Source organism: Agrobacterium sp. D14 (genome assembly GCF_001526505.1).
GTDB lineage: Bacteria > Pseudomonadota > Alphaproteobacteria > Rhizobiales > Rhizobiaceae > Agrobacterium > Agrobacterium leguminum.
Genome location: NZ_ASXX01000026.1, coordinates 1 through 43,669, shown reverse-complemented (window position 1 = coordinate 43,669; position 43,669 = coordinate 1). Strand labels below are relative to the sequence as shown.

Annotated in this window: 42 protein-coding genes and 1 pseudogene; 17 read left to right on the top strand and 26 right to left on the bottom strand. The window is 59.3% G+C overall.

Annotated features, from left to right (window positions below; all coding sequences use genetic code 11):
- Nucleotides 1-94: 94 nt before the first annotated feature.
- The 5 genes from L901_RS16175 to L901_RS16155 are packed head-to-tail and all read right to left on the bottom strand — an operon-like array spanning nt 95 to nt 5,530.
- A complete protein-coding gene (locus L901_RS16175) occupies nt 95-1,057 on the bottom strand; it encodes a glycoside hydrolase family 26 protein (RefSeq protein WP_003523822.1) in 963 nt (320 codons plus the stop codon).
- Between the two features lie 13 nt (nt 1,058-1,070).
- Nucleotides 1,071-1,574, bottom strand: a complete 504-nt coding sequence (locus tag L901_RS16170) for a DUF995 domain-containing protein (protein WP_003523821.1) — start codon at nt 1,572-1,574, stop codon at nt 1,071-1,073.
- A 14-nt stretch (nt 1,575-1,588) separates the two neighbouring features.
- Nucleotides 1,589-3,526: a glycosyltransferase family 2 protein gene (locus L901_RS16165; RefSeq protein ID WP_059758594.1), complete on the bottom strand. Its 1,938-nt coding sequence runs from the start codon at nt 3,524-3,526 to the stop codon at nt 1,589-1,591.
- Nucleotides 3,523-4,506 (bottom strand): UDP-glucose 4-epimerase GalE, encoded by a 984-nt coding sequence (galE, locus tag L901_RS16160; RefSeq protein WP_020811999.1) that lies wholly within the window; start codon nt 4,504-4,506, stop codon nt 3,523-3,525. The genes L901_RS16165 and galE overlap by 4 nt, the downstream gene beginning before the upstream one ends.
- A 1-nt stretch (nt 4,507) precedes the next feature.
- Nucleotides 4,508-5,530, bottom strand: coding sequence for a UDP-glucuronic acid decarboxylase family protein (locus L901_RS16155; protein WP_003506358.1), 1,023 nt, complete (start codon nt 5,528-5,530; stop codon nt 4,508-4,510).
- Between the two features lie 393 nt (nt 5,531-5,923).
- Here L901_RS16155 and L901_RS16150 point away from each other — a divergent pair, with 393 nt between their 5' ends.
- Nucleotides 5,924-6,274: a hypothetical protein gene (locus L901_RS16150; RefSeq protein ID WP_059758592.1), complete on the top strand. Its 351-nt coding sequence runs from the start codon at nt 5,924-5,926 to the stop codon at nt 6,272-6,274.
- Between the two features lie 59 nt (nt 6,275-6,333).
- On the opposite strand, the gene L901_RS16145 is transcribed toward L901_RS16150, so the two are convergent.
- The gene (locus L901_RS16145; RefSeq protein WP_035262289.1) at nt 6,334-7,107 is read right to left on the bottom strand and encodes a helix-turn-helix transcriptional regulator; all 774 of its coding nucleotides are present in this window, start codon (nt 7,105-7,107) and stop codon (nt 6,334-6,336) included.
- A 913-nt stretch (nt 7,108-8,020) separates the two neighbouring features.
- Here L901_RS16145 and L901_RS16140 point away from each other — a divergent pair.
- The 5 genes and pseudogenes from L901_RS16140 to L901_RS16120 all read left to right on the top strand — a co-directional run bounded on the left by L901_RS16140 (nt 8,021) and on the right by L901_RS16120 (nt 15,391).
- A complete protein-coding gene (locus tag L901_RS16140; RefSeq protein WP_035262284.1) occupies nt 8,021-8,986 on the top strand; it encodes a hypothetical protein in 966 nt (321 codons plus the stop codon).
- Nucleotides 8,987-9,138: 152 nt separating this feature from the next.
- A pseudogene (locus L901_RS16135) lies at nt 9,139-11,156 on the top strand (hypothetical protein).
- 83 nt (nt 11,157-11,239) lie between these two features.
- Nucleotides 11,240-13,444, top strand: a complete 2,205-nt coding sequence (locus L901_RS16130) for a type I secretion system permease/ATPase (protein WP_059758590.1) — start codon at nt 11,240-11,242, stop codon at nt 13,442-13,444.
- A gap of 8 nt (nt 13,445-13,452) precedes the next feature.
- Nucleotides 13,453-14,811, top strand: coding sequence for an HlyD family type I secretion periplasmic adaptor subunit (locus L901_RS16125; protein WP_059758587.1), 1,359 nt, complete (start codon nt 13,453-13,455; stop codon nt 14,809-14,811).
- An 85-nt stretch (nt 14,812-14,896) separates the two neighbouring features.
- Nucleotides 14,897-15,391 carry a hypothetical protein gene (locus L901_RS16120; RefSeq protein WP_035262271.1) on the top strand — a complete coding sequence of 165 codons (495 nt, stop codon included), beginning with the start codon at nt 14,897-14,899 and terminating at the stop codon, nt 15,389-15,391.
- Between the two features lie 78 nt (nt 15,392-15,469).
- On the opposite strand, the gene L901_RS16115 is transcribed toward L901_RS16120, so the two are convergent.
- The 4 genes from L901_RS16115 to L901_RS16100 all read right to left on the bottom strand — a co-directional run bounded on the left by L901_RS16115 (nt 15,470) and on the right by L901_RS16100 (nt 20,087).
- Entirely contained in the window at nt 15,470-16,780 is a 1,311-nt protein-coding gene (locus L901_RS16115; protein WP_059758584.1) for an O-antigen ligase, read from the bottom strand.
- A gap of 7 nt (nt 16,781-16,787) precedes the next feature.
- Entirely contained in the window at nt 16,788-18,044 is a 1,257-nt protein-coding gene (locus L901_RS16110) for a polysaccharide biosynthesis/export family protein (protein WP_059758583.1), read from the bottom strand.
- A 194-nt stretch (nt 18,045-18,238) separates the two neighbouring features.
- Nucleotides 18,239-18,919 (bottom strand): sugar transferase, encoded by a 681-nt coding sequence (locus L901_RS16105; protein WP_003523803.1) that lies wholly within the window; start codon nt 18,917-18,919, stop codon nt 18,239-18,241.
- A 619-nt stretch (nt 18,920-19,538) separates the two neighbouring features.
- Nucleotides 19,539-20,087 carry a cupin domain-containing protein gene (locus L901_RS16100; RefSeq protein ID WP_003523802.1) on the bottom strand — a complete coding sequence of 183 codons (549 nt, stop codon included), beginning with the start codon at nt 20,085-20,087 and terminating at the stop codon, nt 19,539-19,541.
- Nucleotides 20,088-20,232: 145 nt separating this feature from the next.
- On the opposite strand from L901_RS16100, the gene L901_RS16095 reads away from it, so the two are divergent.
- The gene (locus L901_RS16095; protein WP_059758580.1) at nt 20,233-21,567 is read left to right on the top strand and encodes an aspartate aminotransferase family protein; all 1,335 of its coding nucleotides are present in this window, start codon (nt 20,233-20,235) and stop codon (nt 21,565-21,567) included.
- 53 nt (nt 21,568-21,620) lie between these two features.
- Here L901_RS16095 and L901_RS16090 read toward each other — a convergent pair whose 3' ends face one another.
- The 4 genes from L901_RS16090 to L901_RS27455 form a co-directional block, all read right to left on the bottom strand.
- The gene (locus L901_RS16090; protein WP_059758579.1) at nt 21,621-22,406 is read right to left on the bottom strand and encodes a L,D-transpeptidase; all 786 of its coding nucleotides are present in this window, start codon (nt 22,404-22,406) and stop codon (nt 21,621-21,623) included.
- 19 nt (nt 22,407-22,425) lie between these two features.
- A complete protein-coding gene (locus L901_RS16085) occupies nt 22,426-23,481 on the bottom strand; it encodes a murein L,D-transpeptidase family protein (protein WP_059758576.1) in 1,056 nt (351 codons plus the stop codon).
- Between the two features lie 175 nt (nt 23,482-23,656).
- On the bottom strand, nt 23,657-24,442 hold the full coding sequence (locus tag L901_RS16080; RefSeq protein ID WP_059758573.1) for an SDR family NAD(P)-dependent oxidoreductase: 786 nt from the start codon (nt 24,440-24,442) through the stop codon (nt 23,657-23,659).
- Nucleotides 24,439-24,822 carry a hypothetical protein gene (locus L901_RS27455; RefSeq protein ID WP_020811489.1) on the bottom strand — a complete coding sequence of 128 codons (384 nt, stop codon included), beginning with the start codon at nt 24,820-24,822 and terminating at the stop codon, nt 24,439-24,441. Before L901_RS27455 ends, L901_RS16080 begins: the two co-directional genes overlap by 4 nt.
- A 97-nt stretch (nt 24,823-24,919) precedes the next feature.
- Between L901_RS27455 and L901_RS16070 the strand changes: the two genes are divergently transcribed.
- Nucleotides 24,920-25,495 carry a DNA-3-methyladenine glycosylase gene (locus L901_RS16070; RefSeq protein ID WP_059758570.1) on the top strand — a complete coding sequence of 192 codons (576 nt, stop codon included), beginning with the start codon at nt 24,920-24,922 and terminating at the stop codon, nt 25,493-25,495.
- On the opposite strand, the gene L901_RS16065 is transcribed toward L901_RS16070, so the two are convergent.
- The 3 genes from L901_RS16065 to L901_RS16055 all read right to left on the bottom strand — a co-directional run bounded on the left by L901_RS16065 (nt 25,470) and on the right by L901_RS16055 (nt 27,279).
- Nucleotides 25,470-25,664: a hypothetical protein gene (locus L901_RS16065; RefSeq protein WP_059758599.1), complete on the bottom strand. Its 195-nt coding sequence runs from the start codon at nt 25,662-25,664 to the stop codon at nt 25,470-25,472. The two genes, L901_RS16070 and L901_RS16065, sit on opposite strands and share 26 nt — an antisense overlap.
- 229 nt (nt 25,665-25,893) lie before the next feature.
- The gene (locus L901_RS16060; protein ID WP_003523793.1) at nt 25,894-26,091 is read right to left on the bottom strand and encodes a hypothetical protein; all 198 of its coding nucleotides are present in this window, start codon (nt 26,089-26,091) and stop codon (nt 25,894-25,896) included.
- Nucleotides 26,092-26,265: 174 nt separating this feature from the next.
- The gene (locus L901_RS16055; RefSeq protein WP_020811486.1) at nt 26,266-27,279 is read right to left on the bottom strand and encodes a substrate-binding domain-containing protein; all 1,014 of its coding nucleotides are present in this window, start codon (nt 27,277-27,279) and stop codon (nt 26,266-26,268) included.
- A gap of 269 nt (nt 27,280-27,548) precedes the next feature.
- Here L901_RS16055 and L901_RS16050 point away from each other — a divergent pair, with 269 nt between their 5' ends.
- The 6 genes from L901_RS16050 (at nt 27,549) to L901_RS16025 (ending at nt 33,621) form a co-directional block, all read left to right on the top strand.
- The gene (locus L901_RS16050; protein WP_059758568.1) at nt 27,549-28,814 is read left to right on the top strand and encodes an ABC transporter substrate-binding protein; all 1,266 of its coding nucleotides are present in this window, start codon (nt 27,549-27,551) and stop codon (nt 28,812-28,814) included.
- A gap of 64 nt (nt 28,815-28,878) precedes the next feature.
- A complete protein-coding gene (locus L901_RS16045) occupies nt 28,879-29,853 on the top strand; it encodes a carbohydrate ABC transporter permease (RefSeq protein WP_059758565.1) in 975 nt (324 codons plus the stop codon).
- On the top strand, nt 29,850-30,683 hold the full coding sequence (locus L901_RS16040; protein ID WP_003523786.1) for a carbohydrate ABC transporter permease: 834 nt from the start codon (nt 29,850-29,852) through the stop codon (nt 30,681-30,683). The genes L901_RS16045 and L901_RS16040 overlap by 4 nt, the downstream gene beginning before the upstream one ends.
- 10 nt (nt 30,684-30,693) lie before the next feature.
- Nucleotides 30,694-31,722: an ABC transporter ATP-binding protein gene (locus L901_RS16035; RefSeq protein ID WP_059758563.1), complete on the top strand. Its 1,029-nt coding sequence runs from the start codon at nt 30,694-30,696 to the stop codon at nt 31,720-31,722.
- A gap of 57 nt (nt 31,723-31,779) precedes the next feature.
- Nucleotides 31,780-32,565 carry a ThuA domain-containing protein gene (locus L901_RS16030; RefSeq protein ID WP_046801358.1) on the top strand — a complete coding sequence of 262 codons (786 nt, stop codon included), beginning with the start codon at nt 31,780-31,782 and terminating at the stop codon, nt 32,563-32,565.
- A 6-nt stretch (nt 32,566-32,571) separates the two neighbouring features.
- Nucleotides 32,572-33,621 carry a Gfo/Idh/MocA family protein gene (locus L901_RS16025; RefSeq protein ID WP_059758561.1) on the top strand — a complete coding sequence of 350 codons (1,050 nt, stop codon included), beginning with the start codon at nt 32,572-32,574 and terminating at the stop codon, nt 33,619-33,621.
- A 243-nt stretch (nt 33,622-33,864) separates the two neighbouring features.
- Here the strand turns inward: L901_RS16025 and queE are convergent, their stop codons facing one another.
- Genes queE through queC form a run of 3 tightly spaced genes read right to left on the bottom strand, consistent with a single transcriptional unit; the run spans nt 33,865 to nt 35,683 of the window.
- Nucleotides 33,865-34,620, bottom strand: a complete 756-nt coding sequence (queE, locus tag L901_RS16020; protein WP_020811478.1) for a 7-carboxy-7-deazaguanine synthase QueE — start codon at nt 34,618-34,620, stop codon at nt 33,865-33,867.
- Nucleotides 34,617-34,973, bottom strand: a complete 357-nt coding sequence (queD, locus tag L901_RS16015; protein ID WP_020811477.1) for a 6-carboxytetrahydropterin synthase QueD — start codon at nt 34,971-34,973, stop codon at nt 34,617-34,619. Before queD ends, queE begins: the two co-directional genes overlap by 4 nt.
- Entirely contained in the window at nt 34,973-35,683 is a 711-nt protein-coding gene (gene queC, locus L901_RS16010; protein ID WP_059758558.1) for a 7-cyano-7-deazaguanine synthase QueC, read from the bottom strand. The genes queD and queC overlap by 1 nt, the downstream gene beginning before the upstream one ends.
- A 224-nt stretch (nt 35,684-35,907) precedes the next feature.
- Here queC and L901_RS27450 point away from each other — a divergent pair, with 224 nt between their 5' ends.
- Nucleotides 35,908-36,045, top strand: a complete 138-nt coding sequence (locus tag L901_RS27450) for a hypothetical protein (RefSeq protein ID WP_183044107.1) — start codon at nt 35,908-35,910, stop codon at nt 36,043-36,045.
- The gene (locus L901_RS27445; RefSeq protein ID WP_183044106.1) at nt 36,038-36,208 is read left to right on the top strand and encodes a hypothetical protein; all 171 of its coding nucleotides are present in this window, start codon (nt 36,038-36,040) and stop codon (nt 36,206-36,208) included. The genes L901_RS27450 and L901_RS27445 overlap by 8 nt, the downstream gene beginning before the upstream one ends.
- A gap of 97 nt (nt 36,209-36,305) precedes the next feature.
- On the opposite strand, the gene L901_RS16005 is transcribed toward L901_RS27445, so the two are convergent.
- The 6 genes from L901_RS16005 to L901_RS15980 form a co-directional block, all read right to left on the bottom strand.
- Complete coding sequence (locus L901_RS16005) at nt 36,306-37,439, bottom strand: Gfo/Idh/MocA family protein (RefSeq protein ID WP_059758555.1); 1,134 nt, start codon at nt 37,437-37,439, stop codon at nt 36,306-36,308.
- A 24-nt stretch (nt 37,440-37,463) separates the two neighbouring features.
- Nucleotides 37,464-38,228, bottom strand: coding sequence for a sugar phosphate isomerase/epimerase (locus L901_RS16000; protein ID WP_059758553.1), 765 nt, complete (start codon nt 38,226-38,228; stop codon nt 37,464-37,466).
- Nucleotides 38,229-38,287: 59 nt separating this feature from the next.
- The gene (locus tag L901_RS15995; protein WP_059758596.1) at nt 38,288-39,376 is read right to left on the bottom strand and encodes an ABC transporter ATP-binding protein; all 1,089 of its coding nucleotides are present in this window, start codon (nt 39,374-39,376) and stop codon (nt 38,288-38,290) included.
- A gap of 5 nt (nt 39,377-39,381) precedes the next feature.
- Nucleotides 39,382-40,323, bottom strand: coding sequence for a carbohydrate ABC transporter permease (locus L901_RS15990; RefSeq protein ID WP_059758550.1), 942 nt, complete (start codon nt 40,321-40,323; stop codon nt 39,382-39,384).
- Entirely contained in the window at nt 40,316-41,218 is a 903-nt protein-coding gene (locus tag L901_RS15985; protein WP_059758547.1) for a carbohydrate ABC transporter permease, read from the bottom strand. Before L901_RS15985 ends, L901_RS15990 begins: the two co-directional genes overlap by 8 nt.
- A 143-nt stretch (nt 41,219-41,361) precedes the next feature.
- Nucleotides 41,362-42,594, bottom strand: a complete 1,233-nt coding sequence (locus L901_RS15980; protein ID WP_059758544.1) for an ABC transporter substrate-binding protein — start codon at nt 42,592-42,594, stop codon at nt 41,362-41,364.
- Nucleotides 42,595-42,815: 221 nt separating this feature from the next.
- Between L901_RS15980 and L901_RS15975 the strand changes: the two genes are divergently transcribed.
- Complete coding sequence (locus L901_RS15975) at nt 42,816-43,538, top strand: CPBP family intramembrane glutamic endopeptidase (RefSeq protein WP_059758541.1); 723 nt, start codon at nt 42,816-42,818, stop codon at nt 43,536-43,538.
- Nucleotides 43,539-43,669 lie beyond the last annotated feature (131 nt).

The following is a 43,669-nucleotide window of genomic DNA, read 5'->3' as shown; positions in this document are numbered from 1 at the left end:
GCGCCATATATGAGGCAGAGGCTGTGCTGGCGACGGCCAGCTAATATTGGACCGCCGGCGAGCGGCATCGCCGCTCGCCGGTTTTCGGCGTCGATCAGGCCTTGGCCGGGCGCACGACGCGCCAGTCCGGTCTGCCGAGATTGTGCGGCCAGGCATGAACATCCTTGTCGTTGAAATAGACGACCTCTTCCAGCTTCGGAAAATCCGCCTGTTTCAGCGTCACGTCATTCATCCACGGACGAACATAGGAATCGCCGCCTTCATAACCCAGTTCGGCAACCCAGACCGGCTTGTTGAAGGTTTCGACAAGTCCATAGCCCTTGCGCAGCAGATCGGTGAAGGTCTTCGGTCCGCCATATTCGATCTTGTCGTATTCCTCGAGACCGAAGACCGAGAGGCCGACCAGATCGGCATAGCTGTCACCTGGGTAGTAGGCCTGCAGACCGTCCAGACCTTTCGGTGACCACATCACCTTGACGCTGGGAACCGCCTTGCGGGTCATGTCCACCATGCGTTTATACGCCGTGATGTAATCACGCGGGTTCCAGCCCGACCACGAGAAGCGGCCGGACGTGTCTTCCATTTCCTGTCCCCAGCGCAGGATCAGCGGACTTTTCATCGCCGACATGCGTGCGGCGATCGCCTGCATGTTCTGGTCGTAGTCGCCTCTCATCACCTTGCGGCGCAACTCGTCGGAGGTGAGCCGCCAGTTAACGTCCCAGGACCAGGGTTCTACCGTGATCAGCACGTTGCGCTTGCGCTCCAGAGCGTAGGCATCCGCAAGTGCGAGACTGTCGAGATCCACGTCTTCCCAGGGCAGGAACAGATGTTCCGACGCCACCCCGGTCTGGGCCGTGAAATCGCCGTGCGGATCGTAGGCACCGAAACGGATGCCGTCCGCATGCAATGTCGGTCTTTTGTCGGCAAGTGTCTTCATGCCCGTCGACGTCATGGGGGCGACACCCTGTGCGTCGAGCTTGAGCACCGGATACATGCCGGCGGTAAAGGCTGCGGCGGCACCACCTGCGAACAGAAGTTTTCTTCTTGTTATCTGCATGACACCTTACTCCCTACCTTGTTGCCGTCATCGCCTTGTCGTAAGCGGCGATCTGCGGCGTGACATCGTCCTTGCGGACGAGCTTGAGGAATTCATCGCCAGGGCGTGGCGGGTTGTGCCGGAACACGTACCATGGCCCGCCCTGCTTGCGCTGGTAGAGCACCTTGCCAATGCGGCCATGGTCGAAGCAGGTATCGGCCTTGCCGTTTCCTGCAGCGCTTTTCCAGGTGGCGCGCATGCACAGGGTGCCGTTGGCATCGACGGTCCAGCGGCCTTCACCGATGGACTTCTTGCCCTTTTCTTCCGTTGCGGCGATGAATTTGCGGTCTTGGGCGATGAAGCGTCCACCGCCCGTTTCCCATTTCCAGGTCTTGTCGAAGTACATGTCCACGACTTCGCTGGTTCTGAGCGGTTTCGGCGTCTTCGTGCCGCCTGCAGCGTGGACCGCGCTTGGCACGACCACCGCAAGACAGAGTACGAAAGCGGAGAATCCGCATTTGCTTATTGTTGTTTTCATCACAGCCTCCTCCTTCATTGTCCGACCCTATTGTCGGCCAGCATGATCTCTCCGGTCGCCACCGCCGGCGGCGGCGCCACGATGGGTTCCGCCTGCATTTCCTGCGGTCCGCGCAATCCCGGTACGGTAATGCGCAGTTTCAGACGCACCGATCTCGCACCTTCCACGCCCGCCCCGGCGACCGTGAACCGCGTTTCGGTAAAACTGACATAGGGCTGCCCGTGCGACAGGGCCTCCAGCCCGCCGATCGCATGGGAGCTGAGCTGTACGGCACTGCCCGCCACCAGCAGCAACGAACAGGCGGCGGCGGTCGCTCCCCCGCGCAATGCCGGCAGCTTTGGCAAGCCGTTTTCCATCGCATGGCGGATGAGCAGAAATACCGAAAGGCCCGCATAGATCGCCACATTGATGGCGGCGAAGACGAAGAAGCCCTCCGCCCCGTTTTCCCGCGGCGCCAGAACCATGGCCACGAGGCTGAGCGCCGCCAGAAGAATGTAAGGCGCGACGACCCTCAGCGGCAGCGGCGGTTTTGCCTGCGTGCCCTTGGGGGTGATGCGGAAATCGACGAAATCGCCACGGATCGTGTCGCGTATCGCCGCCAGCACGCCCATCAGCGACCAGGGCCAGCGCAGGAACAGAAATACCATGGCCTCCCAGCTGAAGAGCTTCGCATCATGCGGACGGAATGCACCCGTGGCCCGCCAGAAGAAGGCAAATACGATCATGATCAGCGAAACCGGCAGGAAATGCGCCAGAAACGCCGGATAGGATGCATTGACCAGCACATCGCCGCGCATCAGCGCAACGGCGGGAAGCACGAACATCAGCGCCATGAAGCCCGAGAACAGCGGATACCAGAGCTGCGAAAACAGGAACTGGAACTTCAGCCGCGGCGGCAGCTTCGGCACGTAGTGCCTTGAATATTGCAACAGAATGGTCATCAGGCTGCGCGACCACTGGAATTCCTGCACGATGAGATCGGCAAAGGTCACCGGCCCGTCGCCATGGGCGATGGCGTTGACGGCGTGAACGCCGCGCCAGCCGCCGGCATTCATCAGAAGCGTGGTGGAATGATCCTCGGCAAGCTCCGGCCCAAGGCCGCCGACTTCCCGCAGGGCTTTCGTGCGCACGGCATAATGTGAGCCGATGCAGAGCGGCGCCCAGCCATTATTGTAACCCAGTTGCAGCGCGCCATGCAGGCTCGCCTCGGCATAAAGCCTGCCGCGCGCGGCCCAGCTTTCACCGGCATTGGCGTCGCAGATGCTCGGGGCCGAAACATATCCAACCTTCGGATCGGCAAAGGGACGAACGATCTCGCGCAGATAATCCGGTTCCGGCACATGATCCGCATCGAACTGGGCGACGAAATCATAACGCTCGTAACCGTAGTGATCGTAGAAATAAGCGAGATTGCCTTCCTTGCAGCGTGTGCGCCGCGGCCAGGTCTTGCGATGATACTCGGCAACACCCTGTCGGGTGGAAACGAAAACGCCGTGCGCGCCACACCATTTCAGCGTTTCCGCATCCGGAGCCTCGTCGGCAAGCCAGACGTCGAATTCCAGGCCCTTCTGTTCGAGCATGGCCAGCAGCGTCTTCTGCACCACCGCAAAAGGTTCCGACGGCGCCTTGGTGACGACCATCGCTACCCTGCCCTGTGGCAGAGGGGAGCGCCGGTCGACAACCTTCGCGTTCAGAAAGATGAAGATGAAATAGGATGGCAGAAGCGTGATCCACGCGAGCGTCATCGTAACGACGGTATAATAGGGCCAGTCGATGACACGATCGCGATCGAGCCACCAGATCCAGAAATAAGCGAGCGTCACCAGCCAGCCGCCAATGCCGAGAAGATAGGCCGTGCGGTTCCAGCCGGCAAAGACCGGCAGCATCCGCAAATCACTGGCGACGGCTACCGCCCGGGCCGATGGAACGGAAGGGGTGGAATGGGCTTTCATGACCGCACCTCCAGTCCGAAACCGGGACCTGCCGTCCGGATAATGGTGTCGATATCCGAACGCTTCGGGATAAAGCCGAGCGTCTCTTCCGCACGTTTTATATCCGCGAACAGGGCTGGCGGATCGCCGGCGCGCCTTGCGCCGAAATGGACCGGAACTTCCTGCCCCGTCACGCGATGGATCGCCCGGATGATATCGCCGACCGATGTACCGTGACCGGAACCGAGATTGACGCGCAGCGTCTCTCCGCCCTCGGCAAGATAATTGACGGCAGCCACATGGGCATCGGCCAGATCGCTGACATGGATGTAATCGCGAATGCAGGTGCCGTCGCTGGTGTCGTAATCCGCCCCGAAGACATCCAGTTGCGGCAGCCTTGCGGCAGCCGCCATCAGTGCCCGCGGGATCAGATGGGTTTCAGGCTCATGGCGCTCGTAAAGCTCACCGTCCGGGTCGGCCCCGGCGGCATTGAAATAACGCAGCGCCACGAAACGCAGACCGTAGGCGGCGGCATAATCATCAAGCGCCATTTCGAAGATCAGCTTCGTGCGCCCGTAAGGATTGACCGGCATTTGCGCCGTTTCCTCACGAATGGGCAATTGCGGCGGCACGCCATAGGTGGCGCAGCTGGAAGAAAACACCAGCCCGCCGATATTCTGGTCGAGACAGGCATCCAGCAGCGCAAGACTGCCGCCGACATTGTTGCGGTAATATTTGCGCGGATCCTCGACGGACTCACCGACATAGGCGTTGGCGGCGCAATGGATGACGAAGGCCGGCGAAAACTCCTTCAGCGTGGCTTTCAAAAGGCCGCGATCCAGAATGTCGCCCTCGATGAAGGGACCCCAGCGAACCGAATCCGCGTGACCCGTCGAGAGATTGTCGTAAGCGATGGGCTTGAAGCCGGATTGGGCCAGCGCCTTGCAGATGTGGCTGCCTATGAATCCGGCCCCGCCCGTGACGAGGATTGTGCGGGGCATCTCATACGGCCTCCGCCACAGTCTTGCCGGCCAGCAATGCATCGAAATAGACGATGGTTTTTTCCAGGCCGATTTCGAGCGGCACGCGCGGCTGCCATCTCAACAGTTCCTTTGCCCGCGAAATATCGGGGCGGCGCTGCTGCGGATCGTCGATCGCGGCAGGCAGATGCACGATGCGCGAACGGGAACCCGTCATGCGGATGACGATATCGGCAAGCTGCCGCACCGGAATTTCCGTCGGGTTGCCGAGATTGATCGGCCCGGTGCAATCCTTCGGCTTGGCCGAGAAGCGCAGGAAACCGTCGATCAGGTCATCGACATAGCAGAAGGAACGGGTCTGGCTGCCATCGCCGTAAATGGTGATGTCGGCGCCCTTCAGAGCCTGGACGATGAAGTTCGAAACCACACGTCCATCATCGGGTCGCATGCGCGGCCCATAGGTGTTGAAGATGCGTCCCACCTTGATATCGACACCGAAGCTACGGTGATAATCGAAAAACAGCGTTTCGGCGCTGCGTTTCCCTTCATCGTAACAAGCTCGCGGCCCGATTGTATTTACATTGCCGAAATAGGTTTCCGGCTGCGGATTGACGTGCGGATCGCCGTAGACTTCCGATGTCGATGACTGCACGACGGTTGCACCGCATCTGCGTGCCACTTCCAGTACATTGACCGCCCCCAGGACATTGGTGAGCAGCGTGCCGACCGGATCGCGCTGATAGTCTGGCGGCGAAGCCGGCGAGGCGAAGTTGAAGATCAGCGAGACATCGATGTCATAGGGTTTGCGCACATCGTGCTCAACCAGCAAAAACCGCTTATTGTCCCGCAAATGCGCCACATTCGCGGTGCGTCCGGTCGAAAGATCGTCGAGACAGATCACCTCGTGACCGCAGCTCAACAGGCGCTCGCAAAGATGGGAACCGAGAAAACCGGCGCCGCCATTGACGAGAACGCGTTGGCCAGGTCTCCATTCGGAGTAGATGGTGACGCCGTTGTCGTGTTCGTTGGGAACGAAATTACGCATTACACACTCCTCCCCATGAGGAATCAGCGCAGCTGATTCACCTAAACTGGATCAAACTCCCGATTGTACGATATCCTGAATATCATCCTCCGGTTTTTACTTCTTCTGGAGGTTTAATATTTCGATCAGATAAATTTCAACTTTCATGATAGGCGCAGCAGAAAACAGGTCAACTTCATTTTATCAAAATATTACAATTGATTACCCAAAATTACTCAAAATAGCCCCTTTATTTAATACTTTTTAACTATGCCTCTATTATGCCTTTCTTATTGAGCATTAGCGCAAGCTTCGCTCAACCAGTCGGGGCTATCCTGGTTTTGTAAGGCTCGGTCCACCGGGAACAAAACCGCCCGGCGAGATGCGACAGACAGTCGATTTCAGGGGACACACATGACGAATGAAATGCCTTATTCCCATAGCGGCAAAGCAGCCCGCCATTGTCGCTTCGCGCTTGTTGCCGCAGCACTTGTAACTTTCACCTTCGCGACGGCTTCATGCTCCGTGGTCGAAGACGCCGTTCTCATCAAGACCGCGTCGGCCAATACCGCCACGACCAAGAGCAGGGTCGTTCCGGCGAAGGCATCCTACGGTTATCAAAAAACCGGCAACGCGGCCGTTACGCTTGTTGCCGATGCCTCGGGCACACCCGCGGCATCGCGGCAGTCCTACTCGGGCTCCTCTCCCTATATCTGCTCACCGAGCGGATTCGGGCAGAAATCCCGCTGCTTCCTGAGGCCCTGAGCCTCCTGAAGAAATACCGGAGGGAACTGGCGTCCGGACGGCTCTAGCCGCCCTGACGCTCAGTTCTTCCAGCCGCCGGAGAACGTCGTGTCTTCATCTTTGTTGAAGAAGCGCGACGCCGCCTCCGTGCGGTTGCGCACGTTCATTTTCTTATAGATATTGCGAACGTGAACCTTGACGGTGTTCTCGGACAGATGCAGCCGATCAGCGATGATCTTGTTTTGCGTTCCTTTGCAAAGCAGGTCGAGGATTTGCACCTCACGTGTCGTCAGCGCCGCCACGTCGCTCCTGCTTGCGGCAAGGGCATCGGCGCGGTTAGCGATCACGGCATTGCTTTGAACGCTCTTGCTGTTGACCGAAGGCGAATAGGGCGTGAGCTTGCCGAGAAGAGCAGCAGGAAAATGTTCCCCGCCCTTCATGAGCAGATCGACGGCCGCCATGAACACATCGAGCCTGAGGTTGAGCGGCAGCACGCCATCGATGACGCGCATTCCCACCAGCCTTTTAAGCGGCTCCTCGAATTTATCGATGGTTTCGACGACGAGCGCGATCGGCGCATCGGGATGTTTTTCCCGAACCTCCGAAAGAACGGCATGAAGACGATCCCCCGACATCCGGTAAGGCAAAACCAGCCGTACATTGTTACCGTAGTCGTCCTCGATGCCCGCCGACGACCTTACGCTCACCACCGCGAATGTGGGGAACTTTTTGCCCAGCGCCTCCATGAGGCACTCGGAAAACAGGTCCGGATCCGCTATGACCAATAAAGTTCCATTTATAGGAGCAACGGCGTTTTTTTGTTTTGCCGCATAATCTGACGTTCCCATGAACATTGACGCCTCCCTCAAGCGCTTACGCATTACTTTCTTTTGGTTGTGCAGTCTGTTGTCCGCCGGCTATCTTTCCCCTGAATACTTGGGGGCGATTCTCCGCTTTAGGCCATGTCAACTATCATTAATTACCCGTTAATTAACACACGCTAATACGAAAAGCTGTGTAAATAAATGGCCCAAACGGGTTATTTTTTACAATTGACATACAAAATAGGTTACGCAGAGATAGAATCATTCATTCTGTAACCGCTGCAAAAACAATCACATCGGAAAAGCTTTCGCTGTGGTTTTGCCTTCCGGGAAAATATAACTTTTAGTTGATATCCCTTTACATAGCTCGCCGGCGAAGCACGCTGGAGCCTGTTCCTTTTCGGGATAAAGGCCTTTTCCCACCGAAATAAACCATGTTTCTCGAAAAAGCCGCCCTGCCCGGACGAAGCGCCTTTTTTTTGAGGCCAAACCGGCGAAACGACCCGCCGGACAACCGCCTGCGACATATATATTCGGGTAAAGCGCCGATATGTTTAGCCCGAATTGATATCTAGGAAGCGCGATTTTTCTGCGGCACAGTCTGACCGTCGCTGAACGGCGGCCGATGGAAAGACACCTCCGGCCTTGACGTGTGTTTGAAAAACGCCGGTCCCTTTTCAAGAAAACATGCAAGCGAAAAGACGAAGCCACCGCGCTCCCCTTATGGAGCGAGGAACGGATTTGTGCGCCGTTTTACCGAGTAGCGCACAAGGGCTGAACGAAAAGAGCCCGCTCACGGGCCACTACCGAACCGCAGATGATGCGTACCGAGTGCATCTGCAAAACATCAATCTTCATGCTACCCGGGGCAAGCGCGAAAAAATCCCGTTTGAGATGAGAGGGATTTCGAAAGCTGCTCCGAGCTTTTTCGGAGGAAATCGAAATGGGTTATGATCACAAGGCATCCGGCAGCGACGACGATATCACCAAGATCGGCGCGCTTTCCGATGGTTTCGCCAACACGTCGACCAATGACGCCAAGGTGGAAGACAGCAACGTCGGCACCGCAAACGGTGAAAACCGCAACAACGACAACAGCGACAACAGCACCAATGTGGATGTTGACGCCAAGATCGATGTTGAAGCCAATAACGGTGACAATCGCGACAACGACTATGACTGGAGCTATGACAGCAAGTCCTATAGCGACAACGACACGACCACCAAGACCAGCACCGAAACCAATACCGACATCAAGGTCGATTACGACTGGAGCTATGAAAGCAAGTCGTACAGCGACAACGACACCAATGTGAAAACGATCACGGATACGGACACAAAGACGTCCAACTATTCCGACAACGACACCTCCACCAAGACCACGACGACCTCCGACAGCTTCAACTCCGCAGACAGTTTCTACAAGTCGGATGACGACTTCGGCAACATCACGGGCGTCAAGGATGTCGGCAATCTCGGCATCGCCGGCGGAGACCTCACCTTCAATCTGGGTGACGACTTCTCCTTCACTCTCGATGTCGACAACATCCTCAACGGCTCGCTTAACGGCGATGGCAACGACACCGGCTTCAGCATGGTGCAGGCCAACCACCTGGCGGATCAGGATGAGGCCTACGACATCAAGATGCAGAATGGCGGTGCGGAAAACCACCTGAGCGCCAATGCCGGTGACGCCTTCGGCGCCGAAGGCATCGACGGCAAGGGATGGGACCTCAAGGCCGGCGACGACGCAGCAGGTACCAGCACTGCGGATGCATCGGCAATCCTTGCAAATTCCGGCTTCCATCTGGAACTGGTGCAGGGCGCCAACATGCTCTCCAACGCAGTTGATGTCACGATCACAGGCGGTAACTCGCATGTGTCTGATGTCGGTGAGGATCACTCCTGATAACCACCTCTTGACGAAAAGAGCTGCACCGGCACCCGCCGGTGCAGTTCGCGGTTGAAGGACCGGGGTTGCGTAAAACGAAGCACCGCCTCCAGGACGTGTGCCCTCCGCAGCCTTAAGGCTCTGCCGCGATGATCAGGGAGGGACCTCCAATGCATATCGACAAGATTTCGGACATGATTGCGCATTTCATCGGCCTGTTCGACACGGTGATCGAGGAAGCGCGTCTGAGAACCAACTACAGCGAAGGCCCGGCGCATTCCGATCCGGACCGTTTGCCGGACGATGAAGCAGCAAAGCTGCTCGACAAGAACTATGACGTTCCGCTCGAGGACTACGATCCCGGCGTCAACTACCGCGCCGGCTATTATGATTTCGATTATCTGCAGCCGCATTTCGCGCGCATGGTCGAACACGACATGCAGCGGCTCGCAGATGCCATCCCTGTCGATATTTCCGGCGTCAATTTCCGTTTTCCCGGCCGGCTTTCCTTTGAGGAGGAATATGAGCTGGTGGTTCACACCGGCCCCGGTTCGGTCATTGCGCATGTGGCGCAGGTCAATATTCTTCAGGACGACGACTATCTGAACATGACGGACGGCCCCTATGTGTGGCGCGACACCAGCTTCGTTACAGAGCGCACCGTCGAATTCTACAATGAAGCGTCCGTCTTCACGCCTTTCGCCGGTTTCCAGCGCACCGACAGTTACGACGCCCTGCAGGCGCTCGCCAAATCCGCGCACGACTATATCGACCATGCCCGCGAAAACGACGTGACGTCGCTCGGCACCGGTGCGGATCAGGATTTCGTTCTGGCCGGCAATGACATCCACGGGCTTTACATCAATGGCTCGATAGCCAGCGAAAAGCCGATGCTCGACGACTATATGCCCGATCGCGGTATCGCCAAGCCGGCGGAAGAGCCGGAAAAGAGCGATGTTTCGCTGCATGAGGACAGCCCCGCCGGCAACAGCCTCGACGTCGCCGCAGGCGCCAATGTCGTCGCCAACATCGCCACGCTGGTCAATACCGGCGTCATGACGTCGGTAACCGCCGTCATGGGCGACTATCACCAGATCGACGCGATCACCCAGGCCTATATCTATAGCGACCGGGACGAGATCGACTCCGTTTTCACACGGTCGGAAGATCAGGCGGCGACGGCAGCCTTCAATATCGCCAGCTTCGAGCGCAGCGTCTATCCGGGCGCGGAAAACACGGAGAACAGCAGCCAGGAAAACGGCGAACCGCCGATATTTCCGACCGCCTGGCGCGTCAGCGTGCTGGAAGGCGACGTTTCCTTCGTCCACTGGATCGAGCAATACCAGTTCGTCAGCGACAACGACACGATGACGATAACGACCTCGGGCGCCACCGTCAGCCTGCTGACCGGCGGCAACGCCGCGCTCAACATTGCGAATTTCCTCGGCATCGGCATGCAATACGACCTGATCATCGTCGGCGGCAATGTGCTGGACATGAACATCATCAGCCAGATCGCCGTGCTCTACGACAATGACTGGGCGCGCGCCAATCCCGATGCGCCGGACGGCGCCACCATCCAGTCCGGCAACAACCTGCTGTGGAACGATGCCGCCATTCACAATGTCGGCAGCAACGACCGTTTCGAAACCATGCCGGACTATATGAACCAGACGGTGAACGCCATCAACGAGCGCGATCCCAACATGCCGGATGCGCTTGCCCATGACGTCAATTTCGCCGGCTATGAGGGTTTGAACGTCCTCTATATCACCGGCAATCTCTACGATGTCAGCATCATCAAACAGGTGAGCGTGCTCGGCGATTCCGACGATGTGACGCAGGCCGCGGCCAAGGTTCTCGAAAATAACGAGGACGCCACCGTCCATATCGATACCGGCAGCAACGCCGTGGTCAATCTGGCCCAGATCGTCGACTACGAAGCTTCGGCTCCACCACCTATGTCGCCGGCGGCGTTTATTCCGATGCCATACTGATACAGGGCGGCATCATCGAAAACGACACGTCGCAACCCCAGCAAGGCCAACTGGCAAACGAGGTCATCGCCTTTCTTCACGACGATCCCGCCACCATCGAAAACGAATCCAATGGCGTCATCAATGCCGGTCACGACCTGTCATGGTCGAATGCCCATCCGGCCGACGTCATGCAGACGGTCGTTGCGTAACCCCTGGCAGGTGGGGCTGCAAACGCGCCCCGCTATAGCCGGAACCGCAAACACCGCTAGATCACCGAGGGGACCGATATAAAATGGATCATATTTCTAGAAAAACCATTGCCGACGGACGCTCGCTGGACTTGCCGCTGGATCAGGACGCGGAAGACAGCAAACTGACGGACGCCTGTATTTCAGCAATCAATGAAGCCGTCGAAAACCTGCGCCAATTATCCGGCGCGGAACAGACGGCGAAAGAAGTTTCCTCCCCTGCACAGACCGCCTCCCCACAAGTTCTCTCCCAACCGCATGCAAAAACGGAGCAGGCGGAACAATTGCGGGATGTTCCCGCGGAAAGGCCGGCACCTCAACGGGACCGGCAACCTGCCTCCCCGCCGGAACCGCAGGCCAAGATCGACAATGCCGACCTGCCTTTCGTCAAGACCATCGACAATAATGACGGACCGATCCGTGAAAACGAACGCCGGCCGGTGACGGGCGGCGGCGGCAAGGAACCGACGGACAATGGCGGTGGCGGCGGTGGCGGCGGCGGTGGTGGAAGCCAGAGCGGTTTTCACAAACGCAGCGAGCCGATCAATTTCGCCGCAAGCCTTGCCAAGGGCATCGCCGCCGTGCGGCGCAACATGGTGGTGGTGATGCTGTTCACGGTCGCCATCAACGTCCTGCTGCTCGCCATCCCGCTTTATCTGTTCCAGATTTCCGACCGGGTGCTGACCAGCCGCTCGATGGATACGCTGGTGATGCTGACGGTCGCCGTCCTTGGCGCGGTTCTGCTGCAGGCCTTCATGGACGCCATCCGCCGCTTCATCCTGATGCGCACGGCCGTCGAACTCGAGGTGCAGCTTGGCGCGCCGATCCTGTCCGCCGCCGCCCGCGCCTCCCTGCATGGCAGCGGCAAGGACTACCAGACCTTGCAGGATCTACAGCAATTGCGCTCCTTCCTCACCTCCGGCACGCTCATCGCCTTTCTCGATGCGCCGCTGATGCCGCTTTTCATCGTGGTGGTCTATCTCGTCCATCCGCATCTCGGCATCATCATCATGGTCTGCTGCGTCGTGCTGTTCGGCATCGCCTGGCTGAATCAGCGCTTCACCGCAAGGCAGTTCTCCGAGGCTTCCGGTTATTTGAGCCGCGCCAATTTCCATCTCGATTCCATGTCGCGCAATTCGCAGATCATCAATGCGCTCGCCATGATCCCCGAAGCGGTGAAGATGTGGGGCCGCGAAACCGCCGGCTCGCTGAAATCGCATGTGGCGGCGCAGGATCGCAACATCATGTTCTCCGGCGTTTCCAAGGCGGCGCGCATGATTACCCAGGTGGCGCTGCTCGGCTGGGGCGCGCATCTGTCGCTATCCGGCGAACTGACCGGCGGCATGGTGATTGCAGCCTCCATCATTTCCGGCCGCGCACTGGCGCCCATTGAAGGCGCGATCGAAGGCTGGCACCAGTTCAACAAATCTGCCGCCGCCTATGGCCGCATCAAGCAGCTTCTCATCAATTCGCCACTCAATTTCCCGCGTCTGCGCCTGCCCAATCCAGAAGGGCGTCTCGATGTGGAGCGCATCCTCTTCGTGCCGCCGCCGCAGAAGAAAGTGATCCTGAACGGCATTTCCTTTTCGCTGAAAAAGGGAGAGTCGCTCGCCATCATCGGCAATTCCGGCTCCGGCAAGACGACGCTTGGCAAGATGCTGGTGGGCTCCATTCTGCCCACATCAGGCAATGTGCGCCTCGATCTCATGGATCTGCGCAACTGGGACCAGCGACAATTCGGTGAAAGCATCGGTTATCTGCCACAGGACGTGCAGCTTTTCCCCGGTACCATCAAGGCCAATATCTGCCGCATGCGCGACGATATCGAGGACCGGCAGATCTACGAGGCGGCAGTGCTGGCCGATGTGCACGAGCTGATTGCCGGTTTCCCGCAGGGTTATGAAACCGTGGTCGCTGCCGATGGCGCACCGCTCTCCGGCGGCCAGAAACAGCGCATCGCGCTTGCCCGCGCCTTTTTTGGCGATCCAAAATTCGTGGTGCTGGATGAGCCGAACTCCAATCTGGATACGCAGGGCGAACAGGCGCTGGCCAAGGCGCTGCTGCACGCCAAAAGACAGGGCATCACCACCGTCACCATCACCCAGCGGCCGGCGCTGCTTCAATGCGTCGACAAGATCATGGTGCTGAAGGACGGATCGGTCGCCATGTTCGGCGAAAGGATGGACGTGCTGAAGGCGCTTTCCGGCAATGGCCGCCAGGCCAACCAGTCCCCGCAGATCGAGGGTTGAGAACCGTCATGTTCAAAAAGAAAAACGCCATTGCCGAAATCAAACCCCAGGGCCAGCTCGAATGGTACAGCGAGGTGCCGCGCTCGATCCGCCTGCACAGTTCGATCGGTCTTGCCGTGCTGCTCGCCTCCTTCGGCGGTTTCGGATTCTGGGCCGGCACCGCACCGCTCTCCTCCGCCATCATCGCCCAGGGCAGTTTCGTCGCCACCGGCAACAACAAGGTGGTCCAGCATCTGGAAGGCGGCATCATCAAGGAAATGATGGTCAGCGAAGGAGACACGGTCAAGGAAGGCGACGTTCTGCTGACGCTGGACAAGACGACGGCGCTTGCCAACGAGCGCATGTTGCAGCTGCGGCGGCTTCGCCTCGAAACAATCGTGGTGCGCCTGCGCGCCGAGGCCCAGGGCGCAAAAAACTTCAAGGTGCCGGATATCGTCATGAAGGAAGCCGGCGATCCGGATATCAATTCCATCATCCAGAGCCAGAACATCGTGTTCCACAGCAAGCTCATCAAGCTTGAGGAACAGATGAACCTGATCGACAAGAATATCCGGTCGCTGGAGTTCCGCTATGCGGGCTATGACGGCCAAAAACAGTCCTTCGACCGGCAACTGGCGCTTTTGACACAGGAGCGCGATTCCAAGGAGCGGCTCGCCAAGGACGGCGTCATCCGCAAGACCGACATGCTGGCGCTGGAGCGCGCCATCGCCGACGCCATGGGCGACATCGCCCGGCTGAGCGGCGAAATGAACCAGAGCGAGGCGGAAATCGCCAAGTTCCGGCAGGAAGCGGTCATTGCCGTCAACGCCAACAAGCAGGCGGCGCTCGATGCGCTGGAAACCGCCGAATCCGATCTCGACAGCGTGCGCGAACAGGTGCGTGGCGCCGCCGAAGTGCTGGAGCGCACCGTCATCCGCTCTCCCGTCAACGGAACCGTGGTGCGCGCCTATTATCATACACCGGGCGGCGTCATCACCACCGGCAAGCCGATCATGGAAATCCTGCCCGCTCATGTGCCCCTTATTCTGGAGGCGCAGGTGCTCAGGACCTCCATCGACCAGCTGCATGAGGGCCAGACGGCCGCGATCCGCCTGTCGGCGCTCAACCGCCGCACCACACCGGTTCTGAACGGCAAGGTCTTTTACGTTTCCGCCGACAGCATCGAGGAAAATGCAGGCCTTCAGGTCAAGGACGTCTATATTGTGCGGGTGCAGATACCCGACGAGGAAATCGCCAAGGTTCACAATTTTCACCCCGTGCCCGGCATGCCGGCCGACGTGCTGATCCAGACTTCGGAGCGTACCTTCTTCGAATATCTGACCAAGCCCATCTCCGACAGCATGTCCCGTGCTTTCAAGGAAAGATGAAGAAATATCAGTAACCTACACTGTCTTTTCCGCAGCGGTCGGCATATAATATCCAAATATGTTTCGTCGGGGCGGGAGAAGCAGCATGGCGGCGATGTCGGATGTATTGCTGCTGGTCGGCAGGCTGAATTACGTGTGGACCAACACGGAAAGCCTGATGATCTATCTGATCGTCCATCTCCTGAAAGTGGAAAAGGAAGCGGCCATCGTCGTGTTCCTGACGCTCAACACCACGCGGGCGCGCATGGATCTGATCGAGCGCCTGGCGAAGCTTCCCTCCACCGATGCGAAGGACCGCAAGACCATCCTCTCCATCATGGCGCGACTGAAGAAGGAAGCGAAGACGCGCAACAAATATAATCACTGCATCTATTCCTTCGACGAAAAAGGCGAAATCGCCAGCACGCAACTCATGCGGCTGGTGGAGGATGACAGCCAGGTGCGCTATGGCAAGGTGGAGCGCATGGACGAGAAGGAAATCGGACAGCTCGAAAAATCGATCGCCGACATCGTCGAGGTCAGCAAGGACATGTGGAGTTTCATCCATGCCAGTCCGCATGTCTCTGCGGATTATCTTTAGAACCACCTCGTCTACGTCATTCCGGCCTTGAGCCGGAATTCAGCCGACGCGGCTCTCGCGCGGCGAAGACGGGTTCTTTCAGCCCAAGGACTTGGGCTGGCTGGATTCCGGCTCAAGGCCGGAATGGCGGAGAGAGAAACCGCCACGAACTCCAGTTAGGTGAACGCTGCCCTCCGCAGCCCTTGCCGGAAGGCACAGTTTACCGGCTGCGAAGTAAAGCAGGAACGAGCCGATCTGGTAGGGGAAGATGATGTCGATCTCCACGAAGGAACGCACGACAAACAGGGCGCAGATCGAAAACAGGATGACGCCCTGCGGATCGCTCTTGCGCATCAGCACCGAGCGCAGATGCCCGAGCAGCGTTCCGTAAAGCACCATGCCAAGCAGCAGCATGCCGACAAAGCCGTTTTCCACCACGGTTTCGATATAGGTATTATGGAAATGGAAGCCGCTGCGGCCGGTAATGAAGAAATCGTTCCACAGCCGTTCGGCATCGGGAAAACCCGCAACCCAGAACCCCTGATAACCGACGCCGAGGATCGGCGTCTGTTTCGCCGCCTCAATGCCCTGCTGCCAGAGGTAAGTTCGGCCAGTCAGCGTCGAATCCTTGCCGAAAATGCCGAGAATGGCGTCCAGCAGGCCGAATTGCAGGGATGCGACCGCCAGCAATGCGCCGAGACCACCGAGCACAAAAAACGTCATCTTTCGGTTCGCCGGCGAAAGCATGCCGATGGGGATGAAGCCGATGATGAGCGCGACCACCGCCGCCGTGGTAATAGTGGATGTGGCCGATTGGGACGCAAGGAGGCTATAGGCCGACAGGAGCCCGGTGACGCCGGCAATCGGCAACCAGATGCCCCTTTGCTTGAGCACCAGCGCCGATGCGGCGGCAAAAATGACGCCGAGCGAGGCATAAAAACCGAGCTGGTTCTTGGAAGAGAAAGCGCCGACGAAACTATAGGTGCCATCCAGCGCATCGAAGAGATAAATGCCAAATAGCAGCGAATAGAGCAGTACGACGGCGATGCCGATCAGCGCACCGCGCGTCAGCGTCCGGATGGAGATCACCCGCATGGCGATCAGCGCGCAGACGATATGCGTCATATACTGGATGGAAGCGCGCATGGTCACCGACGCCGCTTCCGACCAGAAGCTGGACAGAACCGTCAAGATGCCGAAGGCGAATATCCAGAGATAGCGCGGATAATTGCCGAGCACGCGCCGGTAATCGACCACCACCAGCGGCAGCCACATGCCATAATAGGCCAGAACCGAGATTTGCCCGAAACGCGACGAATAGGCGAAGACGAAGAATGACAGCGCAACCGCCGCCATTCCGTAAATCTCATTGCGTTCGGGATCGATCAGCGCCGATTTGGCGATCCGCATTGAAACCTCACTGCATCAGGATTTCAGACGAGACCTTGATGACATCGCCGGGCTGGAGCATGGCGTTTTCATCCACCTTCAGCTCCTTCGGCTTGCCGTTTTCCTCACGCACCACGACATAGCCGATCGTTGCGGACTTGCCCGACGGGTCGAAACGGATCGCTTCGGCCGATTGCGCCAGCGCTTCCGACATCAATTCGCGGCTGGTGGTCAGCTGCAGATTGAGCTTGTCCAGTTCCGCTTCCGTGTCCTGCAATTCCTTGGAGCGCTGCGCCACCCAGTCGTTACGCAGATTGATCTCGTCCTGGGTCGCCTTGTTGATATCCTGTTTGGCGCGCAGCGACTGCGTATCGATATCGAGCAGGTTGGATTCCACTTCCGCCGCGCGTTCTTCCGCGGAAATACGCCGTTGCGACAGCGCAAGCCCCTGCTCGTTCAGCCGGTTGACGCGGTCGCGGTCCTCGTTGGCAAGCTGGAGCTGACGATTCTGCGTTTCCGATTTCTTCTTCAGGGATTCGACTTCGCTCTGCAGAAGAGCATGCAGGTCGGTCAGCGCCTTGAGCTGCAGGGTGTAACGTTCGGTGCGCGATTTCATCAGCGCACTTTCGCTGGCCAGCAGCACGTCGATCTCGCCGATCTTTTCCATTTCAGGCGTCTTGGTGATGGTCGCGTCACCCTTGACCTCGGCGACCAGCCGCGCCTGGCGGGCGAGCAGCCTTGCGCGCTGGTTGTCGTAGACGGCGGCGTCACCGCGGGCATTGATGAAGTCACGGGCAAAACGCTGCCCGGCATCCGAGCGCCGCAGGCCGCCGGCAAGGCTGACCGCCTTCAGCACCGTGAGATTGGCGGCATAGGGATATTCGCCCGGCGTCTGCACGTCGCCGCTCAAGAAGATCGGCCGGAACTGCGCGATCTCGACGGAGGCCGAAGGCAGGTTGCGAAGGGCGAACTTGCTCTGAAGCTGGGCTCCAATCTCTTCGCTGACCTCCGATGGGGTCTTGCCCGCAACATCCAGCTGGCCGATGAAAGGCAGGGAAAGCGCCCCCGACGGACCGACGGAATAATCGCCGTTGATCACATCCCAGTTGCGGATGCTGCCATCTGCCGGCTGCCATTCGGCAACGCGGATACGCAGCTTGTCAGCGGTACCGAGCTTATATTGAGCGCCATCCGCAGCCATGGCGGAGAGCGGCGCGGCAAGGGCGACGGAAGCGGCAAATACGAAGGCCACAAACGGGCGGCGGGCGGCAGACAAGCCGTTCATCGGGAAACTCCCTGTTAGCGGATCGCCACATGGGCGATCCGGCCGTCGCGCAACTGGGCAAGGCCGGCTGCACAGCGCCGCGAAAAGCGGCCGGTATGATTAGCACCAATGACGCACCCAAAGACCGGACTTGGGATCCCGGTCGGGGTGCGTGTCGAAACGAAGATCGATAAAGCCGAACTCAATATCGGTTTTCAGTAGCTTCCGCGTGAAAGGCACACGGCGGGAATGGTCTTGACGATGATGAAGACATCCTGCCGCATCGACCAGTTCTGCACATAGTGCGTGTCGAAAGCGACGCGGGTCTTGTAGGATACGTCGTTGCGGCCGCTGATCTGCCAGAGGCCGGTCAGGCCAGGGCGGGTGCTGAGATAATAAGCGGCAGCGCTTTCATAATAGCTCAGTTCCTCATCCACGACCGGGCGTGGACCAACCACGCTCATTTCGCCGCGAATGATGTTGAGGAGCTGCGGCAGTTCGTCGAGCGAGAGCTTGCGCAGCACGGCGCCGACAGCAGTAACACGCGGATCGTTCTTGAGCTTGCGGGTGGCGCGCCATTCTTCGGCGGCTTCCGGATTGGCGGCAAGATATTGCCGCAGAATCTCATCGCCATTCATCGCCATCGTCCTGAATTTCAGGCAATGGAAATAGCGGCCATTATGTCCCACACGCCGGTGGCCATAAAAGATCGGGCCTGGATCAGACAATTTCACCAGCGCGGCGATCAACAGGAATATCGGGCTGAAGATGAGCAGCGCAAGCGCAGCCGATGTCATATCGAAACTGCGTTTTGCGATGCCCCCGATAGGGAAACTGACATCGAAGTCTTCGGAGCTGCTGAGTGTCTGTTCAGCCGATTGGGTCGCGGACTTCATAGAGAGAACTCCATTTATGTTTTGCGATTGGTCGGTGCCCGGAGGCGCGTCTTTCCGTCTAAAAGAGATAACAAGTCTGTGTTCGGAATTTGATGCTAATGGATTTTTTGTAAGGCACATTGGCCATAACCGTCTATGCGATTTCTTGCGCGAGCGGCCGATCAACGTCCGGGCAATATTAACGGTTGCATAAAAAAGCAACAAATGTGCCGAGGGCCATGTGTTGAGAGCATGGGTGCCGCCCCGGCATGTATTGGGTTTTGTGCCAGCGACAGTCTTTTCTTATGTGTTTCTTATGACTTGGCGAGATGAGACAGGAACGTTAAGAACAGCCACGTCTGTAACAGAATATAAAAATTTTTTGCATCGCAGCAAGATTGTGGCAATGCATATAAAATTTGACATATCCGTAGGGATTTTTTTGCCTGACATTGCCGGGCCGCCAAGAAAAAGCGATGGAAAAATTGCTAAAAGGGCGCAAACACGGCAAAAGAGTGGCGAGAAACTGCATTCTAGTCATGGCAGCCACGCAAAATTGCCGTAGCTGCCAGCCATTTTTTACCGAATTGCCCGGACTTGACCGCTCTAAGAGCGTTACGAGACGCAAAAACCGCTGGAATCAGAAGGTTGGCGGTGTGCAGGCGCTGATGACCTCACAGGGCACGGGACCGACGCAACGGAAACGATGCGGCCTGCGGCTTTCGAAATAATAGGCATCCCCCGGCCCGAGCACCCGCCTCTCTTCGTCGACCGTCACTTCCAGCCGTCCGGAGAGGATGATTCCTCCTTCCTCGCCATCGTGAACCAGCGGTACCTTACCGGTATCGGCACCCGGCTGGTAACATTCCTTGAGGATTTGCAGGCTGCGGCCGAAGACATTCTCACCCACCTGCCGGAAGGATATCGGCCCCTTGCCGATTTCAACCAGCTCATCCGCCCGGTAAAAAGCCTTGCGGCTTGTCTCCGGCTCGAAAGCGAAAAACTCGGCAAGGCCGATCGGTATGCCGTCGAGAATGCGTTTCAGCGCGCCGACGGAAGGGTTCGAGGTATTGGATTCGATCAGAGAAATCGTCGAATTGGTGACACCGGCACGCCTTGCCAGTTCCCGCTGGGAAATATTGTGGCGCAGCCGCAAATGGCGCAAACGCCCGCCTATATCCACCGACATGCCTGAGCCCCCGTTGCCCTTGTTCGAAATATCGAAAACATGAGTTAAGGCCTATAGCATTTTCAATGGCTTGGCCACAGAGAGAAAAGGGCTTGTTCAGTCGCGAAAATAGCATTCAATCACCGGCAACGAACAGGAGACCACCATGGACAACCCGAGCCGATCCAATTCCACCTCTCTCGACAGCTACTGGATGCCGTTTACCGCCAACCGGCAGTTCAAGGCCAATCCCCGCCTGCTGACGAGCGCCGAGGGCATGTATTACACCAGCAATGACGGTCGCCAGGTTCTCGACGGCACGGCTGGCCTTTGGTGCGTCAATGCCGGCCACGGCCGCCAGCAGATCGCGTCTGCCGTCAAGCACCAGCTTTCGACCATGGATTACGCGCCCTCCTTCCAGATGGGCCACCCGGTTGCCTTTGAATTCGCCGAGCGGCTGGCGGAGATTGCACCCGGCCCGGAAGGTGCAAAACTCGACCGTGTCTTCTATACGGGCTCCGGATCGGAATCGGTCGATACGGCGCTGAAGATCGCCATCGCCTATCAGCGCGCCATCGGCCAGGGCACCCGCAGCCGGTTGATCGGTCGTGAGCGCGGTTATCATGGCGTCGGTTTCGGCGGCATCTCCGTGGGCGGCCTCGTCAACAACCGTCGCGTTTTCCCGCAAATCCCCGCAGACCACCTGCGCCACACCCATGATCCGGCGAAGAACAGCTTCGTGAAGGGCCAGCCCGAGCACGGCGCCGAGCTTGCGGACGATCTGGAACGTCTGGTCGCCCTGCATGGCGCGGAAACCATCGCCGCCTGCATCGTCGAACCGGTCGCCGGCTCCACCGGCGTGCTGGTGCCGCCGAAGGGTTATCTGGAGCGCCTGCGCGCCATCTGCGACAAGCACGGCATCCTCTTGATCTTCGATGAGGTCATCACCGGTTTCGGCCGCATGGGCTCCACCTTCGCCACCAATTATTTCGGCGTTACGCCCGATATCGTCACCACCGCCAAGGGACTGACCAACGGCGCGATCCCGATGGGCGCGGTCTTCACCAGCCGCAAGGTGCACGATGCGCTGATGCATGGGCCGGAAAACCAGATCGAGCTGTTCCACGGCTATACCTATTCCGGCCACCCGGTCGCCTGCGCCGCCGGTATCGCGACGCTCGACATCTATCGCGATGAGGGCCTTTTCACCCGCGCGGCCGAATTGCAGGATGTCTGGCATGACGCCATCCATTCCCTGAAGGGCCTGCCGAATGTCATCGACATCCGCACCATCGGCTTCATCGCCGGCATCGAGCTGCAATCGCGCGACGGTGCTGCTGGCGCACGCGCCTATGATGTCTTCGTGGATTGCTTCGAGCGCGGCCTGCTTATTCGCGTTACCGGCGACATCATCGCCCTTTCGCCGCCGCTGATCGCCGAAAAATCCCATTTCGACGATATCGTCTCGATCCTCGGCGATGCGCTGAAGCGCGCGCAGTAAAGACCATGCAAACAAAAAGGCCGCGCCTGGAAGCGCGGCCTTTTTTTACCTTGTCAGTAGGCCTGCATCGGTTGCGAGAGGCCGTCGCCGATCACGCCGTTACCATATTGCGCCACGGGCACACCTTCCTGGCCAATCGGCACGCCCTGCTGTGCGGGGCCGAGCGCCGTCACCACGATCGGCGTGCCATCGGGCACACGGTTATAAAGGTCGATGATATCCTGGTTCAACAGGCGCACGCAGCCGGAGGATACCGACTTTCCGATGGTCCACCATTCCGGCGAGCCGTGCAGGCGGTAGATCGTGTCCTTGCCATCCTTGAAGATATAGAGCGCGCGCGCGCCGAGCGGGTTCTTGAGGCCCGGCTCCATGCCGCCGTTGCGGCTGCTATAGGGTTCGAGCTCCGGCTGGCGCGCGATCATCTCATCGGGCGGCGTCCAGCGCGGCCATTGCCGCTTGTACTGAATGACGCCGCGACCGGCCCATTCAAAGCCCGCGCGGCCGAGGCCGACGCCATAACGCATGGCCTGATTGTTCTCATAGGTGAGATAGAGGAAATGATTGGCGGTATCGACAACGATAACGCCGGGGCGTTCACCCGTCGGGTTCGCCACCATCTGCCGCAGGAACTGACGCGGAATCCGCTTGTAGGGGATTTCCGGCAGCGGGAACTGCTCGTCCGGCTTGGGGCCGTACATCAGGGCATACATCGGGTCGTCCGCGGGTGCTGCAGGCCGGGCGGCCTCACGCGCGGTTGTGTTGCAGCCCGCAAGGCCGGCAAGCGCCAGTCCACCTGCTCCAAGCAGGAAACCCCGCCGGGTCGTCGTCGTCTCGTTCAATTGAAAAACCTCATTTACGTCATCTCACGCCGGCAAAGGGATCTGCCAGCGCCGCCTCGGGGCGGCTGATAGGGTACTTCGTGCCGGAAACCTGCGATGCCATGGCCTTGGCGCCGTTCGATTTCAAAATGGCCCGGAAGCTCGGATGCATGCCGCCGTCTACATACGCGCTGAGCGGGCTGGAAGTTCCCTCACTCATCGCGGCGGCAAATTTTTGTTGCTCTTCGGCCAGTTTCGAAGCCACCAGCGGATCCTGCTGGTTGATGGCCGGCGGGCAGGCCGCCAGCGGATCGGCAGGTTCGCCTTCGGCAAATTCACTGTTGAAGACATAACGGCGACCGCAGACAGAAACCTTGGGCTGCCGGCGCGTCACTTCGAAATAGTCGTAGCCTTCCTTCAGCGTCTTCCAGAACGGCATATTGGGGTCGTCCCGATGCGCCACCATGTTCCTTGCGCTCATGCGGAAGGGGTAGGCCTGTACCTGAAAGCGGTCCTGCCCGCCCTGAAGCGCACGCGCGACGATGGCGTAAATCTCGCCCACCTGGGCATCGGTCATGGCGTAGCAGCCTGAAGAGGAGCAGGCGCCATGCACCATCAGCGCCTCACCGGTGTAACCGAGCGCCGATTCCAGCCGGTTGGGATAACCGAGATTGAAGGAGACGTAATATTGTGAGTTCGGGTTCAGCATGCCGGCCGAGACATGATAAAACCCTTCCGGCGCCTGCCGGTCGCCCGTCTTCATCTTGGGGCCGAGCTTTCCGGACCAGCGGCACATGGGATAGGCCTTGAGCAAGGCGTAATTTCCGCTCTTGTCGACCTTCCAGACCTCAAGCTCGCTTTCCTGCTTGAAAATGCGAACGAGGACAGGGCTTTCCGGGCGCATGCTCTTGGCCGACATCTGTGCCATCATCTTGGACGACAGTTTCGGCGGGTCTTTCTTGACGCTATCGAGCCCCATGGAAGTGCACGCGGCAAGGCCGCCACCGATCGCAACGATCGCAGCCATTCTTGCCCCTGCCCTTACCTTTTGCCGCAACCCCGCAACCGCGAAATCCAGCAATGCCTGCATGCCCATGGATTGTTCTGCCCGCCTGATTTGCCCGCCTTTCCGGCAGACGCTTAACTATCGAAGGTGGCCACAACACGGCAACCTCGCCCATGGACAAAGTCTCGTGAACAGACGTTACCCATTCGTTAATCATAAGGACACAAGCCCGTGATGGTGTGGGCAGTGACAGTACCGGCCGCGATTATCGAAGCAGCCCCTGACCGCCATCGATCCATACCGGCGTGCCGGTAATGTGGCGGGACGCATCCGACGCCAGGAAACCGATCAGCGCAGCGACATCGTCGCTGGTTCCGGCCACGCCGCCGGTTACCGGAATATCCCCAGCCGGAAAACGAACTGGAACCTCCGTTTTTTCCCGCCCGCGTATATCGGTATTTTCATCGATTGCCGTTTCGATTTCGCCCGGACACACCGCATTGACGCGAATACGGTGACGCCCCAGCTCCAGCGCCAGTTGTTGCGCCATGGCGAGTTGCCCGGCCTTCGTCACGGAATAGGCCGTAGCACCGGGCGATGTGAAGGTGCGGGTGCCATTGATCGACGAAACGATGACGATGGACCCGCCGCCGGCCGCTTTGAGATGCGGCACGCTGGCATGGACGGTGAGATAGGTGCCGCGCAGGTTGATGCGGATCGTATCGTCCCATTCGGACGGTTTCAGCTCATCGACGGGCGCCCAGACGCCGTTGACGCCGGCATTGGCCACCACGACATCAAGCCGGCCGAAATCCTCAACCAGCGCTGCGACCGCGTGACGCATGGCCGCTTCATCCGACACATCGGCCACAAGCACCTTCGAAGAACCGGATGCAGCGCCGATTTCCCGGGCGACATCGTTCAATTCCGATTCGGTGCGGCCCAACAGGCCGACCGAGAAACCCTGCGCCGACAGATGAAGGGCGGCGGCGCGCCCAATGCCGGAGCCAGCGCCGGTTACCAGAGCGACTTTGCGAACAACCAATGTCACCGCCCCCCTTTTCGGGAAGCAATGGACGTGACCGTCGCCGAGACGGGATCACTTGCCGGAAAGCTGTCCTCCAGCCCCTCTTCCAACTCCTCCTCCAGAATGTCGCGATCCTTCGATGTGCGGGCGCTCGCCTGTCCGTGCGGAGCTTCATCCTGCGCCGTACCTAGAGCGGAAAATTGCGAAGGCGCATCCGCACCATGGCGCGTTCCGAACGCGGTCAGTTGCACCATTACCGCGCTCGCCCGCTTGATGGCCTCGGCATCGTCGATCCCTTCAAGACCGTCGGCGAGGCGAACCGAGACCTGATCGCCGTCGTTGCCGACGAACTCGACGGAGATAACCCCGTTATTGCGTTTTACATAGGTCGTCGAAAGTTGCATGACATGCCCTCCGGCTTGGAAAGCACCGGTACGAATCCGATGCTGGAAAACGGTTAGAACCTGAATTCACAACGACGGCAGAGCGGAAGGGTTCCAGATGGATCAGGCCTTTGGCCCGGAAATGCAGGAGGGTTTCTTCCTGCGCGATGCGCTGGATGTGGCCCGCGCCCTCATCGGCGCGGAGTTCCGCATCGGCAATACCGGCGGCATCATCGTGGAGACCGAAGCCTATCATCCGGACGACCCGGCATCCCACAGTTTCAACGGGGAGACCCCGCGCAACAGGGCAATGTTCGGCCCGGCCGGCCGTCTTTATGTCTACCGGTCCTATGGTATTCACTGGTGCGCCAACTTTGTCTGCGCCCCGGGTTCCGCCGTGCTTCTGCGCGCCATCGAACCCCTGACCGGCATAGACATGATGAAACTGCGACGGGGAACTGACAAGCCGAAACTTCTCTGCTCCGGTCCGGGCAGGCTCTGTCAGGCGCTCGCGATTACAGGGGAGATGGACGGCGCGCCGTTGAACGCAGCGCCGTTTTTCCTGCGGTTGCCGAAAGAAGCCGCCGCCGTCACCAGCGGCAGACGAATCGGCATCAGCCGCGCGACGGAATATCCGTGGCGCTTCGGGCTCAAGGGCTCGGCTTTCGTCAGCAAGAAATTCGAGAACGGATAGGCGTGAAAGACGAGAGCACCTTTGGCGGCCCGTCATTTTCGTCGGGGTTGGGTGTCGGCGCCTCGTCCGGCAACCGGTCAGGTTCCGGCTCTTCCACCGGCGGAATATCCGGCTGCGGCGGCACGGGCATCGGCGGTTCGGGATAGGGTTCGGCGGGAACGGCTGGCATCGCGGCCTCCTGATAAACACGCTTTGCCACGATGGGCACAAGCTGCGTTTTTATCTCGTGGGACAGCGCCTTTGCGCTGCCGCCAATCAGGCGGCGCAACACCCAATTCGCCCATCGGTCAAATGCCGGTCAGGTCCCTTCGGTCCGGTTGCGCCGCCCTGCGGGTCGTACAGGGAAAACGCGGGCACGGCCTGTCCGTTCCGTTTTTAAGGAAGGTTTTTGCGATGGCTCAGGCGAAACCGAGCGCGCTGCGGGAAATATCGCGATTTTCGCAATAGTCGCGGGAATGGGCCTCGTGACCATGCTCACGAGCGGTCGAACGGTTCAGTTCCGGGCTCGGAACGTTGAGCAGCGCATCGGCATAGGTGCCGGTCGCCTCGACGTCATCGATCACAGTCTGCTGTTGCGGTTTTAAAAATTCAAACATCCGTCCACCTCCTTCGACACGTCCCCTCAACGCGCCGGCCCGGGTCCTGTTCCATAACGCCCGTGACTGTTCCGATTATACATGAGACGGCGCGGACGTATAGATGACGAAAGGCGAACGTTATCAACTGACGTTCACAAAATGGAGTGGAATCAGTGAGCTATGGCGACAAGTTCAGGCAGGGCCGACCGATTCCCGCAAGATCAGTTCGACCGGCCACAATTCCTGAACCTCGCGAACGGGACGGCCGCCGATGATTTGCAAAAGCAGGTCCGTCACCCGCATGCCCGCCATGCGCATGGGCGAGCGGGTGGTGGAAAGCGGCGGCATCATGCTTTCCGGCGTAAGGTAAGGAAACACGTCGTCATGGGCGATGACGGAGACATCCCTGCCGATCGTCAGCCCCATCTGCGTCGCGGCGCGATAGACACCCTGCGCCGTCATCATTGCACCCGCCACAAAGGCCGTTGGGCGCGGCGTCTGTTCCAGCAGCGAGCGGGCGAAGCGAAAGGCCGTCTCTTCGCTGAAGTGCTCATTCATCATGAAACGCGGATCCGGCGTAATGCCGTGCGTCGCCAGCGCCTCGCGAAAACCCTGCTCGCGGTCCTGCACGAAGGTGCGGCCAACCGGACCATTGATAAGGGCGATGCGCCTGTGTCCGCGCTCCAGAAAATGGATCGTCGGACGATAGGTGACATCGTGATTGTCGATATCGAGCCAGGCATGTTCGAAAGGCGTCTTTGAGCGACCATGCACGATGAAGGGCACGCCCAATCGGTTGAGCAGTGCGATGCGCTCATCTTCCGGGCGGGGTGAATGCACGATGATGCCATCCACCCGGCCGCTCGACGCCAGCCGGCTGAAAATCGCCAGTTCCTCATCGAGATTATTGTCGACGGTAACGCTGACGAGAATGTCGGTCTCTTCCCGTTCCAGCCGGGTCGCCATGCCGCCCATGAATTCGGAAAAGAAGTGCCCGCCGCCCGAACGGCCCATGACGACGCCGATGGCGCCCGCCCTGCCCGTCGCCAGCCTGACGGCATTGGCATTCGGCCGGTAGCCGTATTTCAGCGCAGCCTCCATTACCCGCTGGCGCGTTTCCTCGCGCACCTCGGGGTAGCCGCCCAGCGCCCGGCTGACGGTGGTGGGCGAGAGCCCGACTTTCTCTGCGAATTCCTTGAGCTTCATAATTTTTTGCCAATTTGCCCCTGCATGCGTCGCCGCCGCGGATTTTTCAAGCCGACAAAAATTGAAAACGATTTCAATTTTCCTCCACCTGAAACCTTACAGTTGATCATTCCCAAAGGCAAACGCCGAAAAATTGCAGGCGAAAACAGCCGATTTCCGGGGGATTAGAAAGAGTATTGACAGATTGCTCGGCTTTTGAGAGCCTCGCGTCAGTCAAAAGCGCTTTCAATTTTGAGGACAATCGGAAGCGTCAACGGAGGAGTTTGACAATGAATATTTCCATGAAGACTTTGTTCCTGTGCGGAGCGGCGTTTTCCGCCGCCGTTTCGGCTGAGGCGGCCGAGCTTTCCATCGCCGCCAATTCGACCGGCAAGAACGTCGCGTTCTTCCGCGAACGGATCGCCGCTTTCGAGAAAGAGACCGGTCACAAGGTCAATCTCGTCACCATGCCGTCATCGTCCAGCGAACAGTTCAGCCAGTACCGGCTGTGGCTTGCCGCCGGCAACAAGGATGTCGACGTCTACCAGACGGACGTGATCTGGGCGCCGCAACTGGCCGACCAGTTCGTGGATCTGACCGCAGCGACAAAGGATGTCATCGGCGATCATTTCCCTTCCATCGTCGCCTCGCAGACGGTTGACGGCAAGCTCGTTGCCATGCCGATGTTCACCGACGCGCCGGCGCTTTTCTACCGCAAGGACCTTCTGGAAAAATATGGCAAGCAGCCGCCGAAGACCTGGAAGGAACTGAGCGAGACCGCCAAGGAAATCCAGGACAAGGAGCGCGAAGGCGGACAGAAGGACCTCTGGGGCTTCGTTTTCCAGGGCAGCGCCTATGAGGGCCTGACCTGCAACGCGCTGGAATGGATCGCTTCCGCCGGCGGCGGCCATATTGTCGAGACCAACGGCGATATCTCCGTCAACAATGAGAAGGCCGCAGCCGCCATCGAAACCGCCAAGGGCTGGGTCGGCACCATCGCGCCGCAGGGCGTACTCGCTTATAAGGAAGAGGAAGCGCGCGGCGTCTGGCAAACCGGCAATTCCGTCTTCATGCGCAACTGGCCTTATGCATATGCACTGGGTAATGGCGACGACAGCGCCATCAAGGGCAAGTTCGGCGTCACCCCGCTGCCAGCTGGCGCGGAAGGCGAAGCCCCTGCTTCGACACTCGGCGGCTGGAACCTCGCCGTTTCGAAATATTCCGACGATCAGGAAGCGGCCATTCAGCTCGTGAAATTCCTGGCGTCGAAAGACACCCAGAAGCTGCGCGCGATCCAGCTCTCCAACATGCCGACGATCGCATCCCTCTACGACGACAAGGATGTCGCCGCCGCGCAGCCCTTCATGCCGACATGGAAGCCGATCTTCCAGACCGCCGTTCCCCGTCCTTCCGCCTCGGCGAAGGTGAAGTATAACGAGGTTTCCGCCAAGTTCTGGGGCGCCGTGCACAACACGCTCTCCGGCAACGGCACGGCGGCTGAAAATCTCGAACTTCTCGAGGTTGAACTGACCGATCTCAAAGGCAACGGCTGGTAATCCGGCCCGCGCGGGAGGCGGTCTCGCCTGATCGTCTCCCGCGCCCCAACCGCGAGATATCCCCATGAACGACATTGCCCTTCAAAGACCGGTCGCGGCATCCGGCACCGGCTCCGACCTGCAGTCGGAACGACTGAAATCCGCCTGGCTGTTTCTTGCCCCCACATTTCTGGTGCTGGCGCTGGTGGCGGGCTGGCCGCTGGTGCGCACCGTGTGGTTCAGCCTCACCGACGCCTCGCTCACCAATCTCGACGGGGCGCAGTTCGTCGGCCTCAAGAACTACCTCACCTGGATCACGCTCAGCAGCGGCCGCACCATCTATCGCGGCCTGCTTGCCGATCCCGCATGGTGGGGCGCAGTTCTCAACACGCTCAAATTCACCATCCTTTCCGTCAGCTTCGAAACCGTGCTCGGCCTCATCGTCGCGCTGGTGCTGAATGCCGAATTCAAGGGACGTGGCCTCGTGCGCGCCGCGATCCTCGTGCCCTGGGCCATTCCCACCATCGTTTCGGCGCAGATGTGGGCATGGATGCTGAATGACCAGTTCGGCATATTGAACGACCTGTTCCTCAATCTCGGGCTGATCTCCAGCAAGATTGCCTGGACGGCCAATCCCGAGACCGCGATGATCGCCGTGCTGATCGTCGATATCTGGAAGACAACGCCCTTCATGGCGCTGCTCATTCTCGCCGGCCTGCAAATGGTGCCGAAGGACATGTATGAGGCGGCAAAGGTGGACGGCATTCATCCCGTCAAGGTGTTCTTCCGCGTCACTTTGCCGATGATCCGCCCGGCCCTCATGGTCGCCGTCATCTTTCGCATGCTGGATGCGATGCGCGTCTTCGATCTCATCTATATCCTGACGCCCAACAACGCCCAGACCCGCACCATGTCGGTGCTGGCGCGTGAGAACCTGTTCGATTTCGACAAGTTCTCCTACGGTGCTGCAGCCTCCACCATGCTGTTCCTCATCATCGCCTCGATCACCGTCATCTACATGTGGCTCGGGCGCGTCAACACCGATGGAGCCGCGCGATGACCCTGCCAAGCATCCTGAAAACCACCGCTTTTTATGCGCTGGTCGCCATCATCATGGTGATTTCGGTATTCCCGTTTTATTATGCGATCCTGACGAGCCTGAAATCCGGCTCGGCGCTGTTCCAGGTCAATTATTGGCCGCGTGATTTCTCGCTGACCAATTACAGCTTCGTCATCGGCAACGGCACATTCCTGCGCAATCTCGGCAACTCGCTGTTCGTTGCATCTTCGGTCGTCATATTGTCGCTGTTCCTTGCGGTAACGGCGTCCTATGCCCTGGCCCGCGTCCGCTTCCGGGGTCGCGCGCTGCTTCTGCTCACCATCCTGTCGGTTTCGATGTTCCCGCAGATCGCCGTTCTCGCCGGCCTGTTCGAACTGATCCGCTGGGCGGGCATCTTCAACACGCCGCTGGCGCTGATCTTTTCCTACATGATCTTTACCCTGCCCTTCACGGTCTGGGTACTGACAACCTTCATGCGCGACCTGCCGATCGAGATCGAGGAAGCGGCTATCGTCGATGGTGCAACGCCGTGGGTCATCATCACCCAGGTCTTCATGCCGCTGATGTGGCCCGCACTCGTCACGACAGGGCTTCTCGCCTTCATCGCGGCGTGGAACGAATTCCTCTTCGCACTTACCTTCACCTCATCGAACGAGCAGCGCACGGTGCCTGTCGCCATCGCGCTCCTGTCGGGCGGCTCGCAGTTCGAAATCCCCTGGGGAACGATCATGGCCGCGTCCGTCATCGTCACCGCACCCCTCGTCGTCCTCGTTCTGATCTTCCAGCGACGCATCATTTCCGGCCTCACCGCCGGCGGCGTCAAAGGCTAGGAGAAACCAAATGACCACCATTCAACTGCGCGATCTTCGCAAATCCTTCGGCGCCTTCGATGTCATCAAGGGCATCGACATGGACATCCGCTCCGGCGAATTCATGGTCTTCGTCGGCCCCTCCGGCTGCGGCAAGTCCACGCTTTTGCGCCTCATCTGCGGGCTGGAGGAAATTTCCAGTGGCACGCTTTCCTTCGACAGCGAGACGGTGAACCGCCTGCCGCCCGCCAAGCGTGGCGTCGCCATGGTCTTCCAGTCCTATGCGCTTTATCCGCATATGACCGTGTTCGAAAACATGGCCTTCGGCATGAAACTGTCAGGTGCCGACAAGGAACAGCGCAGGAAGCGCGTCGAAGCCGCCGCCGAGATGCTGCAGCTCACGCCCTATCTGGAACGTCTGCCGAAGCAGCTTTCCGGCGGCCAGCGCCAGCGTGTCGCCATCGGCCGCGCCATCGTGCGCGATCCCAAGGTCTTCCTCTTCGACGAACCCCTGTCCAATCTCGATGCGGCATTGCGCGTCGCCACGCGTCTCGAAATCGCCAAGCTGCATCGCTCGATGCATGACACGACGATGATCTACGTCACCCACGACCAGGTGGAGGCGATGACACTCGCCGACCGTATCTGCGTCTTGCGTGACGGCCGTGTCGAGCAGATCGGCACGCCGCTGGAGCTTTACGAAAGCCCGGTCAACACCTTCGTCGCCGGCTTCATCGGCTCGCCGAAGATGAACTTCCTCACCGGTAAATATGCGGAGGCCGAAGGGGCGAAAACCATCGGCATCCGCCCCGAACACATCGCCATCGCCACCGATGGCAGCGGCTGGAGCGGCGAGATCGTGCATTCGGAAATGCTGGGATCGGACAGCTATATCTATGTCGAGATCGGCGCGGGTGAACCCGTCGTCGTTCGTGAAGAGGGCGTGACCGGCCGCACGGCCGGTGAACGCATCGCCATCGCGCCGGATGCAACGCAGATACATCGTTTCGACGCCGAGGGCCGGGCGCTTGCCCGCAACCCTGCCCGGGGTGCCGCCTGAACATTCAACTTTCGCCGGGCTCACCCAAGGTCCCGGCTTTCACCGAGGAGCATGACAATGACCATCAACACCGTTGTATGGGGCGAAAATATCCACGAACACATCAATGAGACGGTGCGTTCGATCTATCCGAACGGCATGCACAACACCATTGCCGACGCGCTGAACCAGAATCCTGAGATCAACGCCACCACCGCCACGCTGCAGGAGCCGGAACACGGGCTTTCGCAGGAGCGCCTCGACAAGACCGACGTTCTCGTCTGGTGGGGCCACAAGGACCATGGTGCGGTTCAGGATGAAATCGTCGAGCGTGTCGCCAAGCGCGTCTGGGAAGGCATGGGCCTTATCGTCCTGCATTCCGGCCACTTCTCCAAGCCGTTCAAGCGCCTGATGGGCACGCCCTGCGCGCTGAAATGGCGTGAGGCGGGCGAACGCGAGCGCCTGTGGACCATCAATCCGCGCCACCCGATCGCCGCCGGCCTGCCGGAACATTTCGAGCTGGAAAACGAGGAAATGTATGGTGAGCAGTTTTCCGTGCCGGAGCCGCTGGAAACCGTCTTCATCTCCTGGTTCCAGGGCGGCGAGGTCTTCCGTTCCGGTCTCACCTGGCGCCGTGGTGCAGGCAATATCTTCTATTTCCGCCCCGGCCACGAGACCTATCCGACCTATCACGACGCCAATGTCCAGAAGGTCATCAGCAACTCGGTGAAATGGGCCTATAATCCCGTTGGCGCACTGAAAAGCATTCACGACGCCCCCAATGTTCCCGTCGACAAGGCTCTGGAGCCTATCGAAGAACGCGGCCCCAAGCTGCACAAAGCTGGCGAAGCAGGTTACAGGTAAATAGCCATGAGACTTCTCATTCTCGGAACCGGCGGCATGGCCAACAACCATGCCACATATTTCTCTGAAATCCCCGGCGTCGAACTCGTCGCGGCGGTGGATGTGGACGATGTGGTGGTGCGGGGCTTTGCGCTGCGCCACAACATTCCGCTCTCCTTCACCTCGCTGGATGACGCGATTGCCTGGGGTGAATTCGATGCGGCGGCCAATGTCACGCCGGATGCGATCCACCATCCCACCAGCCTGAAGCTGCTTGCGGCCGGCAAGCACGTCTTCTGCGAAAAGCCGCTGGCGGAAAACTACGCCAAAGCCGCCGAAATGGCCGATGCCGCCGAAAAGGCCGGCCTCGTCGCCATGGTCAACCTCACCTATCGCAATGTCGCACCCTTGCAGGCGGCGCGCGAGATGGTGCTGGCAGGCGAGATCGGCAAGGTGCGGCATCTCGAAGCCTCCTATCTCCAGAGCTGGCTCGTTTCCAAGGCCTGGGGCGACTGGATGACGGAGAGCAAGTGGCTGTGGCGGCTCTCCACCAAGCATGGTTCGAACGGTGTGCTGGGCGATGTCGGCATCCACATTCTCGATTTCGCCTCCTATGGCGCGGGCAGCGATGTGGAGCGCATCTTCACGCGGCTGAAGACCTTCGACAAATATGAAGGCAATAAAATTGGCGTCTACGACCTCGATGCCAATGACAGCTTCACCATGACCGCCGAGCTTGAAAACGGCGCCATGGGCGTCATCCATGCCAGCCGCTGGGCGACGGGGCATCTGAACGAACTTCGCCTGCGCATCCATGGCGACAAGGGCGCATTGGAAGTGATCCACACGCCGGATTATTCCAGCCTGCGCGCCTGCATCGGCGAGGATGTGGAAAAGGCGATCTGGAAGACCATCGATGTCGACCCGGTGCCGACGAATTACGAAAAATTCGCCAGATCCGTCATGGAAGGCGGCCCCGCCGATCCGGATTTCCGTCATGCGGCCAATCTGCAGAAGGTGCTCGATCTATCGATCATTGCGGATCGGGAACGGCGCGAGCTGGCCGTTTCGGCCTGATGTGAAAGACAATATGCGGCACGACGTTGCCGCGTATTCTTCTCCCCGAGGGGGAGAAGGTGGCCCGAAGGGTCGGATGAGGGGGCAAGCTCTCCGAATATCGCTGACGTTGCCCCCTCATCCCGCTGCCGCGACCTTCTCCCCGGCGGGGAGAAGAAGCAAGTGGCACCCGCTCGCTCAATCCGCTATGCGCTTTCTCAAAGACGTGGACTACGACGTGGAATTTTAATCCTTCCGCACAATCTACACCCCCCGCTTATTCCCCCACAACAGCACATGCAGCTGCGGCAGCACCCGGGCGGAAAACCAGCGATCTTCGCTCACCTTCTCCACCAGCCACAACATCCGGTCCATCACCCCATCGATATCCACACGTGCATCGTCGTCATCGGGCGGCGGCGGGGTATGGTTGCCGGTCTGGAGATAGACCGGCAGATGCGGGAAACGCGCGGATGCCGCCTTGGCATAGGCATAATCCGCATCGTCGAACACCACGATCTTCAGCGCCACCTGCGGTCCGTCGCCGGCGGCGGCAAGACAATCTTCGAAGGCCCGCCAGTCCGTTTCCATGCCGCTCGATGGCGGCTTGGGGCTCAGCACCAGATGGTCGAGAGCAGCAAACCAGTCTTTGGCGATGCTGCCCTGCGTTTCCAGCGCGAAGCGATACCCCTCGCCCTGCCCCTTCGCGATCAAGGCCCCGAGCGGCTGGATGGCCGGGTTGCCGCCTGAAAGCGAGACCGTCAGCGGCACGCCGCCGGAAAGCCGCCGCACCTCCTGCCAGATCGCCTCGACCGGCATCGGCTTCCACGTGTCGCGGTACTCGCTGTCAACGGCATGCAGCGTATCGCACCAGGAGCAGCGGTAATCGCAGCCGCCAGTGCGCACGAAAACGGTCGGCAGACCGATCAGCACGCCTTCGCCCTGAATGGTCGGACCGAAGATTTCGCTGATGCGGATCGTGGTTTCCTTCGCTGCAATCTTGTGTGCAGCCGCCGTCATGGCCGGTATTCCGCCCAGGTCTTGGCGGTTTCGCTGACGCGCACGGCGCTCGTTTCCGGCAGGCGATCCTTGCACCAGTCATAAAAATGCTTCGCCAGGCATTCCGCCGTCACCCGGTCATGGCCGAGAACGTCGTTCAGGTGGCGGTGGTCGAAATGATCGTCGATATAGCGCTTCAGCGGTGCAAGTTCGTGATAGTCGCGCACGAAACCGTGCTCGTTCAGCGCTTCGCCTGCCAGCTCGATCTCAACAATGTAATTATGCCCGTGGAGGCGATTGCACTGATGATCCGACGGCAGGCTTTTCAGCTGGTGCGAGGCGGAGAAGTGAAATTCCTTGGTGATGCGGAACATCAGCTCACCTCCTGCGCCGCATAGGCATGGGTGGCCGCCACCCAGAAATCCGGATCCTCATAGTCGGTCGGGTCGGTGACACCGGCCAGATGAAAGGCCTCGCGCCGTTCCACGCAGGTGCCGCAGCGGCCGCAATGGCGCAAGCCGCCCTTGTAACAGGACCATGTTTCGCCAAACGGCGTGCCGTATTTCGCACCATCGGTCACAATCGCCGCCTTGGAAACGGTGACATAGGGCGCGAAAAGCTTGACGTCGGCATAACCTTCAAGCGCATGCGCCTGCATGGCGTTGAAACTGTCGATGAAGCCCGGCCGGCAATCGGGGTAGATGAAGTGATCGCCGCCATGCACGGCAATCGCCACAGCATCCGCCTGCTGCGCGGCAGCCAGCCCGAAAGCGATGGTGAGCATGATGGCGTTGCGGTTCGGCACCACGGTGGAGCGCATGGTCTCCTCCGCATAGTGCCCATCCGGCACCTCCACGTCATCGGTCAGCGCCGAACCGGTGAGATGGGCGCCGATGGTTCTGATATCGATGACATGATGCGGCACGCCGAGACGCCTTGCGCAATCGGCCGCGTATTCCAGTTCCTTCCTGTGGCGCTGGCCATAATCGAAGGAGACGAGAGCGAGAAGTTCGTGTTCCGCCGCGATTTTATGCGCAAGCGAAACGGAGTCCAATCCGCCGGAGCAGATGACGATGGTTTTCATAATTTGGGATCCCTTGTTTTGACCGGGTGGGCTGCGACCGGATTACGGGGAGCGGCTTTAAACCAAACCGACGGGCTTGTGAAGGGCCTTGCGGAAATCGCGCAAAGCCGCGCCATCACGAAAATGCCCCGCGGCAGCAACAAGACGAAACAATCGGGACATATGCGGGAAACCGGCACGATCTAGAACGATGCGAAATCTGCTGTTCTTGAAGGGTCTTGCCAATGGTGGCGGCTGATACATTTCTGTTTTCGCTGAGCAACCTCAGCTCTCTCTGCACCGGCCTGCTGATGGCGATGGCAGGCATGCTTTATGTCACGCTCACCATTCGCGGGCTGGTTGCCGCCGTTCGCCATGGATAAGGCTCTCGACACCAAACGCCACCGGTTCAGGCGCAATCTCACCACAGCGCTCGTTGTCGCCTCCGCGGCGCTCGTCGCGGCCGTTGGCATAGCCCCTTTCGTGTTCCTGATCTGGATGGTCAGGACCGTTGCGCGCTGGCTGGGTCTTTTTATCGGCCTATGAAAATCTGATGAACACGCGACGCTCGCCACTAAATGGCTGAGCGGAAAAGGCCCGGCGAACTGGCAGTGCGCCGGGCCTTTTTTCGTTGGCTTTGGGCTCAGCGCAGCAGCGCCTGCGCCTCCTCGATACCGAGTGCTGCCGGCTGGGTGCAGGTCGTCGTCATTTCGATGAAACGGCCCTCCTCCCCAGACTTCAGGATCGAGGTCATCACATCGATACCGTGCAGGGAGCGATCCAGCGAGCAACGGGCATCACGCCCTTCCAGAATAGCGATTGCCATATCGGCAAGGCCCGCCGTACGGTAATTGGCGCGCGGGCCGTTGGGGCTTTCCTGATTGGCGATGCCGAAAGGATGCGCCCAGTCTTCCAGCGGCTGGATATTCTTGTCCCGTCCGCTCGCTTCCACCACACCGCCGAAGAAGTTCGGGTCCGGCACGTAGATCGAGCCTTCCGTGCCATAGAGCTCCATATTGGCGTGGCGATGCGACCAGACATCCCAGCTCGCCGAAAGCGTGATCGTCGCGCCGTTCACGAATTCCAGCAGGGCATGGATATTCGTCGGTGTTTCGACCGGGATGATTTCGCCGTTCAGCGGCTGGCTGGTCACCGTACGGGTGGGGTTCGCCATGCTGGTCAGCGCACCGACGCGCTTCACCGGTCCGATGAGGTTGATGAGATTAGCGACGTAATAGGGACCGAGATCGAGGATCGGCCCGCCGCCCTTCAGGAAGAAGAAGCCCGGGTTCGGGTGCCACATCTCCATGCCGGGGCTCATCACATGGCAGGTGCCGGAGGTGATGCGCCCGACCTTGCCGTCATCGATATATTGCCGGGCAAGCTGATGCGCGCCGCCGAGGAAGGTATCCGGCGCGCAGCCGACGGAGAGGTTCTTCTCGCGGGCGATGCGCCGCAGCTCCTCGCCTTCCTCCAGCGAAAGCACCAGCGGCTTTTCCGAATAGACGTGCTTGCCCGCCTCGAGGGCGGCTTTCGACACCGGAAAATGCGCGGCGGGAATGGTGAGGTTCACCACCACGTCGATATCCTTGTTGGCGAGCAGCTCCTCGATGGACTGCGCGACAACACCGAATTCTTCCGCCCTCAGCTCCGCCGCATTGCGGTTGAGGTCGGCGCAGGCAAGCACCTTGATGCCCTTGAAGAGCGGTGCCAGCGAGAAATAAGCAGACGAGATATTGCCGCATCCGATGATGCCGACGCCAAGATCCCTGGCCATGATGCAAACTCCGAAAATTGAAACTTAGTAGGTTTTGAAAGATGCGATCGAGCGGGTGATCAGCCGGTCGATATCCTTCGGGTTGTCGTGCTCGACCACAAAATGTTTCGTGACGGATTTAGCCTTCAGCGCCGCGACGAGGCCCTTCCAGTCCACGGTCCCATGGCCGACATCGGCCCAGCCATCCTCATCCGCATTCTCGCCTGCTGGTGCGATGTCCTTCACATGTACCGCAGTAATGCGTTTGCCATAGCTTTCGATCCAGGCGAGCGGATCGGCATTGCCTCTGATGATCCAGGCAATATCCGCCTCCCATTTCAAATCCGGGCCGCCGGCAAAAATCTGCTCCTGTGGGGTGGAACCGTCGGCAAGCGTCTTGAACTCGAAATCGTGGTTATGCCAGCCGAAGGTCAGCCCGGCATCGACGAAAGGCTTGCCAGCCTCCTGCAGGCGCTTGCCGAAAGCGAACCAGCCCGCGGCATCTGTCGGGCGCTGGTCAGGCATCAGATAAGGGCAATAGATCGCCTCCACGCCCAGAACTTTCGCGATGTTCAGCGCCTTTTTCGGATCGCCTTCCAGAAGGTCGAGGCCGAAATGACCGGTCGGCATGGCAAGGCCGTTGGCGTCGAGTTCGGCGCGCAGGCCTTTCAAACCGGCGTCATCCAGCGAAGCGTACATCGCGCCATAACCTTCGACATGTTTATAACCCGCCGCCGAAAGCTTCTTCAGAATGTTGGAAAAAGGCTGGAAATTACGGGCGCTGTAAAGCTGGAAACCGAGTTCTGTCATTGTCTCCTCCATAGAGATCTGGGTCTTGGGATTGTGTGTGGGGGTAAATCGAAGCTGTTCTAGAGCCGGTCCTCGCTTTGCGCGTCGAACAGTGAGGCCATGGTCATGTCGAGGCCGAGGCGCACCTTGGTGCCGGGTGAAAACCGCCTGTGGCCGCCGACACGCACGGACATGGTATGCCCGGCATGTTTCAGCCAGATCAGATTGTCCGCACCCATCGGTTCCTCGATATCGACAATCGCCTCATGCACTTCGCCGCCAACGATATCGGCATCGACGCGCACATGTTCGGGGCGCACGCCCAGCACCACGGCACGGCCCGCGGCGAGCGGCGTTTCCGCATGATAGCCATCCAGCGCGAAAGTCACGCCATTGGTGGTGAAAACCACCTTGCCGTCTTTTTCGATCAACTCGCCGCGCAGGAAATTCATCGAGGGCGAGCCGATGAAACCGGCAACGAAGAGGTTTCGCGGCTTGTTGTAGATGGTGACGGGATCGGCCAGCTGCTGGATGACACCGCTTTTCATGATGGCGATGCGGTCCGCCAGCGTCAGCGCCTCGATCTGGTCATGCGTCACATAGATCATGGTGTTCTTCAGCGACTGGTGCAGCCGCTTGATTTCGACGCGCAGTTCCGAGCGCAGCTTGGCATCGAGGTTGGAGAGCGGCTCGTCGAACAGGAACACATCCACATCCCGCACCAGCGCCCGGCCGATGGCCACACGCTGGCGCTGGCCGCCAGAAAGCTCGGCGGGCTTGCGTTTCAGCAGCGGCTCGATCTGGAGTATGCCAGCCGCTCTTTTCACACGCCGGTCGATCTCCTCTTTCGGCACTTTAGCGACCTGAAGGCCGAAGGACAGGTTCTTCTCAACGGTCATCTGCGGATAAAGCGCATAGGACTGGAACACCATGCCGATGCCGCGATCCTTCGGCTCCTCCCAGGTGACGTTGCGGTCCTTGATGAAGATTTGCCCGTCGGTCGGCTCCAGAAGACCCGCGATGCAATTGAGAAGGGTCGACTTGCCGCAGCCGGAAGAGCCGAGCAGCACGAGGAATTCGCCATCGTAAATATCGAGATTGAGGTCTTTCAGCACGGTGACGGCACCGAAGGACAGGGAAAGATCGCGAATGGAAACGCTTTTGTTCATATAGCTCAACCTTTTACTGCGCCTGCGGCAATGCCGCGGACGAAAAGTCTGCCGGAGACGAAATAGACGATCAGCGGCACAGCCCCGGTCAGAAGCGTGGCGGCCATGTTGACGTTGTATTCCTTCACGCCCTGCACGGAGTTGACGATATTATTGAGCTGCACCGTCATCGGGTAATATTCCGGCCGCGTGAACACCACGCCGAACAGGAAGTCGTTCCAGATGCCGGTCACCTGCAGGATCATCGCCACGACGAAGATCGGCAGCGACATGGGCAGCATGATGCGGAAATAAATCTGCCAGAAATTGGCGCCATCAATGCGCGCCGCCTTGAACAATTCCTCCGGCAGAGAGGTGAAGTAGTTACGGAACAGCAGCGTCAGGATCGGCATGCCGAAAATGGTGTGCACAATGACGAGGCCGGTCAGCGTGCCATAGACACCCATTTCGCGCAGCACGATGACGATCGGATAGATCATCACCTGATAGGGTATGAAAGCGCCGATGATGAGGATGGAGAAGAACAGTTCCGATCCCTTGAACTTCCAGTTCGCCATGGCGTAGCCGCTGACGGAGGCGACGACGATCGAGATCACCACCGAAGGCACGAGGATGCGCACCGAATTCCAGAAGCCGCGTGAAAGCCCGTCGCAGTTCAAGCCCGTGCAGGCATTGGCCCAGGCCTTCACCCAGGGTTCGAAAGTGATTTCCACCGGCGGCGCGAAGATGTTGCCGAGCCGGATTTCCGGCATGCCCTTCAGCGAGGTGACGACCATCACGTAAAGCGGCAGTAGATAATAGGCGGCAGCCACGAACAGCGTGCCATAAAGAATGATGTTGCGGCGCGAAAAGGTTTTCCTCGGCTTCCTGCCGCGCGGGCCGGAAAGGTCCTGGGCAACCGCATCGGTGGCGGCCACGACCGTGTTTAATGTGCTGATATTAGCCACGCTTCTTGCCTCCGAATTCGAGGTAGGCCCATGGAATGATGATAATGGCGACAGTCAGAAGCATCATGGTCGAGGCGGCAAAGCCCTGCCCCAGATTCTGTGCCTGGAACATGTAGTCATAGACATATTTCGCCGGCACTTCGGACGCGATGCCCGGCCCGCCGCTGGTCTGCGCCACCACCAGATCGTAGACCTTGACGATGCCGCTGGCGATGATGACCAGCGTGGTGATGAAGACCGGCCGCATCATGGGAATGATGATGAGGATATAGGTCTTCCACATCGGAATGCCGTCAACACGCGTCGCCTTCCAGATGTCCTCGTCGATACCGCGAAGACCGGCCAGCATCAGGCACATGACGAGCCCCGTGCCCTGCCAGAGCGCCGCAATGAGGATGCCGTAGATGACGATCTGCGAATTATAGAGCGGATCGAAGGTGAAGCTTTCCCAGCCCATCGAGCGAACCACGGACTGGATGCCGAATTCCGGGTTCAGCAGCCATTGCCAGACGAGGCCTGTGACAATGAAGGACAGGGCGAAAGGATAGAGGAAAATGGTGCGGAAGGTGTTTTCGAAACGGATTTTCTGATCCATCAGCGCCGCCAGCACGAAGCCGATGACGAGGCTGAAGATCAGCGACAGCACGCCGTAGATCGCCAGATTCTGGATGGACACGATCCAGCGTGGTGCTGCCCACAAACGCTCATATTGATCGAAACCGATGAAGCTCGCGCGCGGCAAAAGCTTTGAATTGGTGAAGGAATAAACCACCGTCCAGATCGTTCCGCCGAGGAAGATCACCATGGCGGTCAGTATCATGGGAATGGAGGCAATCTTGGAATTGAGATTGCGGAAAAGCTGGTTGGGACGCCCCGAGCGCGCTTGACCTGCCATGTTACCTCCTCCTGTAACGTTACAGTCAACGGTCAGGCAAAAGCCTCACCGCATGAAACCCCTGCCCGTGCTGGTGATTGTTGCACAGGCAGGACGCTGGAAAGGAAAGCGGCGAACCGCTTTCCCACCCGGAGAGATCACACTCAGTCCGCCGAACCGATAATGTCCGCGAAGCGCTTCTGCCCGTCTTCCGCCGACATCGAGCCCGCGAAGAATTCCGCCATCAGGTCTTCCTTCTGTTTCTGCGTATCGGCGGAAATCAGCTGGTCGGTGCTGGTCAGCGCATTGCCCTTGGCCAGAATTTCGAGACCCTTCTTCATGCAGTCATTGGCGGCGTTGAGATCGACGTCGCCACGGATCGGCAACGAACCCTTCTTGAGGTTGAAGGCAACCTGGGTTTTCGGATCGACGATGGTTTCGGCCAGCACATCCTGCGCCTTGGATTTCGCCTCATCCTTCAGGAGCGGGAAATAGAAAGCGTCGCCGCCGGTGGTGATATAGTCGTTGAGGCCGAGACCCGGCAGGCAGGTGTAATCCGTGCCGGCCTTCTGATTGGCAAGCTGGAATTCACCCTGCGCCCAGTCACCCATGATCTGGCCGCCGGCCTTGCCGGTGATGACCATGTTGGTGGCCTGGTTCCAGTCCTGAACATTGGTGCCCTTGGCCATGTCGCGCGCCTCGACGGCCGCTGCGAAAATCTTCGCCATCTCAGGCCCGGCTGCCGCTTCGGCATCCTTGTCGCCATAGACCTTCTGATAGAGGTCCTTGCCACCAATCGAAAGCGTCAGCGTGTCGAACAGGCCGTTGGCCTGCCATGCCTGTCCACCGAGCGCGAGCGGCTGGATGCCGGCCTTTTTCAGCGCCGGCGCGGCGGCAACGAATTCCGTCCAGTTCTTCGGAACTTCGACGCCCGCCTTCTTGAAGGCTTCATTGGAAAGCCACAGCCATTGCCAGGAATGGATGTTGACCGGAGCGCAGTAAATCTTGCCGTCGATGGTGCAGCTGTCGAGCAGGCTTGCCGGCTTGATGACGTCTTTCCAGTTGCCCTTTGCGGCGACATCGGACAGGTCGCGCATCAGGCCTGCCTGAACAAGCTCTTCCGCCTGACGGCCGTGGTTGAACTGGGTCGCGCCCATCGGGTCGCCGCCGGTGATACGACTGATCATGATCGGACGGGCCGTGCCGCCCGAACCGGCAATCGCGCCATCCACCCATTTGTTACCGGTTGCGTCGAAAGCCTTGGCCAGTTCGGCCACCGCTGCGGCTTCGCCGCCCGATGTCCACCAATGGGTCACCTCAAGATCGGTGGCCCCGGCGATACCCGCCGGAATCATGACGCTGGCCAGAAAAGCCGCAGAAATAACACGCATTCGCATGAGTCTCCTCCCTCACTGAAACGTTGCAGTTGGAACGTATGCGAAGATTTTTGATTAGGCAACCGCCTAAAATACGAATCTCACAGCGCCCTCAGGAGGCATTTCGAACGATTGGAAAATGCGCCGGATAAGCTTGCGACATAGGGGATTGCGCTGCGTAATCCACACGCAATGCCAGTCGCTTATAAAACTTCGCAGCGAGGAAAACAGGTGAAGAGACCATGAAGCGCTGGCATATTCTTTTGGTCATCGGACTGGCCGGCGTCGCATCGCTTTTATTGGCGACATTTGAGCAGCTTGTACCGGGACAGCAACTTTCATTCGGAATGCGCCTGCTGATCCTCATCCAGCCGGCAATGCTGACCATTGCGGCGGTTGCAACCGGTCAGGCTCTGGCCGCAAAACTCGGACTTGACGCGCCCTTGGTCGACAGCTTGCTGACGGGCGGCAACCCGCGAGCGGTTCTGCGAACACAGGTGCCGCCCGCGCTCATGGTGGGCATTGCCGTCGGCCTGCTGATGATCGCCTATTCATCGGTGATCCTGCCATCGGTCGCGGATGCGGCCACCATGACAAAAATGACCGCTTTTAATGTCCCAATGGCGACCCGGATTCTCTATGGCGGGATCACGGAAGAGCTATTGACCCGATGGGGCCTGATGTCGTTTTTCGCCTGGGCGTTCTGGCGCATGACAGGAAGAGGACAGATTCGACCGGTGATTTTGTGGGCCGCCATCCTTATGGCGGCGGCACTCTTCGCCTCAGGTCATCTGCCGTTTCTGTTTGCGATTGTCGCTCAGCCGCAAGCGGCGCTGATCCTTGCAGTCCTGCTCACCAATTTCATTCCCGGCCTGCTGTTCGGATGGCTGTTCTGGCGTCGGGGGCTGGAGGCGGCGATGCTTTCCCATGCCCTTGCCCATTGCGTGAACGCGCTGATCGCCTGAGCCGAAAAGGCGAGCCGAACAACTATCCGCCTCACCTTCTCCAAACCTTCGGCGCTGGCGGCAATTTTATTGCCTTTTATAATCGTCCTCGATGCGGATGACATCATCCTCGCCGATATAGGCTCCGGTCT

Coding starts and splice junctions, on each gene's coding strand:
- L901_RS16175 (WP_003523822.1), bottom strand. CDS start 1,057: ATGCAGATAACAAGAAGAAAACTTCTGTTCGCAGGTGGTGCCGCCGCA.
- L901_RS16170 (WP_003523821.1), bottom strand. CDS start 1,574: ATGAAAACAACAATAAGCAAATGCGGATTCTCCGCTTTCGTACTCTGT.
- L901_RS16165 (WP_059758594.1), bottom strand. CDS start 3,526: ATGAAAGCCCATTCCACCCCTTCCGTTCCATCGGCCCGGGCGGTAGCC.
- galE (WP_020811999.1), bottom strand. CDS start 4,506: ATGCCCCGCACAATCCTCGTCACGGGCGGGGCCGGATTCATAGGCAGC.
- L901_RS16155 (WP_003506358.1), bottom strand. CDS start 5,530: ATGCGTAATTTCGTTCCCAACGAACACGACAACGGCGTCACCATCTAC.
- L901_RS16150 (WP_059758592.1), top strand. CDS start 5,924: ATGACGAATGAAATGCCTTATTCCCATAGCGGCAAAGCAGCCCGCCAT.
- L901_RS16145 (WP_035262289.1), bottom strand. CDS start 7,107: ATGTTCATGGGAACGTCAGATTATGCGGCAAAACAAAAAAACGCCGTT.
- L901_RS16140 (WP_035262284.1), top strand. CDS start 8,021: ATGGGTTATGATCACAAGGCATCCGGCAGCGACGACGATATCACCAAG.
- L901_RS16130 (WP_059758590.1), top strand. CDS start 11,240: ATGGATCATATTTCTAGAAAAACCATTGCCGACGGACGCTCGCTGGAC.
- L901_RS16125 (WP_059758587.1), top strand. CDS start 13,453: ATGTTCAAAAAGAAAAACGCCATTGCCGAAATCAAACCCCAGGGCCAG.
- L901_RS16120 (WP_035262271.1), top strand. CDS start 14,897: ATGGCGGCGATGTCGGATGTATTGCTGCTGGTCGGCAGGCTGAATTAC.
- L901_RS16115 (WP_059758584.1), bottom strand. CDS start 16,780: ATGCGGATCGCCAAATCGGCGCTGATCGATCCCGAACGCAATGAGATT.
- L901_RS16110 (WP_059758583.1), bottom strand. CDS start 18,044: ATGAACGGCTTGTCTGCCGCCCGCCGCCCGTTTGTGGCCTTCGTATTT.
- L901_RS16105 (WP_003523803.1), bottom strand. CDS start 18,919: ATGAAGTCCGCGACCCAATCGGCTGAACAGACACTCAGCAGCTCCGAA.
- L901_RS16100 (WP_003523802.1), bottom strand. CDS start 20,087: ATGTCGGTGGATATAGGCGGGCGTTTGCGCCATTTGCGGCTGCGCCAC.
- L901_RS16095 (WP_059758580.1), top strand. CDS start 20,233: ATGGACAACCCGAGCCGATCCAATTCCACCTCTCTCGACAGCTACTGG.
- L901_RS16085 (WP_059758576.1), bottom strand. CDS start 23,481: ATGGGCATGCAGGCATTGCTGGATTTCGCGGTTGCGGGGTTGCGGCAA.
- L901_RS27455 (WP_020811489.1), bottom strand. CDS start 24,822: ATGCAACTTTCGACGACCTATGTAAAACGCAATAACGGGGTTATCTCC.
- L901_RS16070 (WP_059758570.1), top strand. CDS start 24,920: ATGGATCAGGCCTTTGGCCCGGAAATGCAGGAGGGTTTCTTCCTGCGC.
- L901_RS16065 (WP_059758599.1), bottom strand. CDS start 25,664: ATGCCAGCCGTTCCCGCCGAACCCTATCCCGAACCGCCGATGCCCGTG.
- L901_RS16060 (WP_003523793.1), bottom strand. CDS start 26,091: ATGTTTGAATTTTTAAAACCGCAACAGCAGACTGTGATCGATGACGTC.
- L901_RS16055 (WP_020811486.1), bottom strand. CDS start 27,279: ATGAAGCTCAAGGAATTCGCAGAGAAAGTCGGGCTCTCGCCCACCACC.
- L901_RS16050 (WP_059758568.1), top strand. CDS start 27,549: ATGAATATTTCCATGAAGACTTTGTTCCTGTGCGGAGCGGCGTTTTCC.
- L901_RS16045 (WP_059758565.1), top strand. CDS start 28,879: ATGAACGACATTGCCCTTCAAAGACCGGTCGCGGCATCCGGCACCGGC.
- L901_RS16040 (WP_003523786.1), top strand. CDS start 29,850: ATGACCCTGCCAAGCATCCTGAAAACCACCGCTTTTTATGCGCTGGTC.
- L901_RS16035 (WP_059758563.1), top strand. CDS start 30,694: ATGACCACCATTCAACTGCGCGATCTTCGCAAATCCTTCGGCGCCTTC.
- L901_RS16030 (WP_046801358.1), top strand. CDS start 31,780: ATGACCATCAACACCGTTGTATGGGGCGAAAATATCCACGAACACATC.
- L901_RS16025 (WP_059758561.1), top strand. CDS start 32,572: ATGAGACTTCTCATTCTCGGAACCGGCGGCATGGCCAACAACCATGCC.
- queE (WP_020811478.1), bottom strand. CDS start 34,620: ATGACGGCGGCTGCACACAAGATTGCAGCGAAGGAAACCACGATCCGC.
- queD (WP_020811477.1), bottom strand. CDS start 34,973: ATGTTCCGCATCACCAAGGAATTTCACTTCTCCGCCTCGCACCAGCTG.
- queC (WP_059758558.1), bottom strand. CDS start 35,683: ATGAAAACCATCGTCATCTGCTCCGGCGGATTGGACTCCGTTTCGCTT.
- L901_RS27450 (WP_183044107.1), top strand. CDS start 35,908: ATGGTGGCGGCTGATACATTTCTGTTTTCGCTGAGCAACCTCAGCTCT.
- L901_RS27445 (WP_183044106.1), top strand. CDS start 36,038: ATGGATAAGGCTCTCGACACCAAACGCCACCGGTTCAGGCGCAATCTC.
- L901_RS16005 (WP_059758555.1), bottom strand. CDS start 37,439: ATGGCCAGGGATCTTGGCGTCGGCATCATCGGATGCGGCAATATCTCG.
- L901_RS16000 (WP_059758553.1), bottom strand. CDS start 38,228: ATGACAGAACTCGGTTTCCAGCTTTACAGCGCCCGTAATTTCCAGCCT.
- L901_RS15995 (WP_059758596.1), bottom strand. CDS start 39,376: ATGAACAAAAGCGTTTCCATTCGCGATCTTTCCCTGTCCTTCGGTGCC.
- L901_RS15985 (WP_059758547.1), bottom strand. CDS start 41,218: ATGGCAGGTCAAGCGCGCTCGGGGCGTCCCAACCAGCTTTTCCGCAAT.
- L901_RS15980 (WP_059758544.1), bottom strand. CDS start 42,594: ATGCGAATGCGTGTTATTTCTGCGGCTTTTCTGGCCAGCGTCATGATT.
- L901_RS15975 (WP_059758541.1), top strand. CDS start 42,816: ATGAAGCGCTGGCATATTCTTTTGGTCATCGGACTGGCCGGCGTCGCA.